Origin of the sequence: Zoogloea sp. (assembly GCF_023150065.1) — a bacterium.
Taxonomy (GTDB): domain Bacteria; phylum Pseudomonadota; class Gammaproteobacteria; order Burkholderiales; family Rhodocyclaceae; genus Zoogloea.
Genome location: NZ_JAKLLN010000009.1, coordinates 1 through 57671, shown reverse-complemented (window position 1 = coordinate 57671; position 57671 = coordinate 1). Strand labels below are relative to the sequence as shown.

Annotated in this window: 40 protein-coding genes and 1 other RNA gene (1 of these 41 running past the window's edge); 16 read left to right on the top strand and 25 right to left on the bottom strand. The window is 65.8% G+C overall.

The window, feature by feature from the left end; translation table 11 throughout:
* The 4 genes in view from L6Q67_RS12170 to L6Q67_RS12155 are tightly spaced (at most 10 nt apart) and all read right to left on the bottom strand, a layout consistent with a single transcriptional unit that may run on beyond the window.
* Window positions 1-1286, bottom strand: the 5' portion of a protein-coding gene (locus L6Q67_RS12170) for an EAL domain-containing protein (RefSeq protein ID WP_296569653.1). It extends 862 nt beyond the left edge of the window; the window shows 1286 of its 2148 coding nt (coding positions 1-1286); it begins with the start codon at window positions 1284-1286; its stop codon lies off the left edge, out of view.
* A complete protein-coding gene (locus L6Q67_RS12165; protein WP_296569651.1) occupies window positions 1283-4051 on the bottom strand; it encodes a response regulator in 2769 nt (922 codons plus the stop codon). The genes L6Q67_RS12170 and L6Q67_RS12165 overlap by 4 nt, the downstream gene beginning before the upstream one ends.
* Window positions 4052-4053: 2 nt before the next feature.
* Window positions 4054-4602, bottom strand: a complete 549-nt coding sequence (locus L6Q67_RS12160) for a YfiR family protein (protein WP_296569650.1) — start codon at window positions 4600-4602, stop codon at window positions 4054-4056.
* Window positions 4603-4612: 10 nt separating this feature from the next.
* Window positions 4613-6640, bottom strand: coding sequence for a TonB-dependent siderophore receptor (locus L6Q67_RS12155; RefSeq protein WP_296569648.1), 2028 nt, complete (start codon window positions 6638-6640; stop codon window positions 4613-4615).
* Window positions 6641-6933: 293 nt separating this feature from the next.
* On the opposite strand from L6Q67_RS12155, the gene L6Q67_RS12150 reads away from it, so the two are divergent.
* The 9 genes from L6Q67_RS12150 (at window position 6934) to proB (ending at window position 17066) form a co-directional block, all read left to right on the top strand.
* Window positions 6934-8655, top strand: a complete 1722-nt coding sequence (locus L6Q67_RS12150) for a glutamine--tRNA ligase/YqeY domain fusion protein (protein WP_296569645.1) — start codon at window positions 6934-6936, stop codon at window positions 8653-8655.
* A gap of 258 nt (window positions 8656-8913) precedes the next feature.
* Window positions 8914-11364 carry an EAL domain-containing protein gene (locus tag L6Q67_RS12145; protein ID WP_296569643.1) on the top strand — a complete coding sequence of 817 codons (2451 nt, stop codon included), beginning with the start codon at window positions 8914-8916 and terminating at the stop codon, window positions 11362-11364.
* Entirely contained in the window at window positions 11361-12569 is a 1209-nt protein-coding gene (locus tag L6Q67_RS12140; protein ID WP_296569642.1) for a hypothetical protein, read from the top strand. The genes L6Q67_RS12145 and L6Q67_RS12140 overlap by 4 nt, the downstream gene beginning before the upstream one ends.
* A 4-nt stretch (window positions 12570-12573) precedes the next feature.
* Window positions 12574-12993 (top strand): hypothetical protein, encoded by a 420-nt coding sequence (locus tag L6Q67_RS12135; protein WP_296569639.1) that lies wholly within the window; start codon window positions 12574-12576, stop codon window positions 12991-12993.
* A gap of 136 nt (window positions 12994-13129) precedes the next feature.
* On the top strand, window positions 13130-14047 hold the full coding sequence (locus L6Q67_RS12130) for a nuclear transport factor 2 family protein (RefSeq protein ID WP_296569626.1): 918 nt from the start codon (window positions 13130-13132) through the stop codon (window positions 14045-14047).
* Between the two features lie 84 nt (window positions 14048-14131).
* Window positions 14132-14443, top strand: coding sequence for a 50S ribosomal protein L21 (rplU, locus tag L6Q67_RS12125; RefSeq protein ID WP_296569624.1), 312 nt, complete (start codon window positions 14132-14134; stop codon window positions 14441-14443).
* Window positions 14444-14455: 12 nt separating this feature from the next.
* The gene (gene rpmA, locus L6Q67_RS12120; protein ID WP_153161217.1) at window positions 14456-14719 is read left to right on the top strand and encodes a 50S ribosomal protein L27; all 264 of its coding nucleotides are present in this window, start codon (window positions 14456-14458) and stop codon (window positions 14717-14719) included.
* A gap of 87 nt (window positions 14720-14806) precedes the next feature.
* Window positions 14807-15967 (top strand): GTPase ObgE, encoded by a 1161-nt coding sequence (gene obgE / locus L6Q67_RS12115; protein ID WP_296569619.1) that lies wholly within the window; start codon window positions 14807-14809, stop codon window positions 15965-15967.
* On the top strand, window positions 15948-17066 hold the full coding sequence (gene proB / locus L6Q67_RS12110; RefSeq protein WP_296569618.1) for a glutamate 5-kinase: 1119 nt from the start codon (window positions 15948-15950) through the stop codon (window positions 17064-17066). Before obgE ends, proB begins: the two co-directional genes overlap by 20 nt.
* Window positions 17067-17239: 173 nt before the next feature.
* Here proB and L6Q67_RS12105 read toward each other — a convergent pair whose 3' ends face one another.
* The 5 genes from L6Q67_RS12105 to L6Q67_RS12085 all read right to left on the bottom strand — a co-directional run bounded on the left by L6Q67_RS12105 (window position 17240) and on the right by L6Q67_RS12085 (window position 25697).
* Window positions 17240-18403, bottom strand: a complete 1164-nt coding sequence (locus tag L6Q67_RS12105) for a porin (RefSeq protein ID WP_296569616.1) — start codon at window positions 18401-18403, stop codon at window positions 17240-17242.
* 261 nt (window positions 18404-18664) lie between these two features.
* On the bottom strand, window positions 18665-18979 hold the full coding sequence (locus L6Q67_RS12100) for a c-type cytochrome (protein ID WP_296569614.1): 315 nt from the start codon (window positions 18977-18979) through the stop codon (window positions 18665-18667).
* 180 nt (window positions 18980-19159) lie between these two features.
* Window positions 19160-20818 (bottom strand): autotransporter assembly complex family protein, encoded by a 1659-nt coding sequence (locus L6Q67_RS12095; protein ID WP_296569612.1) that lies wholly within the window; start codon window positions 20816-20818, stop codon window positions 19160-19162.
* 118 nt (window positions 20819-20936) lie between these two features.
* Window positions 20937-24584, bottom strand: coding sequence for a bifunctional proline dehydrogenase/L-glutamate gamma-semialdehyde dehydrogenase PutA (putA, locus tag L6Q67_RS12090; RefSeq protein WP_296569610.1), 3648 nt, complete (start codon window positions 24582-24584; stop codon window positions 20937-20939).
* 111 nt (window positions 24585-24695) lie between these two features.
* On the bottom strand, window positions 24696-25697 hold the full coding sequence (locus L6Q67_RS12085) for a class 1 fructose-bisphosphatase (protein WP_296569608.1): 1002 nt from the start codon (window positions 25695-25697) through the stop codon (window positions 24696-24698).
* 135 nt (window positions 25698-25832) lie between these two features.
* Here L6Q67_RS12085 and L6Q67_RS12080 point away from each other — a divergent pair, with 135 nt between their 5' ends.
* The gene (locus L6Q67_RS12080) at window positions 25833-27086 is read left to right on the top strand and encodes a D-amino acid dehydrogenase (RefSeq protein ID WP_296569606.1); all 1254 of its coding nucleotides are present in this window, start codon (window positions 25833-25835) and stop codon (window positions 27084-27086) included.
* 17 nt (window positions 27087-27103) lie between these two features.
* On the opposite strand, the gene L6Q67_RS12075 is transcribed toward L6Q67_RS12080, so the two are convergent.
* The 7 genes from L6Q67_RS12075 to petA all read right to left on the bottom strand — a co-directional run bounded on the left by L6Q67_RS12075 (window position 27104) and on the right by petA (window position 32682).
* The gene (locus L6Q67_RS12075; RefSeq protein WP_296569604.1) at window positions 27104-27982 is read right to left on the bottom strand and encodes a flagellar brake protein; all 879 of its coding nucleotides are present in this window, start codon (window positions 27980-27982) and stop codon (window positions 27104-27106) included.
* Between the two features lie 233 nt (window positions 27983-28215).
* Window positions 28216-28695: a hemerythrin domain-containing protein gene (locus L6Q67_RS12070; protein WP_296569601.1), complete on the bottom strand. Its 480-nt coding sequence runs from the start codon at window positions 28693-28695 to the stop codon at window positions 28216-28218.
* A 110-nt stretch (window positions 28696-28805) separates the two neighbouring features.
* Window positions 28806-29261 (bottom strand): ClpXP protease specificity-enhancing factor, encoded by a 456-nt coding sequence (locus L6Q67_RS12065; RefSeq protein ID WP_296569599.1) that lies wholly within the window; start codon window positions 29259-29261, stop codon window positions 28806-28808.
* A 97-nt stretch (window positions 29262-29358) separates the two neighbouring features.
* Window positions 29359-29955, bottom strand: a complete 597-nt coding sequence (locus L6Q67_RS12060; protein ID WP_296569802.1) for a glutathione S-transferase N-terminal domain-containing protein — start codon at window positions 29953-29955, stop codon at window positions 29359-29361.
* A gap of 106 nt (window positions 29956-30061) precedes the next feature.
* Window positions 30062-30820 (bottom strand): cytochrome c1, encoded by a 759-nt coding sequence (locus L6Q67_RS12055; RefSeq protein WP_296569597.1) that lies wholly within the window; start codon window positions 30818-30820, stop codon window positions 30062-30064.
* On the bottom strand, window positions 30820-32085 hold the full coding sequence (locus L6Q67_RS12050) for a cytochrome bc complex cytochrome b subunit (RefSeq protein WP_296569596.1): 1266 nt from the start codon (window positions 32083-32085) through the stop codon (window positions 30820-30822). The genes L6Q67_RS12055 and L6Q67_RS12050 overlap by 1 nt, the downstream gene beginning before the upstream one ends.
* 3 nt (window positions 32086-32088) lie before the next feature.
* On the bottom strand, window positions 32089-32682 hold the full coding sequence (petA, locus tag L6Q67_RS12045) for a ubiquinol-cytochrome c reductase iron-sulfur subunit (protein WP_296569594.1): 594 nt from the start codon (window positions 32680-32682) through the stop codon (window positions 32089-32091).
* Window positions 32683-32946: 264 nt separating this feature from the next.
* Between petA and dacB the strand changes: the two genes are divergently transcribed.
* Window positions 32947-34368 carry a D-alanyl-D-alanine carboxypeptidase/D-alanyl-D-alanine-endopeptidase gene (dacB, locus tag L6Q67_RS12040; protein ID WP_296569592.1) on the top strand — a complete coding sequence of 474 codons (1422 nt, stop codon included), beginning with the start codon at window positions 32947-32949 and terminating at the stop codon, window positions 34366-34368.
* A gap of 6 nt (window positions 34369-34374) precedes the next feature.
* On the opposite strand, the gene L6Q67_RS12035 is transcribed toward dacB, so the two are convergent.
* The 3 genes from L6Q67_RS12035 to L6Q67_RS12025 all read right to left on the bottom strand — a co-directional run bounded on the left by L6Q67_RS12035 (window position 34375) and on the right by L6Q67_RS12025 (window position 37049).
* Entirely contained in the window at window positions 34375-34764 is a 390-nt protein-coding gene (locus L6Q67_RS12035) for a DUF2237 domain-containing protein (protein ID WP_296569590.1), read from the bottom strand.
* Window positions 34761-35780, bottom strand: a complete 1020-nt coding sequence (galE, locus tag L6Q67_RS12030; protein ID WP_296569588.1) for a UDP-glucose 4-epimerase GalE — start codon at window positions 35778-35780, stop codon at window positions 34761-34763. Before galE ends, L6Q67_RS12035 begins: the two co-directional genes overlap by 4 nt.
* Before the next feature lie 81 nt (window positions 35781-35861).
* Window positions 35862-37049 carry a CaiB/BaiF CoA-transferase family protein gene (locus tag L6Q67_RS12025; RefSeq protein ID WP_296569586.1) on the bottom strand — a complete coding sequence of 396 codons (1188 nt, stop codon included), beginning with the start codon at window positions 37047-37049 and terminating at the stop codon, window positions 35862-35864.
* A gap of 244 nt (window positions 37050-37293) precedes the next feature.
* Between L6Q67_RS12025 and L6Q67_RS12020 the strand changes: the two genes are divergently transcribed.
* From L6Q67_RS12020 to L6Q67_RS12000, 5 genes are read left to right on the top strand one after another with little or no spacing between them, the layout of a single operon-like run.
* The gene (locus L6Q67_RS12020) at window positions 37294-46230 is read left to right on the top strand and encodes a cadherin-like domain-containing protein (protein WP_296569584.1); all 8937 of its coding nucleotides are present in this window, start codon (window positions 37294-37296) and stop codon (window positions 46228-46230) included.
* An 18-nt stretch (window positions 46231-46248) separates the two neighbouring features.
* Window positions 46249-47817, top strand: coding sequence for a TolC family protein (locus tag L6Q67_RS12015; protein WP_296569582.1), 1569 nt, complete (start codon window positions 46249-46251; stop codon window positions 47815-47817).
* Window positions 47814-48596: an efflux RND transporter periplasmic adaptor subunit gene (locus tag L6Q67_RS12010; protein WP_296569581.1), complete on the top strand. Its 783-nt coding sequence runs from the start codon at window positions 47814-47816 to the stop codon at window positions 48594-48596. Before L6Q67_RS12015 ends, L6Q67_RS12010 begins: the two co-directional genes overlap by 4 nt.
* 3 nt (window positions 48597-48599) lie before the next feature.
* Entirely contained in the window at window positions 48600-49952 is a 1353-nt protein-coding gene (locus tag L6Q67_RS12005) for an HlyD family efflux transporter periplasmic adaptor subunit (protein WP_296569579.1), read from the top strand.
* Window positions 49949-52057, top strand: a complete 2109-nt coding sequence (locus L6Q67_RS12000) for an HlyD family efflux transporter periplasmic adaptor subunit (protein ID WP_296569578.1) — start codon at window positions 49949-49951, stop codon at window positions 52055-52057. The genes L6Q67_RS12005 and L6Q67_RS12000 overlap by 4 nt, the downstream gene beginning before the upstream one ends.
* A 36-nt stretch (window positions 52058-52093) precedes the next feature.
* Here L6Q67_RS12000 and recR read toward each other — a convergent pair whose 3' ends face one another.
* The 6 genes from recR to L6Q67_RS11970 form a co-directional block, all read right to left on the bottom strand.
* On the bottom strand, window positions 52094-52690 hold the full coding sequence (gene recR / locus L6Q67_RS11995; RefSeq protein WP_296569576.1) for a recombination mediator RecR: 597 nt from the start codon (window positions 52688-52690) through the stop codon (window positions 52094-52096).
* Window positions 52691-52709: 19 nt separating this feature from the next.
* Window positions 52710-53033, bottom strand: a complete 324-nt coding sequence (locus L6Q67_RS11990) for a YbaB/EbfC family nucleoid-associated protein (protein WP_296569575.1) — start codon at window positions 53031-53033, stop codon at window positions 52710-52712.
* 22 nt (window positions 53034-53055) lie between these two features.
* Window positions 53056-54996, bottom strand: a complete 1941-nt coding sequence (dnaX, locus tag L6Q67_RS11985) for a DNA polymerase III subunit gamma/tau (RefSeq protein WP_296569573.1) — start codon at window positions 54994-54996, stop codon at window positions 53056-53058.
* Between the two features lie 101 nt (window positions 54997-55097).
* Window positions 55098-55196: signal recognition particle sRNA small type (gene ffs / locus L6Q67_RS11980), an RNA gene on the bottom strand.
* 36 nt (window positions 55197-55232) lie between these two features.
* The gene (locus tag L6Q67_RS11975; protein WP_296569571.1) at window positions 55233-56651 is read right to left on the bottom strand and encodes a HAMP domain-containing sensor histidine kinase; all 1419 of its coding nucleotides are present in this window, start codon (window positions 56649-56651) and stop codon (window positions 55233-55235) included.
* Window positions 56648-57340 carry a response regulator transcription factor gene (locus tag L6Q67_RS11970; protein WP_296569570.1) on the bottom strand — a complete coding sequence of 231 codons (693 nt, stop codon included), beginning with the start codon at window positions 57338-57340 and terminating at the stop codon, window positions 56648-56650. Before L6Q67_RS11970 ends, L6Q67_RS11975 begins: the two co-directional genes overlap by 4 nt.
* Between the last annotated feature and the right edge of the window lie 331 nt (window positions 57341-57671).

Below are 57671 nucleotides of genomic sequence, written 5' to 3'. Positions count from 1 at the left end.
CGCTTGGCACGGTTGAGCGCCGTTTCGGCCGCCTTCAGCAGTGCATCCGCGTCGCCCGCGTGGTCGGGCATCACCGCCAGCCCGATGCGCGCCGACAGGGTGATGTCCTGCCCCGGCACGTGGATGGGCGCCCGCACGACCCGCAACAGCTGATGGGCAACCGCCTGCATCTCGTCCAGGTCACCCACGTCGGGCATCAGGATCCCGAACTCGTCCGCCGCCAGGCGGGCCACCTTGAAGCTCGGCAGGGCGCCGCCGCCCGCCGGCTCGGCGGGGGCCCGGTCACCCATGCTCTCGCGCAGGCGGTGGCCGATGACCTGCAGCACCTGATCACCACGCTCCGGCCCCAGGCTGTCGTTGATGCGGGCAAAGCGGTCGATATCCACCACCATCACCGCACAACGGCTGTCATTGCGCAGGCAGCGCACGGCGGCTCCCAGCAGGTTTTCGCGGAAGAACTCCCGGTTGGGCAGGCCGGTGAGGTGGTCGAAATAGGCCAGTTGGCGGATGCGCCGCTGGGCATCCACCTGATCGGTGATGTCCTGGGCGCTGCCTTCCATGACCAATCCGGCGTTCTCGTCGGGGTCGCCGGGCTCCACCGTCTCGAGCACCGTGCGCACGCTGCCGTCGGGCCATACCACCCGGTAGGTCAGCTGAAAGCCGATGCCCCGGCGGGCCCCGTCTAGGGCTGCGGCCACCAGGGGCCGGTCAGGCACATAGACATGCTCCAGCACGGCTTCCATATGCTCGCCGAAGTCGCTGGCGGGCTGACCGAAGAGCCGGTAGTACTGGTCCGAACGCTGCACCCGGTTTTCCCGGACAAACCACTCCCAGCTGCCCAGGCGAGCAATGCGCTGGGCGTTGGAGAGGCTCTCCTTGTTGCGGGTCAGCTCCTTCATGACCTGGGCCGAGCGCAGCACGTAGCGGATACGGAAGCGCAGCAGGGTCCAGTTGATCGGCTTGGAGATGAAGTCGGTGGCCCCCACCTCGAAGGCACGCTGCACCGAATCACCGTCATCCAGCCCGGTGAGCATGATGATCGGAACCAGGGCCCCGCCCGGCCGGGCACGCAGCTGCTGGCAAACCTCGAAGCCACTCAGGCCGGGCATCATCACGTCGAGCAGCACGAGATCGGGCAGCGCCGAATCGAACAGGCTCAAAGCCTGCAGCCCGTCTTCGGCCTCCAGGGTAACGAGCCCGCCTTCCCGCAGGGCCTCGGAGGCCATCAGGCGGGTCAGGGGGTCATCGTCCACTACCAGGACGCGGGCGCTTTCACTTGCCGTCATCGTTCCATCGGGCTTTCCGCCCGGTCCAGTAACTCCACACCGATCAGATTCTCCCGGAGGAGAACCTGCTTGCAGGCCACCCAGGCCTCGGCAATGGCATCCACATCTGCACCGGTCGGGGTTCCGCCGGCCTTGATCCGTTCGTCCAGACTGCGCGCCCGGCTGGCAAGCCACACCGCACCGACGGCCATACAGCCGGACTTCATCTTGTGGGCCAGGGCCCGCACCGCTTCGGCATCACCGGCGGCAACCCCGCTCCGCATCGCCGCCAGATTGCGCTCGGTTTCGCCGACGAAAAGCGGGAGCAGGCGCTGCAGCATGGGGGAGGCCCGGTTGCCATTGACCCCGGGCAGGGACATGAGCAGATCCACGTCCATGGCGGTCTCGGCACCATAGCGGCGTGGCTGGGCTGCTGCCCCCGCGACGCGGGGCGCCGCGCCGTCCGGATCGGACGGCAGGGCCTCCCGCAACCAGCGGCTCAGCACCGCCCACAACTGCTCCCGGGACACCGGCTTGACGAGGTAGTCGTCCATGCCGGCGGCCAGGCAGGCGTCGCGATCCTCCTTGAGGGCATTGGCAGTGAGGGCCACGATGGGCATGCGCGCCCAGTCAGCCTCCAGCTCGTGGGCACGGATGCCGAGGGTGGCCTGCCGGCCGTCCATCTCGGGCATCTGGATGTCCATCAGAACCAGATCGAAGCGCCCGGCACAGCACAGATCGAGAGCCTGCCGCCCATTTTCGGCAACGGAAACACGGCAACCGAGGGATTCCAGCACGGCGGTCACAACTTCACGATTCACCGGGTGGTCCTCGACCACCAGCACATGCGCGGCCAGCACCTGGGTCTGGCGCACCTGGGGTACTGCTGCCGGCGCCAGCTCGCTGACCAGGAAACGCCGGATCTCCGCCCCGGTGATGGGACGTGCCAGCACGATGCTCGCGCCGGCGGAATGGGCCTCGTCGGCCCCTTCACGCCCGGCACCGACCACCGCGGCCAGGGGCGGACTGCCGCTGCGGCCCCGCAGGCTGCCCAGCAGGGCCAGGCCACCATCGCCACCGAAGGCGGCATCCACCACCACCCAGTCGAAGCCGGTACCGACCGCCAGCATCTCGTCCACCGCCAGGGGGTCAAAAGCCAGCTCGCTGCGGCAGCCGAAGAAGGCCAGCTGCTCGGAGAGCTCGTCGCGCAGCAGCGGGTCGGCAATGGCCAGCAGGGCGGCGCGGCCGGTCAGGGGCTGCTCGGCCGCATCCCTGTACCCGTCCACGGCGAGTTCGAACTCTACCCAGAAACAGGACCCCTGCCCCGGCTCGGTGACATAGCCGATCTCGCCGTTCATCAGCTCGACCAGCTGTTTGGCGATGGACAGGCCCAGCCCGGTTCCGCCAAAGCGCCGGGCCATGGAATTGTCGGCCTGGGAGAAGGAATGGAAGAGCCGTGCCCCCGCCCCGCGCGGCACCCCGATGCCGGTGTCGCGCACCTCGGCGCGCAAGCGCAGGTGGCCGGCCTTCGGGCAGGCTACGCGGTCGATGCGGACGGCAATCTCACCTTTCTCGGTGAACTTCTGGGCGTTCGAGACCAGGTTGTTTAGCACCTGGCGAACGCGCAGGGCATCACCCACCGCCGACTCGGGGACGCGCCGGTCCACGTACAGGCGCAGCAGCAGCCCGCGCTCGTGGGCCGAGGTGGCAAACAGGGCGGCCACCTGGTCAACGGTGTCCCGGAGGGAGAACGGCCGGCTCTCGAGGTCGAGGCGGCCAGCCTCGATTTTCGATACATCGAGCACGTCGTTGATGATCTCCATGAGGGCACAGGCGGAATTGTCGAGCATATCAACAAAGTGCCCCTGACGCTCCACCAGCGGCGTCTGCCGCAGCAGGCCGATCATGCCCATGACGCCGTTCATCGGGGTGCGGATCTCGTGGCTCATGTTGGCCAGGAACTGGGACTTGGCCCGGCTCGCGGCCTCGGCCTGCTCCTTGGCCGCCAGCAGCTCGGCGGTCCGTGCTGCAACCTGGGAGGCCAGGTGCTCCCGGTGCAGGATGAGCTCCCGGTCGCGGGCAGCGATCTCGCCCAGCATGCTGTTGAAACCGGCGATCAGCTCCCCCACCTCATCCCCGTAGCCGGCCGGGGCCCGCAGGTCGTAGCGTTTGTGGACGCCGACCTCCCGCACCACCTGGGCCAGCTGCTGCAGCGGATCGACGATCATGCCCCGCACACGCCGGATGAACAGCCCCGCTGCCAGCAGGGCCACCAGCAGGCCGAGCAGCGCAAAGCCGATCCACAAGGTAATCCGGTGGACGATGGCATTGAGATTGAACTCGATGAGCAGCTCACCCAGCTCCTCGCCGTCGCTGCGCAGGGGCTGCGTCACCACGAGCTTCAGCAGATCCCAGTGGAGCGGACTGGAGGCCGCCAGGGTCTGCAGGGCGGCCAGCCTCTCGGGGCTGTCACGCAGGGCCGGAGGATAGGCCGAAAACACCGATCCATCGGGCCGCACGAGGGCGGCCGCAGCCACGCGTTCGTGGTAACGCAGGGAGGCCAGCAGGGCTCCGGCCACCTGGGCATCATCGAAGCGCAGGGGCGAGATGGCGCTGTCGGCGACGATCTCGGAGAGCACCCGGGCGTCCTCATCGGCGCGACGCAGCTCGGTACGCACTTCGATGACGAAGATCGTCAGCAGGGCCACCCCCAGGGCGATCAGCACGCTGAGGCTCACCAGGATGCCCAGCTTGGCCCCGATGGGCCGGTTGCGCAGCGGACTCATGATCATCGCGACACCCGCTCCATGAGCACCTGCCGCCCCAGACGGAGCAGCTGGGAGCTGGCCCGGAGGCCGTCCCGCACCAGGGAGGCCTGGTTGATGTCGAAGCGCACCCGGTCATCCTCGGTCACCAGACCGATGCCGCCCCCGGCCTCCGCAAAACCTTCGATGTCGCTGACCGTCAGCACGCCCCGACCGGCCAGACCGCGCAGGATCAGCCCCATGCGGCGCTCTTCCGAGCCCGACACGAAAACCAGGTGACACTCCTGGGCCTGCTCGAGGTTGTCCACCTGGCGCAGACGCACCTCGCGCCCCTGCACCTGGCGACCGTCCAGCCCCTCGAGCCCTCCGCCGAAGGGGTCGCGGCCCAGAACGCACAGGCGCAGCGGCCCCCCCGCCGGCAGACGGCCGGGCGGCCACTCGACGTAGCGGGCGAAGTTGATCAGGTAGGCCGCCTTGATCTGGTACTCACCCGGCGGCGGGGCCGCCATGCCGGGCGTACCCGCCAGCCCGAGAGCCAGCAGCAACAGAAGCCTGCGGAGGTGGCAGATCACCCGGGTGTCCTCAGAAGCGCCACACACCCTGGATGAAGGCCCGACGGGGCTGATAGACCGGCTGGCCGGGGAAGAAGTTGGAGACGTACTCCAGGTGCAGGGGGTCGAACAGGTTCTGGGCGACGAAGTAGAGATCGAAGTAACGGCTCACCCGCCAGGCATAGCGAAAGTCCACCGCGGTGTAGGCCGGCACGTCACCGGCACCGACCGCGCCCATGTGGCGTGCCGCCACGTCCACTTCCTTGCCTCCCCCCAGATTGAAGCTCATGCGCAGGGTGCCCCAGTGCTGGGGGGCCGCCTCCTCGAGGGCCCTCCCGCCCACGTCCGCGGACCCGTCCGCACCACGGCGGACCCGGGTATCCATGAGGGTGTAGCTGGCCTGCAGACGCAGGGCATCGGTCACCGGCACATCGACCGCGACCTCCACGCCGTGACTGCGGGCACTCCCCTCGCTGCCCCGCTGCAGATACTGGAGGGGCGCCACGAAGGGCTCCACCGGCAGGGACGAATTGGGGAGGATCAGGCCGTTCGGGTCATACCATTCGGACACCAGGCGGTGGTAGTTGTTGTGGAAGAGCACCGCCTCCACACTGCCATTGCCGAGGTTCCGGCGATAGCCCAGCTCCAGGGTGTCGACCCGCTCGGCGCGCCGGTTCCAGCCCTGCCCCGGCCGCGAGCCGACGACGACCATCGGAAACGGACTGCCCGCCGGCATCTGCTGGGGACCGAAGAGAATCGATGCATCACTCTCGCCGATGGACAGGGTGCGGGCGGCCCGGGACCAGCTGGCCCACATGCTGTCCTTGAGATTGGGTGTCCACATCAGGCGGGCTGTCGGCTGCGGCTCGAAACGCGCCATGCTGGAGTATTCGAAGCGCCCGCCCAGGGTCAGTTTCCAGGCCTGGGGATCAAGGGTGATCTCGTCCTGCACGAAGGCACTGAAAACCCTGAAGTTACGCCGGGGCGGAGAGAGGTTGAGCACGGCCGAGGTGGCGATGATTTCGGTCTGGACCATGCGCGCCCCCAGGCCCCACATGAGCTCGTGTGCCCCCGTGGGCACCAGCCGGTGCTGGAAATCCACGTCGGCGGTGTTGACCGTACCGCGGCCATAGGTACCCACGTTGGCCAGCTGGTGGTCCATGTAGGCCTGCAGGGAGGCCTCCCCCCCTGCCAGCCCCCAGTTGTAGCGCCCGAGCAGGTTGGCGCTCTCGAAGACGAAATCGAGGGGGATCAGCAGCCCATCCCCGGTCAGGCTGAAGGCGTTGATGTTTTCACCGCTGGTGCGGCGGCTGGTGTTGCCCTGGAGCATCCAGGCATCGACGCCCGAGCCGGCGCCGTCCATGCGGAAGCCCGCCAGCCAGCCCCGGTTGTAGTCCGGCTCGCTACGCCCGTCACGGGTGCGGGACGGGGCCAGATCGCTGCCCTTGGCATAGACCCGCATGGCCCCGGCATCGCCAAGGGAGATCCCCTGACGCACGGCAAGGGTGGGGTTGCCCCGGTCGTCCACGCTGGCCGACACCAGCCCGCCCGGGGTCGCGGTGGCCTTGCGGGTGACGATGTTGATCACCCCATTCACCGCATTGGCCCCCCACAGGGAAGCGCCCGGCCCGCGGATCACCTCGATGCGCTCCACGTCGGCGAGCATCACGTCGAGGGCTTCCCAGAAAACGCCGGAAAACAGGGGGCTGTACACACTGCGCCCGTCGATCTGCACCAGCAGCTTGTTGGAGAAGCGGCCCTCCGCCCCCCGCACACCCACCGCCCAGCGCCCGGATCCGATCTGCGCCACGATCACGCCGGGCACCTCCCGCAGGGCCTCCGGAACGCTCCGCGCGCCGCTGCGCCGGATGTCCGTCGCCGACAGCACGGTGATCGCGGCGGGCGTGTCGGAGAGCTTCTGGGCCTTGCGCGACACGGCACTCACGTCAAGCCGGACCAGCTCCTCAAGGCTCAGGTCGGCCAGTGACACCTCCCCGGCATTCACGGCCGTGGTCCAGCACAGGGTCGGAGCAAGGAGACATGCAAGAGGTCGACTCATCGTTGTTCTTTTCCGGATAGAGGTTTCCGAGGTCAGCCGCAGCCGCATCGGATTGTTAAATTTCCGCACAAACGGGCGGTGTTTTACACCTTCTGTCGCCGGACACAATGACAAACAATGCGCATCACCCCCCAGAAAAGTGCCGGAAAGCCGGCCGGCGCGAAACCGGTCACGCCCCCAGCGCCTTTCACCCCGCTCACCCCGGCATCCGTGGATGCGCCGGGCATCGGCTACAATCGCAGGATTTTTCGAACCCGGCGCCCCCCGCCCGTGCCCGTCAAGGTAAGCATCCGATGACCGCTCACACCCCTCCGGCCTCCGACGCCGCACCCAGCAATTTCATCCGCAACATCATCGACGAAGATCGCCGCCTCGGCAAATGGGCCGGACGGGTCGAAACCCGCTTCCCGCCTGAGCCCAACGGCTATCTGCACTACGGCCACGCCAAGAGCATCTGCCTCAATTTCGGCCTGGCCGAAGCCTACGGCGGCGCGTGCCACATGCGCTTCGACGACACCAATCCCACCAAGGAAGAACAGGAATACGTCGACGCCATCATCGAGGCCGTGCAATGGCTGGGTTTCGACTGGGGTGAGCACCTGTACTTCGCCTCGGATTACTTCGACAAGATGTACGCCATGGCCGAGCACCTCATCACCGTGGGCAAGGCCTACGTGGATTCGCTCTCGGCCGAGGAGATGCGCGCCTACCGCGGCACCCTGTCCAGCCCCGGCAAGGACAGCCCCTTCCGCAACCGCAGCGTCACCGAGAACCTCGAACTGTTCCAGCGCATGAAGGCCGGAGAGTTCCCCGACGGCACCCACATCCTGCGCGCGAAGATCGACATGGCCTCGCCCAACATCAACCTGCGCGACCCGGCCATCTACCGCATCCGCCACGCCACCCACCACCGTACCGGTGACCGCTGGTGCGTGTACCCGATGTACACCTTCGCCCACCCCATCGAGGACGCGCTGGAGGACGTGACCCACTCCATCTGCACGCTCGAGTTCGAAGACCAGCGCCCCTTCTATGACTGGCTGCTGGACAACCTCGCCGAGGGCGGCTTCTTCCCCCGCCCGGTGCCGCGCCAGATCGAGTTCGCCCGCCTGAACCTCACTTACGTGGTGCTCTCCAAGCGCAAGCTGATCCAGCTGGTGGACGAAAAACACGTGGCCGGCTGGGACGACCCGCGCCTGCCGACCCTTGTCGGCGCCCGCCGCCGCGGCTTCACCCCAGAGGGCTTCCGCCACTTTGCCGAGCGCATCGGGGTGTCCAAAGGCGACTCATGGATCGACATGAGCGTGCTCGAGGACTGCATGCGCGAGCACCTCAACGAAGCCGCCGAACGCCGTGTGGCCGTGCTCGCCCCCCTCAAGCTGGTCATCACCAACTATGCTGAAGGCCATAGCGAGCGCTGCCACGCCCCCAACCACCCCCTGCATCCGGAGCTCGGCAAGCGCGAGATGCCCTTCGGCCGCGAGCTGTGGATCGAGCGCGAGGACTTCATGGAAACCCCGGTCAAGGGCTACCACCGCCTTTACCCGGGCAACATGGCCCGCCTGCGCTACGGCTACGTCGTCAAGTGCACCGGCTGCGAGAAGGACGCCGACGGCAACATCACCGCGGTGCTGTGCGAATACCTGCCCGACTCCAAGTCGGGCACCCCGGGCGCCGACAACTACAAGGTGAAGGGCAACCTGCACTGGGTCTCGGTGGAACATGCCTACACCGCCGAGGTACGCCTGTATGACCGGCTGTTTGCCCATGCCTATCCGGGCAACCGGCGCGAAGGCGACGCCGAAGGGGTGGAGCGGGACTTCCTCGAGGACATCAATCCGGACAGCCTCAAAGTCATCACTGCCCAGCTCGAACCGGCCCTCCGCGCCGCCCGCCCGGAAGCCCGCTTCCAGTTCGAGCGCCACGGCTACTTCGTGGCCGACCGGGTGGACTCCCAGGACGGCGCTCCGGTTTTCAACCGGACCGTCACCCTGCGCGATACCTGGAAGAAATAAGCGCAGCAGACCAGCGCCTCCCGGCAGGCTCGCTCCCGGACGACTCGGGGCGAGCCTGGGCGGGGCCCTCGCAGGTGGAGGTATGATTTCGCAATATATAGTGGGCGCATGGGCACCCGGGCTGCAGGCCAACGCGTCGGGCTTAAGCTTGGCGCCATTCTGCCGATTACAAAGGGCTGACAACTACAAGCCCTTCGCCGCCTGGGCCCCCGGACGAACGCGGCCCCCACCCGACACCCCGCCAGGCCATCGCACTGCATGTTGAGCAACCTCTCGATCCGCGTTCGCCTCCTGCTGGCCAGCACCGTGGTTCAGGTCGTGATGTTGACGCTCCTGCTGACTAACAGCGGTCGCCTCATGAATGAGGCCACCACGGCCAGCCTCAATACGCTCATCGCGCAAAATGCCGGCATCCTCAACGTGGTCACGGCGACCTTCGTGCCCCAGGGGCGCTACAACGAACTTCAGGACGCCCTCGGCGAGCTGCTCAACGAAACCAACGAGGGGCTGATCTACGTCCGCATCGTCGACAGCACCGGCCAGACCCGGGTGCGGGCCGGCCTGCCAGAGATGCTCACCCTGCCTCTCCCCGACGACGCAGCCGCCCTCAACCTCGGGGCCGGCACCCAGCACAACCTCATCCACATCCGCCGACCGGTGTTGCTCGAACGCAACCAGGTGGGCTATGTACAGTTCGGCGTTTCGGTATCCGCCCTCAGCATCGCCAAGCAGCGCATCCTCAACCAGGGCGTCGCCATCGCCAGCGCCGAAGTGCTGCTCACCCTGCTGCTGCTGGGGACCGTCGGCTACCTGATGACCCGCAACCTGGGGCGCCTGCTCCGCGGCAGCCAGGCAATTGCCGCCGGGCAACTGTCCCACCGCCTCCCCGAAACGGGCAAGGACGAGCTGGCCCAGCTGTGCCAGCACTTCAACCGCATGGCCGAAGCCCTCCAGTCGCGGATCCACGAACTCGAAACCACTGCCCGCCAGCTGACCATCAGCGAGGAACGCTACGCCCTCGCCACCCGCGCCGCCAACGACGGCCTGTGGGACTGGGACATCGTCAGCGACAAGACCTACTTCGCCCCCCGCTTCATGGAGATCCTGGGCCTGCCGGCCGACTCGGTCCTGGAACGCAAGGAGACCCTCCTCGATCACCTTCACCCGGAGGACAGAGAAGCCTTCCGCCTGCGCCTGATCGCCCACCTCAAGCGCGAATCGGCCCAGTTGCTGGTCGAACACCGCATCCGCCATACGGATGGCACCTACCGCTGGATCCTCACCTGCGGCGTCGCCGTCTTCGACCCGGCCAGCAACCGCGCCATTCGCATGGCTGGCTCGATCAGCGACATCCACCTGCGCAAGCGGGCCGAAGACCAGCTCATCCACGACGCCCTGCACGACGGCCTCACTGGCCTCGCCAACCGCGCGCTATTCGTCGAACACCTGCAGAACACCCTTCGCCACGCCGACCGCGTCGAAGGCAGCCAGTTTGCCGTGCTGCACGTGAACATCGAGCGCTTCCACGTGGTCAATGACAGCCTCGGCTATTCCGCCGGCGACGACCTGCTGCGCCTGGTGGCCTCCCGCATCCGTACCCTGGCCCGCCCCGGTGACGTGGTCGGGCGCATCGGCGGCGACCAGTTCGCCGTACTTCTGAACGACATCGCCGAAGCCGGCGAAGCGATCCGCTTCTCCGAAAAGCTGCAGACCCACCTCGCCGAGAACGCCGAACTCAACGGCCACGCCCTGTACCCCAAGACACGCATCGGCGTGGCCCTGGGCAGCGGCGGCTTCCACAACGCCGAAGACCTGATGCGCGACGCCGACAACGCCATGCATCGCTCCCGCAGCAGCGCCGAAAGCACCATCACCGTCTTCCAGTCCGCCATGCACCAGCAGGTCATGCGCGATCTGCAGCTCGAGTCCCAGCTGCGCGCCGCCCTGCGTGAAGGGCAGCTGGTGGCCCACTTCCAGCCCATCGTCGATCTCGGCTCGGGCCTCACCAGTGGCTTCGAAGCCCTGGTCCGCTGGCCCCAGGCCAGCACCCGGCAGATTGGCCCGGACGTCTTCATCCCCCTCGCCGAATCCCTCGGCCTGGTCCATGAACTCGGCATGCAGATGCTCGATCAGAGCTGCCGCTGCCTCAAGGCCTGGCGTGACCGGGGCTTGACCACCGACGAGATCACCATCAGCGTCAACCTTTCGGCACGTCAGCTCACCCAGCTGGACCTGGCCGACCAGATCGTTGCCTGCATCGAGCGCCACGGGCTACCGCCCGGCGCCCTCAAGCTGGAAATCACCGAAGGCACACTGGTGACACGCAAGGAGCTGGCCACCAGCCAGCTGGGCAAACTCCGCGCCAAGGGCCTGAAGATCCTCATCGACGACTTCGGCACCGGCTACTCCTCCCTCAGCTACCTGCACTCCATCCCCTGTGACACCATCAAGCTCGACGGCTCCTTCATCCGGGACATCGTCCGGGACACCCGCCTGCGCGCCATCGTCGGCGCCAGCATCCACCTTGCCCACGAACTGGGGATGAGCGTGGTGGCCGAGTGCATCGAAACAAACGCCCAGGCAGCGCTATTGAAAGAACTCCACTGCAATTTCGGGCAGGGCTATCTCTTCTCCCCTGCCCTTCCCGCAGAAAAGGTGGAAGCGTGGCTGACCAACCGCTCCAGCCAGGCTCAACGGAGTCACGCATGAGACCCATCGCCGCTCCCCTCGTCGCGCTCACCCTGGCTGCCAGCCTGCTCAACAGCGCTCGCGCCGCCGACGCACCGTCCCCCTTCAGCCTGTCGGGCTTCGGCACCATCGGCGCCGTCCGCACCGACAAGGACGCCCGCATCTTTCGCAGCAGCACCGAGCAGGAGAGCGGCGCCCGCACCAATTTCGATCTGTCGGTGGACTCCGTGCTGGGCCTGCAGGCCTCCCTTGCCCTCGGCAACGCCATCGACCTGACCGTCCAGTCCGTCGTCCGGAAGGGCGTGGCCGACAGCTACGACCCCCTGCTGACCTGGGGCTTTCTGCGTTTTCAGGCCACCCCTGAAGTCGTTGTCCGGGCCGGCCGCATGCGGACGCCGTTTTTCATGTACTCGGACTCCGTAAACCTCAACTACGCCAACCCCTGGGTTCGTCCGCCAGTCGAGGTCTACAGTCTGAACCCCTTCGCCGACCTGAACGGTGTCGACGCCCTGTACCGCACCCCGATCGGCGCAACCGACCTCGAACTCCACCTCTTTGGGGGCAAGAGCACCCTCGACGTCCGCCACGGCTCCGCGAAGCTCCAGGCAATCCGGGGTGCCAAGGCCGCCCTCAGCGTGTCAGGACTGACCATCCAGGCGGGCTATGCCCGCTCCAACCTGTCCGTCCAGTGGGGCGACCCCCTGTTCTCGATGCTCAACGCCCAGCTCATGGCCACGGGCAACGAACACATCGCCCAGGACCTCTCCGGCAACGACAGCAAGGCCTCCTTCCTGTCCGCCGGCTTCCAGTACGACAGCGACCGACTCCTGCTGATCGGAGAATACGCCCGCCGCTCCGTCGACCGCTACACGGTCAGTTCGGCGGGCTGGTACCTGACATCCGGCTACCGCTTCGGTGCCCTCACCCCCTACCTCACCGTGGCCCGGCAGTCCCAGACAGCCCCCGTCACCAGCAGCAGCAGCGGCATCGCTCAGGTGGACAGCCTGCTCAGCCTGTTCAACGCCACCCGCAACAAGCCGCAGCGCAGCACCGCCATCGGCCTGCGCTGGGACGCCACCCGCAACGTGGCCATCAAGACCCAGCTCGAAAGGATCCAGCCCGGCCCGGGCGGCCTGGGCATCTTCCTGAGCGACAACATCCGTGACGACATAAACCCCGGCGGCCCCGTTCACGTGCTCAGCATCTCGGCCGATTTCGTCTTCTAGACCGATGCGTCCGCTCCGTCCCCTCCTGCTCCTTGCCGCACTGCTCGCCTCCAGCTCTTGCCTGGCGGAGATCCTCATCGTCACCAGCAGCCGCAGCGCGCCCATCGAACTGACCCGCGAACAGGCCGAGAAACTCTATCTCGGCCGCAGCACCACCCTCAGCGACGGCACCCCGGTCAGTCTCGTGGATCTGCCGAACGGCCCCGTGCGGGACGAGTTCTATTTCAAGCTCACGGGCAAGAACCCCTGGCAGATCCAGGCCTACTGGTCGCGCCTGGTATTCACCGGCCGGGCATTCCCCCCCAAGGAAGCCCGCACCCTGGCCGAAGCACGGCAGTGGCTGACCGACACACCGAATCTCATCGGCTACCTCGACCGCAACGAACCCACCCAGGGCCTGCGCATCCTTCTTCGCCTGCCGTAATCGCCCCCCGCTCCGTCGGCAACGGATATCTGGTCCGCCATCTCTGCAAACATGCGTCAGTTCGGCCAAAAGTCGCTGCGGGGAAACATTGGCAGCCCTAGAATCCGTCGGAACCGAATCGCGTGCCCTCACAACCATGAAGCAACACAATAGCAACGGCTCACACCGTTACGTTCCACCTGCCCTGCTTACCCCCGGACAAACCTTTCTGTGGTTCATGGGCGGCATCGTCGGCATGTTCCTGGTGGTTTCCCTGATTTTCACCGTCAAGCTCGGCGCAGAAGGACGCCTGCCCACCCTCGGCCAATCCGCCAAGGCCGGGACAGTGGCCCCGCCGGCCACGCAAAAGGCGTCGCCCAACCCTGCTCCGGTATCCCCGCCGGTAACCGCCGCAGCCCCTGCCGCCCCTCCCGCAGAGCAGCCTGTCTCACCCACCCTGATCCGGCCCGACTCGAACAGAACCTTCGAATCCGGCACCGAAAACCTGCTGCCCCAGGAAGTCGCCCACCTTGCCCAGGGCACCCCGACCGGGGCCACGACAGCACCGGCCACACCGCAGCCCGCTTCCGCAACAGCGACACCGCCGGTCAGTGCCCCTCCGGTCAGCGCACCCGCCGCCCCATCTCCCGTAGCGGCAACCCCTTCTTCCGCACCGGCTCCCGCGATGCTGCCCCGCGCGGCCGCCAGCTACGCCGCCCCCAGCCCATCCACCAACGCCAGCGAGGACATCCGGCGGGCAGTGAACGAATGGGCAGCAGCATGGCAAAGCAAGAACATAGACACCTACCTCAGACACTACGCCAGCGACTTCACCCCCGCGGCCGGGCTGGCCTACTCCGCCTGGCTGCAGCAGCGCAGGGATCGCCTCGGCCGGCCCGGCGAGATCACCGTGCAGGTCTCCGACCTGGACATCAAGGCCGACGGCAGTCGCGCCACCGCCCGCTTCACCCAGGCCTACAGCGCCCAGGGGAAGACACTCCGTGAAACCAAAACCCTGACCCTGGCCCTTCGCGACGGCCAATGGCTGATTCACCAGGAACGCATCGGGCAGTAAGGCATCGGAGCACCGGCATTGACATGGAAAATCCGGTCACTTATACTGCTTCGTTTCCTGCAAACCCTTAATCGGAGTACATCCATGTACGCGGTCATAAAAACCGGCGGCAAGCAGTATCGCGTCGTCGTCGGCGAAAAACTCAAAGTAGAACAGATACCGGCTGACGTGGACTCGCAAATCACCATCGACCAGGTTTTCATGGTCGGCGAAGGCGAGTCGGTCAAGATCGGCACCCCCGTGGTCGCTGGCGCCAGCGTCACTGCCACCGTGGTTTCCCACGGCCGCCACGACAAGATCAAGATCTTCAAGATGCGTCGTCGCAAGCACTACCAGAAGCATCAGGGTCACCGTCAGAACTACACCGAGCTGCGCATCGACGCGATCTCGGCTTAAGGAGATACCGACATGGCACACAAAAAGGCTGGCGGCAGTTCACGTAACGGTCGCGACTCAGAAAGCAAACGCCTTGGCGTCAAGCGCTACGGCGGTCAGTTCGTCCTCGCCGGCAACATCATCGTTCGCCAGCGCGGCACCGAATACCACCCGGGCGAAAACGTCGGCATCGGCAAGGATCACACCCTGTTCGCGCTGACCGAAGGCACCGTGCAGTTCACCGTGAAGGGCGCCAACAAGCGTCGTACCGTGAGCATCGTCGCTGCCGCTGAATAAGCGCCGACCGCATGTCTTCAAAGCCCTATCTTGCGATAGGGCTTTTTTCATTCAGGGTCTGAATCAACACCCCAACCGGAAACACCCATGAAATTTTTCGACGAAGCCCGTATTGAAGTCATCGCTGGCGACGGCGGTAACGGCGCCGCCACCTTCCGCCGCGAAAAATACATCCCCATGGGTGGTCCGGACGGCGGTGACGGCGGCAAGGGCGGCGATGTCTATGCCGTTGGCGACCGCAACCTCAACACCCTGATCGATTTCCGCTTCAAGCGTACCTTCCTCGCCGAACGCGGCGAAAACGGTCGCGGTGCGGACTGCTACGGCAAGGGCGGTGACGATATCGAGCTGCGCATGCCGGTAGGCACCGTCATCACCCTGCAGGACACCGGCGAACTCGTCGCCGACCTGGACGCCGACGGCAAACGCGTGATGATTGCACGAGGCGGCCGTGGCGGCCTGGGCAACCTGCACTTCAAGACCAGCACCAACCGCGCACCCCGCAAGAAGACCATGGGTCAGGAGGGCGAACGCAAGGCCCTCAACCTGGAACTCAAGGTCCTGGCTGACGTAGGCCTGCTGGGCATGCCCAACGCCGGCAAATCCACCTTCATCCGCGCCGTCTCATCGGCAAAGCCCAAGGTTGCCGACTACCCCTTCACCACTCTCGCCCCCAACCTGGGCGTGGTCCGCACCTCGGAAAACCGCAGCTTCGTGATCGCCGACATTCCCGGCCTCATCGAAGGCGCCGCCGATGGTGCCGGCCTGGGCCACCAGTTCCTGCGCCACCTGCAACGTACCCACATCCTGCTGCACATCGTCGACATCGCCCCCTTTGACCCCGAGGCCGACCCCGTCCGGGACGCCCACGCCATCGTCGAGGAGCTGCGCAAATACGATGAAGATCTCGTCAACAAGCGCCGATGGCTGGTCCTGAACAAACTCGACCTGATTCCCGACCCCGCCGAGCGCGAGGAACGCGTGGCCGCCTTTCTCAAAGCTTACGGCCCCACCGAGCGCCACTTCGAGGTTTCTGCCATCAGCCGTGACGGCTGCCAGGGCGTAGTCTTCGCCATCCAGGACATTCTCGACGAGGAAAAGGCGGCAGCCCAGGCCGCTGCCGACGCCGCTGCTGCTACAGCCCGGGAATCAGTCGCCAGCGCCGACATTGAAGAGCCCGAGGCCGATGACGAGTACGACGACGATTTCGAAGAAGACGACGAAGACGATGAGAACCTCAATCCGTAACGCCCGCCGCCTGGTCGTAAAGGTCGGCAGCGCCCTTGTCACCAACAACGGTGAAGGCCTCGCCGTCGAAGCCCTGGCCGACTGGGCACGCCAGATCGCCAGCCTGCGCGCCGAAGGCCGCGAGGTGGTGCTGGTCAGCTCGGGCGCCATTGCCGCCGGCATGCAGCGCCTCGGCTGGACCGAACGCCCCCAGGAGATGCATCAGCTGCAGGCCGCAGCCGCTGTCGGCCAGATGGGCCTGGCCCAGGCCTATGAAAGCGTCTTCGCCCAGAACAAGCTTCACACCGCCCAGATTCTGCTGACCCACGCCGATCTCGCCGACCGGACGCGCTACCTCAACGCCCGCTCGACCCTGGTGACCCTGCTGGAACTGGGTGTCGTCCCCATCATCAACGAGAACGACACCGTGGTCACCGACGAGATCAAATTCGGCGACAACGACACTCTCGGCGCCCTGGTGGCCAACCTGATCGATGCCGATGCGCTGATCATCCTCACCGACCAGCAAGGTCTGTACACCGCGGATCCGAGACGCGACCCGGACGCCAGTCTGATCGGCGAGGACCGTGCCGAGAACACTGCCCTGGAAGCCATGGCTGGCGGTGCCGGCAGCGGTATCAGCAAGGGCGGCATGATCACCAAGGTTCGCGCTGCCCAGCGTGCTGCACGCAGCGGCGCCCATACCTGTATCGCCAGCGGCCGCGAAGTGGATGCACTGCTACGGGTCGCTGCCGGCAACGACATCGGCACGCTGCTCTACGCCACCAGCACGCCACTCGCCGCGCGCAAGCAGTGGCTGGCCGACCATCTTCAACTGGCCGGCAGCGTCACGCTCGACCAGGGCGCCATCGAGGCCCTGCTGGCAGGGCGCAGCCTTCTGCCCATCGGAGTCACGACCGTTGATGGCGAGTTCGCCCGTGGCGCAGTCATCGCCTGCCGGGATGCACAGGGCCGTGAGATCGCCCGCGGCCTGGCCAACTACGCCAGCAACGATGCCAGACGCATCGCCCGCAAGCCCTCTACGGAAATCGAGAGCATTCTCGGCTTTGTTGAGGAACCTGAACTGATCCATCGGGACAATCTCGTCCGGATCGGCTGAGTCGCCCCCCTCCAAAGCAAAGTGGCCACCCTTGGGTGGCCACTTTGCTTTGGAGGGCTTGTTTGATAAACACAACACATTTTCCATCCCTTCACCTCCATCTCAGCAAACAGGTGAACGAAAAACGGGCACCCGAAGGTGCCCGTCAATTCCTGATTCAGACCAAGTCTGAATTAGAAGGTGTGACGCAGGCCCAGGGACAGACCCTGAACGGTGCCACCAATAGCGTTGGCACCACCGGGCAGAGCGCCGGTGTTGATGCCAGAAGCGTTGATGCCGAAGTCGTAAGCGGCCTTCTTGTCGTTGTTGATCATGGCGTAGGTAGCCTTGAGCATGGTGCGCTTGGACAGGCTGTGCTCGACGCCCACTTCGAACAGCTTGGCACCGGTGTCGTCAGCGCTGCTGCCGTTGACCTTCAGGTCACGAGCAACATACACCTGACCCAGCAGCTTGGAAGCCGGGGTCACGTTGAAGGTGGCGCCCAGACCGTAGACGGCTTGGGTAACCTTGTTGCCGCCGAAGTTATCAGCACGGGCCAGATCAAACACGGCGCGGACAGAAGCAGCACCGAAGGTCAGGCTACCACCAGCACGCAGGTCGCTAACCTTGAGGTCAGCAGCGTTGCCGACGGACACGGCGTTGTAGGTCACAGCAGCCATGGCCGGGCCATTGGCGTACTTCAGACCGACGTCGTAGCCGGTGGTGTTGGCAGCGGCCAGGCCGTGCAGGGACTTGTTCTCGTTGGCCACGTAGGCGACGGTGGCGTTCAGGCCAGCGAAGCTCGGGGACACGTAGGCAATCGCGTTCTTCCAGCGGGTGTCGAAGATCGAGGTGCAGGTGGTGGAACGGCCGCAGGTGGAGCCGCCGGCGTAGGAGCCGTTGGCATCGGTGGTGCCGATCAGGTTGTTACCCAGCTTACCCAGCAGGCCGGAGTTGGCACCGATACCGGTAGCACCGGCGTTGACATCAACAGCAGCACCCAGAGCACGGGTCGGGCCAGTCAGGTTACCCAGAACAACGGTACCGAAGCCGCCGGCCAGGCCGACGTAGCTGTCACGGTTGGCGCCCAGGGCACCGGCGTTGTCGAAACCAACAGCGCTTTCGAACTGGAACACGGCGGTCAGGCCGTTGCCCAGAGCTTCAGCACCCTTGAAACCGATCAGGGAAGAGTTGGTGGAAACACGGGTGGTGTTGCCGAGTTCGTTGTTCGCATCGCCAGAGATCTTGACGACGTCGAAGGAAGCGTCAGCCACGCCGTAAACGGTCACGTTGGCTTGAGCGAAGGCACCGGTGGAAGCCAGGCCGGCAACGGCCAGAGCGATCAGTTTCTTTTGCATATGTTTCTCCTCTTGATTGAAGACTGGCACGCACCACTTGCGCGGGGCCGACCAATTTCACCTCTCTAACGAGAAGTTGGCCTGCATTGTGGGTGCGAGGCAAAGGGTGAAGCAAGGACAGCGTTGTTTTTTGGATAAGACGCCCCGACGAAGTGTTGCAATTTCGCGACAAGAGCCAAAGCTTTTGCCATAGCACCTCGGAGCTGGAGGCCAAAAACAAAAAAGCCAGCCCGAAGGCTGGCCGGGACGAGGCTGCGTCGCTTACTTCTGGGCGAGAACCCAGGCCACGAGAGTCTTGGCTTCGGCCGGGCTAACCTGCGGGTTGGGGGGCATCGGGATCTGGCCCCAGGCGCCAACACCACCCTTGACGACCTTCTCGGCGAGCTTGGCTTCGGCGGTCTTGTCACCCTTGTACTTGGCAGCGACATCCTTGTAGGCCGGGCCGACGAGCTTCTTGTCGACGGCGTGGCAGGCCAGACAGTTCTTGGCCTTGGCCAAGTCGGCGCCCGCATCGGCGAATGCAGCGGTGGAGCCCATCAGGCCGGCGATGGCGGCGACAGCAACGAGTTTCTTCATGTGATCCTCTTGGGTTGTGTGGCGAAAAAATATCAGCGAAGTCTAAACTTCCCCTGCGGGTTTGCCAATTCTCATGCGCTGCGCCTGAGGTTCCGGCCACGTGGCAAAGGGTCGCAGAGCCTCAACGTCAGACCCCGGCCGGGCGTTGACGTCAGCACGGGGGCTTGAGGGCGCGAGCCCTCAGAAGGCGATGGCCACGGCAAACTGGAGACGAACCCGATGATCACTCTGGCCATAGGCCAGGTCCACGGCGATCGGCCCCGCCGGACTCCGCCATCGCGGCCCGAACCCGTAGCCGAGATTCATCTTGAACAGCTCCCGCTGGTCGTTGGCATTGCCGGCATCGACGAAGGCCGCCACGCCCCAGTTGCCCTCGTACCAATGGACATACTCGGCACTGGTGACGGCCAGGTAACGGCCGCCGACGGTTGCGCTGCCTTCAGTCACCCCCAGGCTCTGGTACGCGTAGCCCCGCACCGTCTGGGCGCCGCCAGTGCGGAACAGAAAATCCTGGGGAACACCGTCGCGGTTCGCTGCAATGGTCATGCCGCCCTCCGCCCTCAGAATCAGCACATCCCGTTCACCGATCGGAAAGAAGTGCTGGTAGCGTCCGTAAAGGCGCACAAAATTGCGATCCGACAGGAGGGCGCGGGACGCTCCCCCCAACTGGAAGTTGACCACCTGTCCATGCCGGGGATCAAGCATGTTATCGACGGCCCGATAGGTCCAGGACCAGTTGGCGGTGAGCGCCGAGCGACTGGATCGGAGGCTACCCTCCGGCGTCAGGATCTCGTGCTGGTAATTGAGGGCCAGGCGGTTCTCCATGTTGCCCCGGGGAATGGTACGAACCACGCCGATGGACTGACGCTGGGTCTGCAAACCCGCGATGTTGGTATGCTCGGCCAGGGCGCCGACGCTGTCCAGATAGCCGGAGAGGGACGGCGGCAGGAAGACGTCGGCGTATCCCAGCTGGCGCCGCTGTTCGAGACGGACTCCGCTGACCAGATTCCAGGGCTGGCCCATGAAGTGGGCATCCCGGTAACTGGTCTCGACCCGGTAGCCGGTGTTGCTGCTGGCGCCAGCCCCGAAGCCGATGCGCCGCGGCTTGGCCTCGGTGACGTCGACCCGCACCGGTACGGCATCCGGCGTGGCGCTGCTCCGATCGATATCGACGACCACCGACGCGAAGTAGCTGGTGTTCTGCAAGGCGGTCTGGAAGCGCAGCAACCGCTCCTGACTGTAGAGTTCGCCGACCTCCGGCGGACGGTAACGCGCGATGAGGCTGGCGTCGTAGTCCGACAGCCCATTGATCTGCACTGCCCCGAAACGGAATACCGGACCACTGTCCACCTCCACCTCCAGCCGGGCGCTGGCAGTCTCCGGGTCGATGAGGGCTCGACTGTCCGAGATGCGGGCGGCGGCATACTCGCGGCTGGACAGGGCATCGAGCAGACGCTGCTTGGCCGCATCCCAGTCGGCCTGCCGGAAAGGCTGGCCGACCGGCAAGCTCCACGCGGCCTGCAGGGCCACCAGGCGCTCCGGCCGATCCCCTCCGGAGCCACTGATATCGCCGACGAAACGCAGGTCCAGGGCCGAGATGCTCGTACGACGCCCGGGCGTGACCACGACGCGCAGGCGCTCGCCCTCCAGATCCTGCCTTTCGATGGCGGGAGAGAAATACCCCTCGGTGGCGAGGATCTCGCGGATTTCCTTGCGCGCCCGCCGCATCAGGGCAACCCGACCGGCGGCGTCCAGTACGTCCTCGGGGGGACGCTCGAGGAAATCGAGGTGTTTGACGAGCAAGGGGCGCAGTGAATCGGGTACCTGGAGTTCGACCAAGCTGTCCGCACCATGGGCAGGCGCGCCTCCGGCGAGGACGAGCAACACAAACAACAGGCGGAGAATATTGGATTGGCGCGGCACCCGCGGATTCTAGCAGCCCGAGCACCGCCCCCGTTCAGGCCTCTCCAAGCTGGAGCAGCCCTGGATTGCCCCCGGTCGCGGTGGCATTCATGCTGACGCAGCGTTCGACAATCAGGTGCTCGAGGGCGTAACAGGGATCCGGCACCAGGCAAGGCAGGATCGGCCCTTCCCGCCGGGCCAGCACGCTCCGCCATGACGCGGCCTCGGGCACATCCAGGAGGGCTGCAGCCCAGGGCTGGACCAGTGCGTCCGGATGCACATCGACTGCCCCCTGCACCGCTGGTGGCAATGCATCTCGCCAGGCTTCGGCAGCAGCGCCCGCGGCCAGCAAGAGGCGGTTGTCGGTGGCCAGCACGACAGCCAGCTGATGGAGCCAGGCGGTGGGCGTAACGGCCATGCCCAGAACCAAGCCCCGGGGATGGAAGCTGAGCGTGTTGCTTTCGCCCGTCGGACCCGGCAAGGACACCGCCAATCCAGCCAGGGACGCCCGCTGGTACATCTCGATTGCCCCAAGCAGAACACGCCCCTCCTCCTCCGTGCCCCCTGCCCCGCCGGCGTCGACCCATGCCGCCAGGCAGGCCAGCAGCGGACGCGGCGGGCGCAGCACATCGGCGAGCGGCACCGGGGCCCTCCGCACCAGTCGGCCGAGCAGCAGCGGCCCGCCGGCCTTCGGCCCCGTTCCCGACAGGCCCTCTCCACCAAAGGGCTGCACTCCCACCACCGCACCGATCATGCTGCGATTGACGTAGATGTTGCCCACCTTCATTCGCCCGATGATGCGCTGGGCGAATTCATCTATTCTCGACTGGATGCCCAGGGTCAGGCCATACCCCTGGGCCGAAAGGGCGTCCAGCAGCGCGTCCAGATCCCGGGCAGCGTAGCGGACGATATGCAGCACCGGGCCAAAGACTTCCTGACGCAATTCGGCCGGAGACGGAATCTCGATCAGGGTGGGTGCCACGAAATGACCTCCGGCACAGACGTCGGGAAGACTGCGGGTCAGCACACGGCAACGGTTGGCGCGCAGTGCATCCACGTAGGCATCGATGCGGAGACGGGCCGAGGCGTCGATCACCGGCCCCACATCGGTGGCAAAGCTGTCTGGCGAGCCGAGACGCAGCTCGGCCATGGCACCATCCAGCAATTCCAGGACCCGATCGGCAATATCCTCCTGCAGGCATAGCAGACGCAGCGCCGAACAGCGCTGACCCGCCGAGTCAAAAGCCGACGTGATGACATCGCCTACCACCTGCTCGGGCAAGGCGGTGGAGTCGACGATCATGGCGTTGATCCCACCCGTCTCGGCGACCAGTGGCACATCACCCCGGCTCGCCAGCTGACAATGGATGGCGGCAGCCACCTTCGTCGATCCGGTGAACAGCACGCCGCGAACACGCTCATCGGCCACCAGCGCCGCCCCGAGCGCCCCGCCTCCGGGCAGGCACTGCAGCACCGCACGCGGCACTCCGGCTTCGTGGAGCAGGGCAACGGCCCAATCGGCGATCAGCGGGGTTTGCTCCGCGGGCTTGGCAATCACCGGATTGCCGGCCGCCAGCGCGGCAGCGATCTGGCCGACGAAGATCGCCAGCGGAAAATTCCAGGGGCTGATGGCTGCAATACAGCCCAGGGGAAGGCAGCCCTCCATGTCACCAGCCTGCAGGTGGCTGGCGTAATAGCGGCAGTAATCCACCGCCTCACGGACCTCCCCCAGGGCCGCGGGAATGGTCTTGCCCGCCTCCCGAACCAGCAGCGCTACAAGAGCATGGGTGCGGGCCTCAAAGGCCTGGGCGGCCCGCTCGAGACACAGGGCGCGATACGCGGGCGCTGCACCGGCCCACTCGGGCGCCGCGCCTGCGGCGGCCTGAAGGGCTCCCTCCACCTCGATCTGCGTAGCGACACGTACAGCACCAACCCGCTCGGCAAGGCAAGCCGGGTTACGGACATCCACGGCACCGCTCATCCCGCCCGGCTCCACGCCACTCACCCGCGGCTGCACCTCCAGGATCGCCTCCCTGCTCCGCGCCAAGGCGGCCTGGAAGGCCCGCCGGACAGGCGCTGCCGCAAGGTCGACGCCCCGGCTGTTGCGACGCCCGGGGTACATGTTCTCGGGCAGGGGGATGCCCGGATGGGGATGCCCTGCCCCCGCCCGGACCTGCACCACGGGATGGGTGACGAGATCGGAGACAGGCACGCCATCATCGACGATGCGATTGACGAAACTGGTGTTGGCGCCATTTTCGAGCAGGCGACGCACCAGGTAGGCCAGCAGGGTGCGGTGACTGCCCACCGGGGCATAGACCCTCACCGGTCGCCGCAAGCGCGCATCCTCCGCCCCCACCAGTTGCCGGTAGAGACTGTCCCCCATGCCGTGCAGGCACTGGAACTCGTAATCCCCCGGCCGGAACGGCCCCCCTGCCTCGACAATGGCCGCGACCGTATGGGCGTTATGGGTGGCAAACAGGGGAAACACCGCGTCGGGCACTGCCAGCAGGCGTCGGGCACACACCAGGTAGGCGAGGTCGGTATGCGCCTTGCGGGTATAGACGGGATAGTCGATCAGACCATCCTGCTGGGCGCGTTTGATCTCGGTGTCCCAGTAGGCCCCCTTGACCAGACGCACCATCAGGCGCCGCCGATGGCGACGTGCCAGGGCAACCAGCCATTCGATGACGCCCGGCGCCCGCTTCTGATAGGCCTGCACGACAAAACCCAGGCCCGACCATTCGTCCAGCGCCGGGTCTGCAGCAAGTGCGGCGAGCACATCAAGCGACAGGTCCAGCCGCTCGGACTCCTCCGCGTCTATGGTCAGACCGATGTCATGACGCTTGGCCAGCAGACACAAATGACGCACCCGGGGCACAAGCTCGTGCATCACCCTGGCATGCTGGGACCAGTGATAGCGTGGATGCAGCGCCGACAGCTTGATGGAGATGCCGTTGCCCTTGTGAACGCCCCGCCACCGGTCCTGACGACCGATGGCATGAATGGCGTGGGCGTATGCGGTAGCGTAGCGCGCGGCCTCGTCGGCCGTAACAGCCGCCTCCCCGAGCATGTCGAAGGAATAGCGATAATCCGCCGCCGGCCCCGTCGCCGCGCACTCCAGCGCGGCTTCGATAGTCTCGCCAAGCACGAACTGCTGCCCGACAAGACGCATCGCGTAATCCATGGCCTCCCGCAGCAGCGCCTCCCCGCCCCGCGCGGCCATGCGCTGAAGGGCGTTGGGAACCCCAGCCGCCTCGTCCGGTGCCAGCAGGCGCCCGGTGAGCGCCAGGCTCCAGGCCGCCGCATTGACGAACATCGACGGGCTGTGGCCCACATGAGCCGACCAGTCACGGGCACGCAGCTTGTCCCGGATCAGGCGCAGGCGGGCATCATCATCGGGCACCCGCAGCAGGGCCTCGGCCAGACACATCAGTGCCACGCCTTCGCTGCTGTCGAGGGAAAACTCGTTCATCAGCGCATCGACGCCCCCGGAACGGCGGCGGCGCTGACGGACGCCGGTGGCAAGCCGCTCCGCCAGCAAGGCAATGCGCGCGGTCTGATCCACGGAGGGCTGGGCTGCACCAGTCAGCGCCTGTACGGCCTCGACCTCGGGCCGCCGCGCCGCCGCCTCAATGGCCTGGCGCAAGGCCACCAGCTCCGCCTCCGGGGACACGTCATCGGGATCAGGGGCAACAGTCATGACATCACCTGACAAGAATCGGCACACGCCGATGTCAGGTTCGACCAGCCCAAGGACAAACGATTCAACCGGCGCAACAAACGGGCCGGATGAATCGTCAAAACAGCAGGATCAAGCCTCGAGGTGGTAGGAGACGACCCGCTCGACCTCGTTGCGGGAACCGAGGATGACCGGCACGCGCTGATGCAGCTTGCTCGGCTGGATGTCGAGAATGCGCTCCCGGCCGGTGGATGCAGCGCCGCCGGCCGCCTCGACGATCATCGCCATCGGATTGGCCTCGTACATCAGGCGCAGCTTGCCGCCCTTGTCCTTCATCTTGCTGTCCATGGGGTACATGAAAATGCCGCCACGGGTCAGGATGCGGTGCACGTCGGCAACCATGGAGGCCACCCAGCGGGTGTTGAAGTCACGCCCCCGCGGGCCTTCCGCACCGGCCTTCAGTTCACTCACATAGCGCTGGACAGGCGCCTCCCAGAAACGCTCGTTCGACGCGTTGATGGCGTATTCCTTGGTGTCCTCGGGAACCTTCATGTCCGGGTGGGTGTAGATGAAACTGCCCATCTCCCGATCCAGCGTGAAACCATGGACACCATCACCCACCGTCAGCACCAGCTGGGTGGACGGGCCATACACCGAGTAACCCGCCGCCACCTGGGCGCTGCCCGGCTGCATGAAATCGGCCTCGGTGGCGGCATTGACGCCTTCGGGGCAGCGCAGCACCGAAAAGATCGTGCCGACAGAAATGTTCACATCGATGTTGGACGAACCATCCAGCGGATCAAACAGCAGCAGATAGGCCCCCTTCGGGTACTCCCCCGGAATCGGCCGGATCTCCTCGACCTCTTCGGAGGCCATGGCCGCCAGATGGCCGCCCCACTCGTTGGCCTGGATCAGGATGTCGTTGGCGATCACGTCAAGCTTCTTCTGGGCCTCACCCTGTACGTTGTCGCTGCCGGCTTCGCCCAGCACACCCGCGAGGGCGCCTTTGGAGACATTGACGGCAATCGCCTTGACCGCCCGGGCAACGACCTCCATCAGCAGACGCAGATCGGCACTCATCAGCCCCTTGCGCTGCTGCTCGATCAGAAATTGGGTAAGCGTGACACGACGCATGACTCGACTCTCCGGAATAACCTGTGAAAGTATGGATTATCGCCCGGATCGAGGCCTTTCGTCGTTTATGATTGCGGGCCGGATTCCGTCACCGTGGATATCCACCGATCTTCGAAACACTCATCACAAGGCATCATGGAAGTTCTGGTCATCGGCGCCGGCCTGGCAGGCGTCACGAGTGCCTGGTATCTGGCGCAGGCAGGTTGCAGTGTCACCGTCGTGGAGCGGCAGCCCGGCCCCGGGCTGGAAACAAGTTTTGCCAACGGCGGCCAGATCTCCATCAGTCACCCGGAACCCTGGGCCAACCCGTCTGCGCCCGCGACCATCCTGCGCTGGCTCGGCCGCAAGGACGCTCCGCTGCTGTTCCGCCTCCGCGCCGATTACAAGCAGTGGCGATGGGGCGCGGCCTTCCTGCGTGAATGCCTGCCCGGACGGAGCGTGCGCAACACGGCCGCCATCGCCAACCTCGCCATCTACAGCCGCCAGGAGTTGCAGGCGCTGCGAGCTGCCACCGGCATCCAGTACGAATCCAGTGATGCCGGCATCCTTCATCTTTTCCAGAGCCAGCGGGAATTCGAAACCGTTCCTGCACGCCAGAAGGAGCTCGAAGCGCTGGGCATCCGTGCCCGCACCCTCACACCCGACGAGGCCATAGCCCTGGAACCGGCATTGACCCCCTTGCGATCGCGCCTGGCAGGTGTCATGCATGGCCTGGATGACGAGAGCGGCAATGCCCACCTGTTCTGTCGTGAGTTGGCCGCCAAAGCCAGTGCAGCCGGGGTACGTTTCATGTTCGATGCGCGCATCTACGACTTCGACATGATCCGCGGCCGTATTCGCGGCATCCGCGTACTCGACGCCGACCAGAAGGCCGGCGTCCTGCAGGCCGATGCCGTCGTCGTGGCAGCGGGCAGTTACAGCCCCGCACTGGTCGCCCATTTCGGCGTAAGGCTACCGGTCTATCCGGTCAAGGGGTACTCGATCACCGCCCCCATCGTGAATCCCGAGCGGGCGCCCAGACACAGCCTCACGGACGAATCCCGCCGCATCGTGTGCTCGCGGCTTGGTGATCGATTGAGAGTGGCCGGCACCGCCGAGCTGAACGGCTTCGACCTCAGCCCCAACCCGGGGCGTAGTGCCAGCATCGTGAAGTGGCTGGAAGAGCATCTGCCGGGGGCCGCCGACCTGGATCAGGCCGAGCACTGGTGCGGCCTGCGGCCAGCCACCCCCAGCAACGTGCCCCTGATCGGGCGCACGCATATCGACAATCTGTATCTGAACACCGGCCACGGCACCCTGGGCTGGACGCTGGCCTGCGGCTCAGGCCGTGCGCTGGCCGACATCATGACCGGCAGAACCCCCGAACCAGCCTTCCCCTTCCGGACCTGAACGGGCGGGCCCGAAGCTCAACCCTCGGCGGACTCCTCAAACAGGATTCGATAGACAAAGGCAGACAGCACAACCTGTTCGGCATGGGGTAGATCCTCGAACTGGACCCCGTGCTGGACCTGGGGCGTGACGCCCTCCGGCGTCGCCGTGGCGTGAACGGAGCGCAGCACCGCCGGGATGGTCAGGAACTGCTCCACATCACTCACTACCACGCGAAACTTGATGGCCAGCCTGTCATCCTTGACCCCCATGGGTGACTTGCCGATCAGCATTGCGCCACCGGTGCTGAGGTCCAGGATGGTCGCCGCATGGGAACGCCCCTCCACGCCATTGACCGCAGCGATGAGATTGACCCGCGCCCGCGCCCCTCGACGGATCACCAAGCCCCGGACATTGTTCGGATAGGTCAGATGCAAATGCGGAAACGGTACGTTGGCCACTTTGAAGACGGTCGCACCGAAAGCGAAAACGCTCTTTCCCGAAAACATGCGTACCACAAAGCTCTGCCCCTCCCGCATCAGCAGAACCTTGCCGTCCTGGGTCGGGGTGGTGACGATGACACTCTTGCCCTTGAGATAGCCGATCAGCTTGACGTAATAGCGCGACTGACCGTTGTCGCTCTGCGTTTGTAGCTGCAGGGTATCGCCGATATCCAGCTTGATCTCGTCAAAGCTGCACATGTCATCCGCCGGACGATCACCCGACTCCTGGTTCGGACGGGTTTCGCTCACCTGCAGCTTGCGGAAAAGCCCGCGCTCCATGAGCGCCTTCTTCTGGGATTCCGTCTCGACGACAACGCCACGAGCCAGCAGCAGCTGACGGCGATCATCATAAAGGGGCCAGGGTACCGGGCGGCCGACCTCAACCTCACCGCTATTGACTCGAACAAAGGACATCGCACACCCACCCGCGGGATTCAAGTGCAAGTCATATCGTCACCCAAAGCGGGGACTTTAGCCCCTGATCCGACTACTTTTCGGCCCCGCAGGACACAACGGGGCAAACACGGTACAGGGAGTGATGCGGGGAAAAACGGGGAGAGAAAGCTCGAAGCGAATTCCTGGCGCAAGCAGGAAGACCCCACCCGACCCCGAGGGGCCGGGAAACACGGAAACGCCTGGCAGCCCTGTCAGGCCGGCTGGCTGTCAGCCTTCTGGGTGGGAGGTGTGCAACAGGCGGAAGATCCGTCCTCACACCCTTCCTGGGGCGGCTTGCGAATCTCGCCCGTCTGGGTGTCGAAACCAATCGATTCGATGTAAGCAGCCAGAGCGGAATCCATGGTGGCGACGTGATTGTCGAACCAGATCGGCAGCTCCTGCAGCAACTGGCGCCCAAGGGCCGCGTCGCCCCGCTCCATGCGCTTGCGCACGTCGCGACAAACCGCCAGGACGCGATCATGCTCGGCCTTGTGGCAGCCCGGAAAACCGATCAGCTCCATCCAGCGGTTCTCCTGATCGAAATGGTCGACGGTGTGCGCGATGAAGGCATCCATCTCGATCAACTGGGCTTCACCGGACGCCGCAACGAGACGGTTGTAGGCATCGACGAACTCCACGTGCGTGTCGTCCATCGGCCCCAGACCCAGGGCCAGTTTGTCAGTCCATTCCATGGCAGCCATGTGCTGAAACCTCGAGAATTGAATAATTTGGCGCCACTCTATACCCCGGAAAAGGCGGCCTCCCTGAGCCAGATCAAGGGCAGAGGGCGTCCTTCAGACGCCTATTTGACCAATTTCAGATGGCTACGCAGCCCTGCCTTGGCAGGCTCGGCGGACGAGGCCGGGACCCACGAAGCATCCGCACCATCGTCAGCCGCGTCGGCAGCAAACTCTGCAGCCTCCTCCCCGGCCTCATGCTCGGAACCGGAAGCCAGCTCGAACGCCATGCCATGGCCGTTCTCCCGGGCATAAATGGCCGACACGTTGTCGACAGGGACGGAGATATTCTGCGCGACGCCACCAAAGCGGGCCTGGAAGGCGATCAACTCGTTGCCCATCACCAGGCTCTGGGTGGCATCCGGCCCGATGTTCAGAACGATCTGACCATCCTGGACAAAGCTGCGCGGCACCATGGTGCGGCCATCGACCGCCACGGCGAGATAGGGCGTCAGCCCCTGATCGACACACCATTCATGAATGGCACGAATCAGATAAGGCTTGGTGGAAACTTCGCTCATGACCGGGACCTTGAAGACAAACGAGGCCGAGAGAGGGGCCACAGGAAAGACAAGGGAAGAGCAGGACCGCGACAGCGCGCGGCCCTGAATGCGAAGCTCAGCGACGCATGACCTTTTCGGACGGCGTCATGGCATCGATGAAGCCCTGGCGACTGAAGATACGCTCGGCGTACTTCATCAAGGGCGCGGCAGAACGGGGCAGCTCGATGCCGTAGTGGTCGAGGCGCCACAGCAAGGGAGCAATCGCCACATCCAGCATGGAGAACTCTTCGCCGAGCAGGAACTTCTGCTTGGTAAAGATCGGTGCCAGCTGGGTCAATTGATCGCGAACATGGGCACGCTCCTTGTCGGCGCCCTTAGGATTCTTTTCCAGGGCTTCGATATGGGAGAAGAGCTCAAGCTCGAAGGTGTGCAGCAGCTGACGGGCCCGGGCGCGCATGATGGGGTCGGGCGGCATCAGCTGGGGATGCGGGAAACGCTCGTCGATGTACTCGTTGATGATATTGGACTCGTAAAGCACGAGGTCGCGATCAACCAGCACCGGAACCCGGTTGTACGGGTTGATGACGGCGATGTCTTCCGGCTTGTTGAAGAGATCGACATCAATCACCTGGAAATCCATGCCCTTTTCAAAGAGCACGATACGGCACCGGTGACTGAAAGGATCTGTCGTTCCGGAATACAAATTCATCATCGTTGTGTTACCCCACGAATACTCGGTATCACGCACCACGCGACGGGCGCGTGGTGCGTCTTGCTCAGTGACAGCAAGTGACTGCATCGGCGAAACCTTCTGCCGATTAGTGGATGTCTTTCCAGTAATTCTTCTTCAGAAGATAGGAAAGAACGAAGAGCAGACCCAAAAAGGCAATCACGGCGGTACCGATGTTCTTGCGCTTCTCGGCCATCGGCTCACCCATCCACACCAGGTAGGAGACGAGGTCGGCGCTGGCCTTGTCGTACTCTTCCTTGGACATCTTGCCTGGCTTGGCCAGCTCAAGGGAGATCTCCTTGATCTTGCCACCATGGCCGTCGTCCTTCTCGCTGACCTTGGCGACCTGCTCGCCCTGCAGTTCATAAAGGACATGGGGCATGCCCACGTTCTCGAAAACCACGTTGTTCCAGCCAGTGGGTCGCTCGCTGTCGCGATAGAAGCTGCGCAGGTAGGTGTACAGCCAGTCGGCGCCACTACCGAACTCGGACGCACGGGAGCGCGAGATCACGGTGAGATCCGGAGGTGCAGCACCGAACCAGGCCTTGGCTTCATCACGCTGCATGGCGATGCGCATCGGCTCGCCAACCTTGTCCGCGGTGAACATCAGGTTGTCCTTGATGGCTTGTTCGGACAGACCCAGTTCCTGGAGCCGGTTGTAGCGCATGTAGCTCGCGCCGTGACAGTTCAGGCAGTAATTGACGAAGAGCTTTGCACCGTTCTGCAGTGCGGCCGGGTCGGTGGACACCGGGGCCTTGTCCAGGTGCAGTTCGGCACCGCTTGCAAAGGCAAGCAGCGGTGCGAACAGGAGAGACGTCAAAAGTTTTTTCATGGCTTTCATTCTCATTAACCGGTCACCCGATCAGGCTCGGGCTTGCACTTGTCCATCTTGGAGTACCACGGCATCAGCAGGAAGAAGCCGAAGTAGATCACCGAGCAGATCTGGGACACCAGGGTGCGACCCGGGGTCGGAGGCAGAACGCCAAGGTAGCCGAGGATGAAGAAGGAGACGATGAAGACAGCCAGGATGGCCTTGAACAGACCGCCCTTGTAGCGGATCGACTTCACCGGGCTGCGGTCCAGCCACGGCAGGAAAGCGATGATCACCACCGCAGCGCCCATGGCCACGACGCCCCAGAACTTCGCATCGATGCCGAACAGCGGATAGGTCACCGCACGCAGGATCGAGTAGAACGGGGTGAAATACCACACCGGCGCGATGTGCGGCGGGGTCTTCAGCGGATCGGCGGGGATGAAGTTGTTGAACTCCAGGAAGTAGCCACCACCTTCAGGTGCGAAGAACACGATGAAGGAGAAGCAGATCAGGAAGCCGACCACACCCACGATGTCCTTGACCGTGTAGTAGGGATGGAACGGAATGCCATCCAGCGGGTGACCGTCCGGGCCCTTCTTCTTCTTGATTTCAACGCCATCCGGGTTGTTGGAGCCGACTTCGTGCAGGGCGACAATGTGGGCAGCCACCAGACCGATGAGAATCAGCGGCACGGCGATGACGTGGAAGGAGAAGAAGCGGTTCAGGGTCGCATCGGACACCACGAAGTCACCACGGATGACCACGGAGAGATCCGGGCCGATCACGGGAATCGCGGAGAACAGGTTCACGATCACCTGGGCGCCCCAGAAGGACATCTGACCCCAGGGAAGCAGGTAGCCCATGAAGGCTTCGGCCATCAGCGCCAGGAAGATCAGGGTACCGAAGATCCAGATCAGTTCGCGGGGCTTGCGGTAGGAACCGTAGAGCAGGCCGCGGAACATGTGCAGATACACCACGATGAAGAACGCCGAGGCGCCGGTGGAGTGCATGTAACGGATCAGCCAGCCGCCCGGCACGTCGCGCATGATGTACTCGACGGAGGCGAAGGCCACCGGCACACCGGATGCGTTGAGGGACGCATCAGGCTTGTAGTGCATGACCAGGAAGATACCGGTAACGATCTGGATCACCAGGACCAGCAAGGCCAGGGAGCCGAAGAAGTACCAGAAGTTGAAGTTCTTGGGGGCGTAATACTCGGTGAGGTGCCCCTTGATGGAGGACGTCAGCGGAAAACGCTCGTCAACCCAGTCGATTACCGCTTGAGCTTTGGTGGTCATCGTTTATGCCTTTCCGTCTTCGCCGATCAGGATCTTGGTATCGGCCAGATACTTGTGCGGCGGAATCTCGAGGTTGTCCGGCGCAGGCTTGCTCTTGTAAACACGGCCGGCCATGTCGAAGGTGGAACCGTGACAGGGGCACAGGAAACCACCAGCCCAGTCAGGGGCAACACCACTCTCGGCACCCGTCTTGAACTTGTCGGACGGCGAACAGCCAAGGTGGGTACAGATACCGACCGCCACCAGGATTTCCGGCTTGATGGAGCGGGTTTCGTTCTTGGCATACGCCGGCTGCATCGGCTTGTCGGAAGCCGGATCGCTGACTTCACCCTCGGTCTTCTTCAGGGAGTCCAACATTTCCTTGGTGCGGTTGATGATCCACACCGGCTTGCCGCGCCACTCGACGGTCATCATCTGACCCGGGCCCAGCTTGCTGATATCCACTTCAACCGGCGCACCGGCTGCCTTTGCACGCTCCGACGGCGTCAGGCTCGCGACGAACGGCACGGCCGCGGCGACTGCGCCCACGCCCCCTGCCGCCGACGTCACCAGCAACAGCTGGCGCCGACCCGCATCTACTTTCTGATCCACGCTCATGGCCCACTAACCTCAATAAAAGAGACTTCGAAGATCGCAATACGGAAAACCTGCGGAGTATAGCGAAAACCCTTACCCAAAAAAAGGGCTAGTGGCCTAAACCCGCGCCAGCATTGGGAATTATGGCGTTTTCGCACTTGCCGAAAAGGAAGAAAAGCGGCGCAAAGGCATTGAGGATCCCGACGGATGCTGCATCGCAGCAAGAATATCAGCAGGCCACAAAGGCATAATCGGGAGCAGAAACCACCCGTCACCTCCACATCCATGCCCGCACTCCGCACAGCCCTGCTCGTCCTCGCCCTGAGCTCCACCGCCGCCCGCGCAAACGGCATTGAGAGCTGGCCCGCCCCCCTCGACGCAAGCCTCGCCCGGAACGGGATTCCCCGGAGCGCCGCCAGCGTGCTGATCCAGGATGTGGAGGGGGCGCCGGCGTTGCTGAACCACCGCATCACCACCCCGATGAACCCGGCCTCGGTCATGAAACTGGTGACGACGTTTGCCGCCCTCGACCAGCTCGGCCCGACCTTCATGTGGAAGACCCGCTTCATGGCCACCGCCCCGATCCGGGACGGCACACTGAAGGGGGATCTGTCGATAATCGGTGGTGGAGACCCGCGCCTGTCCAGGGAGCGCCTGTGGCTGATGCTCCGCGAGCTCCGCGCACGCGGCGTCCGGCGCATCGAAGGCGACGTCCTGACCGACCGCAGCTTCTTCAGCCTGCCAGCCCACGACCCCGGGGCCTTCGATCAGCGCCCCCTGCGGCCTTACAACGCAGGTGCCAACGCCCTGAACGTGGACTTCGGATCGGTCCAGCTACGCCTGCAGCCCACCCCAGCGGGTGCCGACGCAACACTGGACCCACAACCCGTCGGGCTGCTCGTCGACAACCGGATCCGCCGGATTGCCGGCAACAATTGCGGCGATCCCGTAACCCATCTGACAGCAAGCCCGCGCGAAGGCGGCGGCAACACCCTCCTGAGCCTGGAGGGCAACCTGCCCCTTGGCTGCACGGCAAGTTTTGACTGGAATCTCGCCCCCCTCCCCCCCGAGCGGCTGTTCGAGGGGCTGTTCCGGACCCTGTGGAGCGAACTGGGTGGGGAGATCTCCGGACGCTTCCGCGACGCACCAAGCCCCCCGGGCAGTCAGGTGCTGGTCGAATCCAGTTCGCCCGCCCTGCCGGAAGTCCTGCGCGACATGAACAAGTGGTCGAACAACGTGATCGCCCGCCATGTGCTGGCCACCCTCGGCGCGCTGTCCGAGCCGGGCCGGGACTCCGCCGCCGCCGGGGCGCGGGTGGTCGAACGCAGCCTGAAGGCCTCGGGCATTTCCACGGAAGGGCTGGTGATCGAGAACGGCGCCGGCCTGTCGCGAAACGAGCGCGTGACCGCACTCAGCCTCGGCGACCTGCTGCGGGCCGCCTGGCGTAGCAGAACGATGCCCGAACTCGTGTCGTCACTGCCCATCGCCGGACGCGACGGCACTGCGCGACGGCGCGTCGCCAACAGCCCGGCGGCGGGTGCCGCCCACATCAAGACCGGCACCCTGGACGGGGTACGCAGCATGGCGGGTTACGTTCTGGGCGCAAGCGGCCGGCGCTACGCCGTGGTGCTCATGATCAACCACCCCAATGCCGGCGCGGCCCGTGAAGTCCAGGACGCGCTGCTGGAGTGGACCGCCGGACAGTAGGTCGGCTCAGCCCTCGTGGGCGTGACGCCTGAGGGCATCGAGGGGGATCACCTCGAGTGCCGCCATATGGGTCGCGGCGAGCACCACGGGAGGTGCCACACCGGCTTCCCAGGCCTCCCGCCAGCGCAGGGCACACAGGCACCAGCGGTCACCGGGCTTGAGGCCGGCAAAGCGATACTCGGGGCGCGGCGTGGCGAGATCGTTGCCGCGCAGTGCGCTGAACTTCAGAAACTCGGCGCTCACCTTGACGCACACATGGTGGCGACCGAGATCGTCGGGATCGGACTCGCAGCAACCCGTCCTCATCCAGCCCGTCAAGGGGTCATAGCTGCAGGCCAGCAAAGGGCCTCCCAACACATTGAGGGCGTCACTTACAGGCAGGTCTTCGGTGCTCAATCGGGATACCCCTGGGGATTGGTGCTTTGCCAGCGCCATGAGTCAGCGCACATTTCGTCGATCCCTCGCGTCGCGCGCCAGCCCAGTTCCTGTTCAGCCAGAGTTGGCTCGGCATAACATTGGGCGACATCGCCGGGGCGGCGGGCCACGATCTCGTAGGGCACCGGACGACCACTGGCCTCCTCGAAGGCCTTGACCACCTCGATGACGCTGTAGCCACGCCCCGTACCCAGATTGACCGTCAGGACACCGGGACGTTCAGCCAGCCGACGCACCGCCGCCACGTGCCCCACCGCCAGATCCACCACGTGAATATAGTCGCGGACACCGGTGCCGTCCGGCGTGGCGTAATCGCCGCCAAAGACACGCAGCCTGGGCAGACGCCCCACCGCCACCTGGCTCACGAAGGGCATCAGGTTGTTGGGCAGCCCGTTGGGATCTTCGCCGATGCGCCCACTGGCGTGGGCACCTACCGGGTTGAAGTAACGCAGGAGAGCTACCCGCCACTCCGGATCAGCCGCAGCCAGGTCGGACAGCACGAACTCCATCATCCACTTGGTACGCCCATAGGGGTTGGTCGGACCGGTGGGGAAATCCTCGCGGATCGGCACGCTGGCCGGATCGCCATACACGGTGGCCGATGAGCTGAACACCAGGGACTTGACCCCCGCCTCGCCCATGACCTCGGTCAGCGCCACCGTGCCGGCGATGTTGTTGTCGTAATACATCAAGGGCTTGGCAACGGATTCACCCACCGCCTTGAGCGCCGCGAAATGGATCACCGCATCGATGGCATGGGCCTTGAACAACTCCCGCAGGGCGCCTTTGTCGCGCACGTCTGCGTTATAGAAGGCCAGCAGCTTGCGGCCGGCAATGGCCTCGACCCGCCGAAGGGCCTCCGGCTTGCTGTTGCAGAAATTGTCGATGACGACCACGTCATAGCCGGCACCGAGGAGCTCGACGCAGGTATGGGAGCCGATGTAGCCGGCACCGCCGGTCACGAGAATGGTAGGCATGCACAGTTCCGGTGAAGGGTTGATGCCCCGATGATAACGCGGCTCGCAGGGTGCAGGCCCGCGCGAGCCGCCGCTGACATGTCAAATTGCCCCGGCCGCCCGCAGCGCGACGATGCGTTCCGGATCGAAACCCAGGCCGCGGAGGAGCTCATCCGTGTGCTCACCCAGCCCGGGCCCCAGCCACTCGGTTGAACCCGGGGTTTCAGTGAGTTTGGGCACCACACCGGGGATCCGCATCGGCGTACCGTCGGGCAGGGTCGCCTGCTCCAGCATGCCCCGCGCAGCAAACTGGGCATCGCGGAACATGTCGGCCACGGAATACACGGAACTGGCCGGAACCTCGGCCGCCTCCAGGGTGGCCAGTACGCTCTCCCCGTCCCGCGCCGCCACCCAGGCGTCGATCACCCCGTATAGCTCGATGGCCCGCAGGTCGCGCCCCGCATTGCTGGCGAGCCCCGGATCATCAGCCAGATCAGGACGACCGACCGCCAGCATCAGGCGCTTGAAGATCGCGTCGCCGTTGCCCCCGATGATGATGTGGCGACCGTCGCGGGTGGTATGGGTGTTCGATGGCGTGATGCCGGGCATGATGTTGCCGGTCCGCTCACGCACGAAACTGGCCACATCGAACTCGGGCACCATGCTCTCCATCATCGCGAACACCGCCTCATAGAGGGCCACGTCCACCACCTGGCCCACGCCGCCATTCACCTCCCGGTGACGCAGCGCCATCAAGCCGCCAATCGCGGCCCACAAGGCCGCAATCGAATCACCGATCGAGATACCGGTGCGCACCGGGGGCCGGTCCGGGAAGCCCGTCACGTAGCGCAGCCCGCCCATGGACTCACCGATCGCACCAAAACCCGGCCTGTCCCTGTAAGGGCCAGTCTGGCCAAAGCCCGACAGGCGCACCATCACCAGCCCGGGATTCGCCGCCGACAGCACATCCCAGCCGAGCCCGAGCTTCTCGAGTACGCCGGGCCGGAAGTTCTCCACCACGATGTCGGCCTCGGCCGCCAGCTGGCGAACGATGGCCAGACCCTCCGGATGCTTCAGGTTGACCGTCAGGGACTTCTTGTTACGGGCCTGCACCGACCACCACAGGGAAGTCCCCTGATGCAGCTTGCGCCACTGGCGCAGAGGGTCACCGCCGTCCGGGGACTCCACCTTGATGACATCCGCACCAAACTCGCCAAGAATGCGCGTACAGAAAGGCCCTGCAATCAAAGTGCCCAGCTCCAGTACTTTCACGCCCTGCATGGGTTTCATGTGGTTCTTTCCCCTCGTTCTTCAATTGCCGTCAGAATATGCACCGGTCCGTGTTAAATTTTGTAAGCACACACCCTAGCACTCTCAAGTATGCGGCCTGGCTTTCGATATTGATCTTTAATGCGGTGCGCCGCTGCCAGTAAGGATTTCACCCCCCACCCGATCCGTCGGGGTGTATTGAACCGCACGACCCACGCTCCCATTCCGATAATCACAAACGTGCCGCCCGGCGCGAGGTGTTGAAATGTCTACTCGAGTCGCCCAGAAGTCGCTTCGTCCCGTTTCCCATCGTCTCGCTCTTGAACCCCGCCATCTTTTCGACGGTGCCGCCCCGGTCACCATCGACCAGCATGACGACAGCTCCAGCCACCCGGCCACCGACACCCGTGATGACAGCCAACGACTGGCTGCCACCGCCGAACGGCCTGCCAGCCCCGCAGGGCAGACAGGCCGCACCGAGCTGGTCATTGTCGATCCCGCCGTACGCGGCTGGCAGGAGCTCGTCGCCGGCCTGCCCGCAGGCAGTGAAGTCCTGGTTCTCGACCCCGCCCGCTCTGGCCTTGAGCAGATCGCCAGCGCCCTGAACGCCCGCGACAATATCACCACCCTGCACCTTATCAGCCATGGCGCCGCCGACCAGATCGTGCTGGGCAACCAGAGCCTGGACACCGCCAACCTTGAGGATTTTCGCAGCGAACTCGCCGCCATCGGAAGCCACCTCAGTGCCAGCGCCGACATCCTGATCTACGGCTGCGACGTGGCCAGCCAGGGCACCGCCTTCATCGACCGTCTTGCCGCCCTGACCGGTGCCGATGTGGCCGCCTCCACCAACCTCACCGGCTCCGCCGGGAGCGGTGGCGACACCACCCTGGAAGCCGCATCGGGCAGCATCGAGGCCAGCGCCCTGGCCCTGAACGGGCTGAACGGCCTGCTCGCCGCACCGACCATCACCGACAGCATCAACACCACCCGCAGCGGCACTGAAGACAGCAACATCGCCATCAGCGGGATCACCATCGCCGACAGCGACGGCAACAGCCAGACCGTCACCCTCAGCTCCACCACCGGCACGCTGACCCTCGCCGGCACCACCGGCCTCACCGGACTCACCGGCAACGGCACGGGCACCGTGAGCTTCAGCGGCACGCTGGCCGACATCAACGCCGCCATCAACGGCATGAATTTCCGCGGCCTGCCCGAAGCCAGTGGCGCCGCCGACTTCACCATCGCCACCAACGACGGCAGCACCACGGTGAGCCGCACCGTCAATTTGGCCATCACCCCGACCAACGATGTGCCGGTACTCGCGGGCGGTACCCCCCTGAGCGTGTCCGAAGGCGGCTCCGCCAGCTTCAGCGCCGCCACCAACGTGGGGGCCGTGGGCTTCAACCAGGTCAACCTGGGCCTGTCCGACGTGGACAACACCCAGAACCAGGTCATCATCAAGGTCACCGGCCTGCCGGGCCAGGGTGTGCTCAAGCTGGCCGGCAACGAACTGTCCGTCGGCTCCACCTTCGCCGTCAGCCAGATCGCACAGCTCAGCTACACCCACAACGGCAGCCAGGTGCTGGCGCCCACCAACGACACCTTCCTCATCACCGTCGATGACGGCGCTGGCGGCCTGCTGACCAATCAGGTGGTCACCGTCGCCATCACCCCGGTCAACCAGGCCCCCACCGTGGCCGGCACCGTCACCGTCTTCGAGGGCGAGCAGGACGTCAGCCTCACCGCCAACACCAACCTCGTGCCGCCGGTCTCCACACCCCGTGGCGCCATCTCGGGCAGCGATCCGGACGACACCGTCTTCAGCTACAGCATCACCAGCCTGCCCACCCATGGCACGCTCAAGTACGACGGCGTGGCCATCACCACCGCCAGCGCAGGCAGCCCCTTCATCGTCGCCGACCTGAACAAGCTCACCTACAGCCACGACGGCAGCGAGCCGGGCGGCACCCCCGACACCTTCAACATGCGCATCACCGACAGCGGCGGCGGCACCGGTGTCTCCCTGTCCCATGACACCACCATCGAGATCGGGGTCATCGGCAACAACAACGACCCGGTGCTCACCAACGACGTCACCCAGACCCTCACCGGCACGAACACCAGCCTGACCGTCACCCCGGCGATGCTCCAGGTGACCGACACCGACTCGCCGGACAGCAGCCTCACCTACACCCTGACGGCGGTCCCCAACCCGGCCGAGGGCTACTTCAGCCTCGGCGGCACTCGGCTGGTCGCGGGCGCCACCTTCACCCAGCAGGACATCACCGACGGGCGGCTGGCCTACATCACCCTCTCCGCCACGCCCCGCACCGACAGCATCAGCTTCACCGTCAAGGACGGCGACCGCCGCATCTACCCCACCCCCCGGGATGGCGGCATCTACGTTCCCGGCACCGACACCCTGGCGGTCAATACCTTCAGCATCAACGTGCAGAGCACCGGCGTCGACGGCAGCCCCGTGCCCCCGCCCGCGCCGGTCAATGACGTGCCCAGCACCGGCGGCAGCAACGCCGCGGCGCTGCTCGAGGGGCAGACCATCATCCTCGACAACACCCAGCTCACCGCCACCGACCCGGACACCGTCCCCGGCCAGCTGACCTATCGCGTTCTGTCCCTGCCCACCAGTGGCAGCATCCGCCTCAACGGCGTGGCCCTGGAGTACTTCGACAGCTTCACCCAGGCCGACGTGAACGCCGGGCGTGTCACCTTCGCCCACGCCGGTGGCGAAGACTTCAACGACGTCTTCACCTACTCGGTGTCCGACGGCTCCACCGAGACCGCCGTCCGCAACTTCACCCTGACCATCACCCCCCAGAACGACACGCCCACCGCCACCAACGGCGACCGCGTCTTCGGGCCCGAAGGCAGCAGCATCACCATCACACCAGCCAACATCGTCCTCGCCGACGCCGACAACTCGGCCTCCGACAACGAAACCGGCTACGCCGTCGACAACACCCTGCGTTTCCAGATCAGCGGCAACGTCAGCCACGGCAGCCTCACCCTCGACGGCGTGGCCATCGGCGTGGGCGACTACGTGACCGCGGCAGAGCTCGCCGCCGGCAAGCTGGTCTACACCCACGACAGCAGCGAGAACTTCACCGACAGCTTCCGTCTGGTCCCCATGGATGACCAGAACGTGGTGGGCGGAACCGCCACCAACCACGTCAGCACCGGCACCGAACTGATCGTCCCGATCACCCTCACCCCCGTCAATGACGCGCCCCAGTACCAGCACAAATCCCAGCTGATCAGCGGCGAGGCCGGGGCCATCACCGAGGGCGCCACGGCCACCATCGGCGGCGCCCTCGGTTACGCCAACACCAACGGCATCACCGGCGCCGGCACCCCCACCCTGCCCGCCAACAGCGTCGCCCACTTGGTCTACGGCGACACCGACAACAGCACCGAACAGCGCCAGTACCGGATCACCACCGCACCGGCCAACGGCAGTCTGCTGCTCAGCGGCGCCGCGCTCTCGGTGGGCTCGGTGTTCACCCAGGCCGATCTGGACAGCGGCCGCATCACCTACCGGCACAACGGCAGCGAAACCAGCTCCGATTTCTTCGACTATGTGGTCAGCGACGGCGACTTCGTCTCCAACGACAGCAGCTCGGTGCCCCAAGGCAGCACGCCCACCCCGTCCCGCTACAACATCGAACTGAACCCGGCCAACGACAAGCCCACCATCAGCGCAGCCGGCTCGAGCCTGGTGGTCAACTCGGCACTCACCCCGGTGGCCCTGCCGGCCATCACCCTGGCCGATCTGGACGTGGCCGGCGGCATCGGCGCGGGCGAGCAGGACTTCGTGCAGGTCACGGCCGAGTTTCTCACCGCCGCCGACGCCCCCTTCGCGGCCGGCGTGCTCAGCTTCAACGGCGCCCTGCCTGGCGGCGTCACCGTCATCAACGCAGCGGGCGACAACACCGTCGTCTTCCAGGGAAGCCTGGCCGACGTGCAGGCCGCCCTCAACCAGCTGCGCGCCGCCACCGACGGTTCCGACCCGGACCTGGCGAATCTCAAGATCAAGATCTCCGTGGACGACCGGCTGAGGGACGCGTCCGGCGCCCTCACCGCAGGCGCCAATGGCGGCACCACCAACGCCGACGGCACCCCCATCGACGCCACCAACAACGTGGCCAGCGTGGTCTTCAACGTCGCCGCATCCGACACCAACGACCCGCCCGTCATCACCAACCCGACGCCGAACCAGACGGTCAACGAAGACGTGCGCAGCCAGATCACCGGCTTCTCGTTCTCCGATCCGGACGCCTTCTCCAGCACCACCAACACCATCACCCTGACGGCCGGCACGGGCAGCCACATCTACTTCGGCAGCACCGGCTCCAGCACCCCCGCCGGTCTCAGCGTCACCGCCGGCGCCGTGGGCTCCAACACCGTCACCCTGCGGGGCTCCGCCACCGACCTCAACGCCGCCCTGACCAGCCTCTACTACCAGAGCGCCACTCACTACAACGGCGACGACACCCTGACCCTCACGGTGGACGACGGTGGCAACACCGGCATCGACGGCGGCGGCACTGGCAGCGACAGCGAGGCCATCGCCATCGCCATTCGCCCGGTCAATGATGCCCCCACCCTGAGCATGCCCAGCGGCACCAAGTTCATCACCGACGGCAGCTTCGAGTTCACCGGGCTCGGCAACACGATCAGCTTCAACGACGCCGCCGATATCAGCAACGCCGTGGCGGGCTTCGAGGTGGGCGTCGACAACTACACCATCACCCTCAACGCCCAGCTCAGTGCCGCCAACTACGGCACCATCCAGGTCGGCACCACCACCGGTCTGAGCGTCACCAGCAGCACCGGCAACGTGGTGCTCACCGGCAACCGGGCCGACCTGCTGGCGGCGCTGGCCACCGTCAGTTACCAGCCCACCGACACCAACGTCAATGGCGCCATCACCTTCCGTGTCACGGTGGATGACGGCGACAACGGCGGCACGCAGCTGCCCTCGGGCATCAGCGGCCCCACGTCGGCCACCAACACCTTCACCCTGATCACCACCGACCAGAACGAAGCCCCCAGCATCGCCGGCCTTGACGCCACCTCGGCCAACACCTACAGCGAAGGCGGCGCAGCCATCGTGGTGGACGCCAACGCCACCCTGGTGGACCCGGAACTGGACATCTACCCCAGCTGGAACGGTGCCGTGCTGACAATCGAACGCCAGGGCGGCGCCAACGCCCAGGACGTCTTCGGCGTCACCGGCAGCGGCACCACCGGCATCAACTTCAGCGGGGCCAACATCCGCAACGGCAGCACGGTGGTGGGCAGCTTCACCAACAGCGGCGGCACCCTCACCATCACATTCAACAGCAGCGCCACCGCGGCCATCGCCGACAGCGTGCTGCAGGCCGTCACCTACCGTAACAGCAGCGACGCTCCCCCGGCTTCCGTCACCCTCGCCTACAGCATCAACGACCAGAACCCCAACACCACCGGCGGCGGCAGTTCAGGCAGCGGGCAGGACCAGGGCGGTGGCGGCCAGCTGTCGGGCGGCGGCAACATCCTCATCAACATCAACCAGGTGGTGGACAACCCCGTGCTGTCAGCGGGCGCAGCCAAGATCTACACCGAGAACAACCCGGCCCTCAGCGTCGACAACGCCATCACCCTCAGTGACGCCGACGACACCCAGATGAGCGGCGGCACGATCAGCCTCACCAGCGGCTTCCTCCCGGGGGACGTGCTCGCGGTGGACACCACCGGCACCACCATCACCGCCAGCTACGACGCGGGCACCGGCGTCCTGACCCTCTCCGGCAGCGACACCACCGCCAACTACCAGAGCGTCCTGCGCAGCCTCACCTACCTGAGCACCAGCGAAGACCCGAACAACAACGACACCCCCGCCAACCGCAGCCGCACCGTCACCTACAGCCTGAACGACGGCGGCTCCAGCGGCGCCGGCACGGGCACCGGCACGACCGCGCGGCTCATCAACATCGTGCCGATCAACGACACCCCGGCCCTGGGCGGCGCGGGCTCGACCCTCACCTTCACCGAGAACGACCCCGCACTCCTCCTCGAGCCCACCGGCTGGACCCTCACCGATGTGGACGACACCCAGATGGTGTCGGCCACCGTGCAGATCAGCGCAGGCCTGGGCAGCGGCGACACCCTCGCCGCCGGCACCCTGCCCGCCGGCTGGACCCAGAGCTACGACGCCGGCACCGGTACCCTGACCCTGTCAGGCACCGCCACCAACGTGGCCAATGTGCTCGCCGCCCTCGAAACCGTCCGTTACAGCAACGCCAGCGAGAGCCCCTCCACCACGCCGCGCACCATCAGCTGGCAGGTCCGGGACGCCAACAGCGACGCCGCCAGCAATGGCACGCAGCTGTCCAACATCCTCACCACCACCCTCAACGTGGTCGCCGTCCCCGACGCCCCGGTGGCGGTGGATGACGTCAACAGCATCACCGAGGGCGCTGCATCGGTAATCGGCAACGTCAAGCCCGGCACTCCGGGGCAAGACAGCGACCTGGACAACACCAACGCAGAGCTGGGCATCACCGGTATCCGCACCGGCACCGAGGCCGGCGGCGGCACCATGAGCCCCATCAGCGCCGGCACCACCAGCGCCGACGGCACCATCGTCACCGGCCTCTACGGCAGCCTGCGCATTGGCGCCGATGGCAGCTACACCTACACCCTCGACAACACCAATCCGGCCGTCAACGCCCTCAAGACCGGCGACACCCTCACCGAGATCTTCAGCTACACCCTGGCCGACCCCAGCGCCCTCACCGACATCGCCCAGCTCACCATCACCATCGACGGCGTCACCGACGGCGGCCCGTCCATCACCCCGGTCGATGGCAACGGCGCCGCCACGGGCGAGACCACCGTGTTCGAAGCGGGCCTCACCGCCGTGGCCGACACCAGCGAAACCGGCACCGGCAGCATCGCCCTGAGCGCCGACGACGGCCTGGACAGCATCCGCATCGATGGCACCCTGGTCACCCTGGCACAGATCAACGCCCTGGGCACCACCCCGGTCACCATCACCACCGGCAAGGGCGTGCTGACCCTCACCGGCTTCACGGCGAGCAGCACGGTGGGCGGCATCCCCACTGCCGGCACCCTCGACTACACCTACACCCTGACCGCCGACCAGACCACGCCGGGTGTCAATGAGAGTACCGACATCCTCGCCCTGGAGATCAACGATGCCGGCGGCACCGGCGCCAGCGGCACGCTAACGATCCGCATCGTCGATGACGAGCCCACCGCCAACGCCGACACCAACAGCGTGAATGAGGGCTTCACCACGGCCCCCACCACCACCAGCGGCAACGTCTTTGCGGCAGGCTCCAGCGGCGACGCCGCCGACCGCCTGGGCGCCGACGTCGTCCCGGGCCCGGTGACCCACGTCAGCTTCGGCGCCACCCCGGGCACCGTCGGTGCCCCTCTGGCCGGTGCCTACGGCAGCCTCACCCTGGCCGCCAACGGCAGCTACACCTACAGCCTCGACAACACCCACCCCACGGTGGCGGCCATGCGTGCCGGCGACACCCTGACCGAGGTGTTCACCTACACCATCACCGACAAGGACGGCGACGTCGCAACGACAACCCTGACCATCACCATCAACGGCCAGAACGATCCCCCCGTCGCCGTGGATGACGGCATCCTCGTCACCGCCGAAGACACCCCCCTGCGGGGCATCCCGGTTCTGTCCAACGACTCCGACCCGGAGAACGACCCGCTCACCGTCACCTCGGCCACCATCCCACCGGAGCAAGGCGCGGTCACCGTCAATCCGGACGGCACCCTGGACTTCATCCCCGCCCCCAACTTCCATGGCACGGCGGTGATCACTTACACCATCAGTGACGGCCATGGCGGCACCGACACGGCCACCGTGACCATCCAGATCACGCCCGTCGACGACGTCCCCATCGCCGTGGATGACGTGCTGGAGACCCAGGAGGACACGCCGCTGTCGGGCAGCCTCACCGGCAACGACACCCCGTCCGGCGACGGCGGCAACGTCTGGGCCAAGGCCACCAACCCGGCCCATGGCAGTGTGGTGGTCAACCCGGACGGCAGCTTCATCTACACCCCGAACCCCGACTACCACGGCCCCGACAGCTTCACCTACACCATCACCGATGCCGACGGCGACGTGTCCACCGCCACCGTCACCCTCACCGTCAAGCCGGTCAACGACCCGCCCACCGGCACCGACAAGACCGTCACCCTCAAGGATGGGCAGAACCGCCCCCTGAGCCCAGCCGACTTCGGCTACGCCGACCCCGACCAGGACCCGATGACCTCCGTGCGCATCGACACCCTGCCCCCCGACGCCCGCCTGCTCCTCGATGGCGTGCCCGTGGTGCCGGGCCAGGTCATCAGCATCGCCGACCTCAACGCCGGCAAGCTGGTGCTGGTGCCGGGCGCCGCCACCCGCACCCAGACCTTCGACTTCTCGGTGTTCGACGGCCAACTCTTCCAGGTCAGCCCCAACACCTTCACGGCGCTGGTCGAGTTCACCCCCGACGTGATCCTGCCCAAGCCCGAGGTCACACCGCCCGGCACCGGGCCGCAGCCGCTGTCACCGCTGGACTTCTACTCCCAGCCGTCGGAACAGCGCTGGCCGGTGCCGCGTCTGTTCCCGCCCTTCGTCCCCGCCCTGCACGTGCTGCCCGGCGTGGCCGACGTGGCCATCGAGCGGGGCATCGGCTCGGGCATCGTCGCCAACCTGGCAGACAGGGCAACGGTGGGTGAGGTGCGCAGCGCCCTCCTCGGCGACTACCTGGGTGACAGCCATGCGCTGTACGTGCAGCACGCCGTGCGTCATGAACCCATTGCCACCACCCACGCCCTCCACGTCCAGCACTCGGTACGCCTCAGCCAGGCCGAAGCGGAGATCGCCGATGCCCAAAGCAGCAGCCGCGGCAACACCGCCGCGGCCGGGGTGACCTCCCTGCTCGATCCGTTTGCCATCGGCGCCCCGACACCGGCCACTGACACCCCGGCGGTGCCCACAGCGGGCCCGGACACACCGCCCGCAGCCCACAGCGCCGCCCCGGTACGGCAGGCCGCCGAGGGCTTCAGCAGCCAGATTCGCAATGCCGCCTCCGACCTGCGGCCGCGTGCCGCCCAGACCAGCCGTAGCCCGCTGGCGCCCAGCGCCAAGCGTTGATCCAGGAAACCACCGACAATGACCTCCACGACCATGAAGCCGAACGCCATGAACGCCACCCGCCGCCTCGCCGCACTCCCCCGTCTCGGCGCCATTGCCGCCGCGCTTGTCCTCGCCGGTTGCTCCGTGACACCGACCCTCGTCAGCCAGGACGAAGTGAAGAACCGCATCAGCGCCGACAACGCTCAGATGTACGCCGACCAAGCTCCGATCGACGGTGCGGTGAGCCTCGACGAAGCCCTTGCCCGGGCCCTCAAGTACAACCTCGACTACCGCCTCAAGAAGATGGAATCGGCCCTGGCCTTCGGCCTGGCCGACTACTCCCGCTACGACATGCTGCCCCAAGTGCTGGCCACCGCCGGCTACCGGGCGCGCAACAACGACTCGGGCGGCACCAGCATCGGTATCGAAGACCGGCTCCAGTCCCTGCGCCCCTCCACCTCCGAAGAACGCCGCCACTGGCTGGCCGGCGCCGAGTTTTCGTGGAACCTGCTCGACTTCGGCGTCTCCTACTACCGCGCCCGCCAGCAGGCCGACCAGTTCCTGATCGCCGAAGAGCGGCGTCGCAAGGTCGTGCAGAACATGCTCCAGGACGTCCGCGCCGCCTACTGGCGAGCCCTGGGCGCCCAGCGCCTGTCCGCCCAGGCCGAGGAAGTCCTGAAGCGTGCCAACGACGCCCTCCAGCGCTCCCGCGAGGCCGAGAGCCAGCGCATCATCCCGCCGGTCCAGGCCCTCAACTACCAGCGCGCCCTGCTCGACGCCACCTCCCTGCTCAACCTGCGCCGCCAGGATCTCGAATACGCCAAGCGCGAACTGGCCGCCCTCATGAACGTACCGCCGGGCACCTCCTTCACCGTCGCCGACAATCGGGAAGCCCCGCTGCCCCAGGTTCCCGCCGACGTCCGTGCCCTCGAAGACCTGGCCCTTGCCCAGCGCCCCGAACTGCGCGAGGAAGACCTGCGCAAGCGCATCACCGGCGACGAGGCCCGCAAGCAGCTCCTGTCCATGCTGCCGGGCGTCACCTTTGACGTCGGCCCCCAGTACGACTCCAACAAGTATCTCTACAACGAAGGCTGGATCCAGGGCGGGCTGCGCATGTCCTGGAACCTGATGCGCCTCGCCGCCCTGCCGTCCCTCGAGAAAGCCCAGGACAAGCAGGTCAAGACCGATGAAGCCCGTCGCATGGCCCTGGCCATGGCCATCCTGACCCAGGTCCGCGTCGGCGTTGAACGTTATCGCCTGGCCATGACCGACCTGCAGATCGCCGACACCAGCGCCCAGGTGGACCAGCGCCTCGCCGACTACGCCAAGGCCTCCGTCACCGCCCGCCTCGACAGCGACCTGGAAGCCGTACGCACCCAGACCCGCGCCCTGCTCGGCAACTACCAACGCGCCAATGCCTACGCCAATGCCCAGATCGCCTACGGCCGCATCTACAACTCCGTGGGCCTCGACCCCCTGCCCGACAACTTCGAGCAGGACGATCTGAAGACCCTCAGCGGCCGCATCAGCGAGCATCTGCGCAAGGCCGAGAAGGACGCCTTTGCCCTCGCCACCCCGGTTGGCAACGTCGCGGAGGCCAAGTGAGCCTCAGCCGTCTTCTGTTCCTCGGCCTGGCCGTGGCCGGCGCCCAGCCGGCTGCCGCCCAGACGCCGCCCGCACCCCGGGCTGCGGCTGCGGCCGCTGCGCCCACGGCAGCCCCGGCCGGCGACACCATCCGCGTCCTCCTCACACCCGACCGGGAAACCACGCTGGCCAGCCCCATCCCGGGGCGTATCCGGACCCTCAACACCTCCCTCGGCTCCAATTTCGGTGCCGGGCAGGTGCTGATCGGCCTGGAGTGCGACGAGCCCAATGCCCGGCTGCGTATCGCCAAGGCCGAGCTGGCCTCGGCGGTCGAACAACTGGATGCAAAAAAACGCATGCAGGCCCTGCAGCAGGCCGGTGACGTGGAGATCAACCTGGCGGTCAGCGCCGCCGAAAAGGCCCGCGCCCAGGTCGCCCTGCAGCAGGCCCAGGTCAGCCAGTGCAGCATCACGGCCCCCTGGTCCGGCCGCACGGCCAAGGTGCATGTGCGCAGCCACATGAGCGTCACGGCCGGTCAGCCCCTGGTGGATCTGGTCAAGGCCGGCCCGCTCAAGCTGCGTCTCAACGCGCCCTCGCGCTGGCTGGGTCAGCTCAAGACCGGGCTCACCTTCGAGGTCGCCATCGAAGAGACCGGCAAGCGTTACCCCGCCCGGGTCAGCGCGGTCAACAGCCGGGTGGATTCGGTGAGCCAGACCGTCGAGCTCGAAGCCACCCTGGCGGGCAGCTACCCGGAGCTGCTCCCCGGCATGAGCGGCACGGCCATTTTTCCAGCCCGCTGAACCGTGGCAGCACCCGACACAGCGCCCGCCCGGCTGAATCAGCCGGTCCTCGAAACCCTGCTGCACCTGGAAGGCCGCGCCCGGGCGGCCACCAGCCTGACGCCCCTCGGCTTCACACTGACCAACGAAAGCCTGGCGCTCTTCCCCTACCGCCAGGCGGCCCTGTTCCTCAGCGACGCCTTCGGCAGCCTGCGTCTCTCAGCTGCGTCGGGCCTGGTGTCGGTGGCCGAGGACTCCCCCTACACCACCTGGCTGTCCCGCTATGTGCGCAGCCTGCCCGCCCTCGACACCCCCACCCCCCTCAACCTGGCCGACGCGCCGGATGACATCGCCGACGGCTGGGCCGAATGGCTCCCCGCCCACCTGCTCGCCGTTCCCCTGAGCGCGCCGGACGGCACACAGGTCGGGCTCGCCGTGTACGCCCGGGAGCAACCCTGGCTGGACGACGAGACCGAACTTGTCGCGCGCCTGCATGCGAGCTACGGCTATTGCGTCTGGGCCCTGTCACACAAGCACACCACCCTCCTCGACCGCCTCGGGCAATGGCGTCGGACCCGGGCCGCACGCTGGACAGCCCTTGCCCTGGCCGCCAGCCTGCTGATCCCGGTGCGCCTGTCCACCCTGGCCCCCGCAGAAGTCGTGGCCCTCCACGCGCCGGCCGTCGCCGCGCCCCAGGATGGGGTCATCAAGACTTTCCACGTGCAGCCCAATGTGCCGGTGAAAGCTGGCCAGCCGCTGTTCTCCCTGGACGACACCACCCTCGCCAATCGTCGCGAGGTGGCCCTCAAGGCACTGGCCATCGCCCAGGCCGACGCGCTGGTGGCCCAGCAGAAGGCCTTCGACGACACCCGCAGCAAGGCCGAGATGGCCGCCGCCCAGGGCCGCGTGAAGGAGAAGGAAGCCGAACTGGCCGCCATCACCGAACTGCTCGGGCGCATCGAGGTGCGGGCTGAACGGGACGGGATCGCAGTGTTTGGCGACCCCAATGACTGGCTCGGCCGGCCCGTGCAGACCGGGGAGCGGGTCATGCAGCTGGCTGACCCCAGCGACGCGGGCGTGCTGGTGTGGCTGCCGGTGGGCGATGCCCTCAACCTCGAAGCCGGCGCCCCCCTGCGGCTGTTCCTGCACACCCAGCCCCTCTCGCCTCTGGATGGCGAACTGCTGCAGACCAGCTACCAGGCCGTGACCAGCCCCGACGGGCTTGCGTCCTACCGCCTGCGCGGGCGCTTCACCGGCAACGAAACACCCCGCATCGGCCTCAAGGGCACGGCCCGGGTCTCGGGTGACTGGGCGCCACTGGCCTACTACGTGATGCGGCGCCCCCTGGCCAGCCTGCGGGAATGGACCGGTCTGTGACGCCCCTGCTGCCACCCCTGCGGGAAGAACTGCGCCTGCTGCCCGCCGCCGCCAACGGCGATGGCTCGCCGGCATGGATGATCCACGACCCGGTGTGCAACCGCTTCTACCGCATCGGCTGGCTGGATTTCGAGATGCTCGCCCGCTGGGGTCTCGGCTCACCGGCCGCAGTCGTCCAGTCCATCCAGGCAGAAACCACGCTGGCACCGGACGACACCGATCTGGATGCCCTCACCCGCTTCCTCGAGCGCCACAGCCTGCTGCGCATTGCCACACCGGCGGGCGTCCGCAATCTGGCCGAGCGGGCGTCACGCCAGCAGGAGTCCGTGTTCACCTGGCTGCTCCACCATTACCTGTTCTTCCGCCTGCCCCTGGCCCGCCCCCAAGACTGGCTGGGGCGCATCGCCCCTCGCCTCGACTGGCTCTACCAGCCCGCCACGGCAGTTCTGATCGCCCTGCTGAGCCTGGCCGGGCTGCTCCTGGCCGGCCGTCAGTGGGACAGCTTCCGCACCAGTTTCGTGGACAACCTGAGCACCGGCGGCCTCATCGGCTTTGCTCTGGCCCTGACCTGCGCCAAGGCCCTGCACGAGTTCGGCCATGCCCTCACGGCCACGCGCTACGGCGTGCGGGTGGCCCACATGGGCGTGGCGATGGTCGTGCTGTGGCCCATGCTGTACACCGATACCAGCGAGAGCTGGAAGCTCGCCAATCCCCGCCAGCGCCTGGCCATCGCCAGCGCCGGCATGCTGGCCGAGCTGGCCCTGGCCGGTCTGGCCACCCTGGCCTGGAGCCTGGTGCCGGATGGCCCCCTGCGCAGCGCCCTGTTCTTCCTCGCCACCACCAGCTGGGTGCTCACCCTGGCGGTAAATGCCAGCCCCTTCATGCGCTTCGACGGCTATTTCATCCTGGCCGATCTGCTCGACATGCCGAATCTGCATGAGCGCGCCGGCAACCTGGCCCGCACCTGGCTGCGGCGCCACGTGGCCGGGCTTGACGAGCCCTGGCCCGAACGCCTTCCGCCGGGGCAGCACAGAGGGCTGATCGCCTTTGCCCTGATCACCTGGCTGTATCGCCTGGGGGTGTTCATCGGCATTGCGGTGGCGGTGTATTACATGTTCTTCAAGGCGCTGGGCATCCTGCTTTTCCTGGTGGAGATCGGCTGGTTCGTGGTCCGTCCCTTGATGACCGAACTGCGGGAATGGCGCAGCCGCCGGGGCGACATCCCCGCTAACCGCAAGCGCGGGGCGCTGATTGCTGCGCTCCTGCTGATCCTTGCGGGCCTGATTCCCTGGCCGGGCAGCCTGAGCGGCACCGGCTGGCTCCACGCCGAACGCCAGCACACCGTTCACGCCCCTCTGGCTGGCCGCCTGGTCCGGCTGGCCACGGCCGGCCCGGTCACTGCCGGTCAATTGCTGTTTGAAGTGGAATCTCCCGAGCTCCAGCTCTCGGCCCGGCGTGCCGATGGCCAGCGGGAAAGCAGCGAGCGGGAACTTGCCGGCTTGAGTGGCCTGCCGGATGGGGAGCAACGGCGCGCCCAGTTGCAGGGCCAGCACGACAAATACGCCGCTGAAGCCGGCGCCTTCCGCGACGAAGCGGCCCGGCTGCAGCTCGCCGCGCCGTTCAAGGGTCAGCTGGTGGACGTGGACACGGGCCTCGCCCCCGGTGTCTGGGTGGCACCACGCCAGCCGCTGGCGGTGGTGATCGATCCGGAAAGTTGGGTGGTCGAAGCCTTCATTCCGGAAGCCGACGTGGACCGCATCCGCCCCGGCGACGCCGCCCGCTTCCACCCTGCCGGCCAGCCCTTCGGCATACTGCAGGGCAAGGTGGTGGAGATTGATTCGACCCGCAGCACAAGCCTGCCCCACCCGGCCCTCGATGCGGCAGCCGGCGGCCCGATCCCCACCTTGCCGAGCCAGCAACAGGGCGCGGCTGCCGGCCGGAGCCCCCGGGAATCCCTTTACCGGGTACGCATCCTGCTGAGCGAAGCGCCCGCACGCCAGCGCATCGCCATCGGTGAAGTGCGCATTGCCGGCGACGGGCGCGCGTGGCTGCCCACCGCCATCAACCGGATCCTTGCGTTAGGGGTGCGGGAGCTGGGCTTCTGATCTGCCGGGCAACGGACCGCCCGGTGCAATCCTGGTTCAGAGGGCGCGGCGCTCCACCAGCGCCTGGGCGATGGTGCCCGTATCGGTATGCTCGAGCTCGCCGCCCACGGGGATGCCCCGGGCAATACGGCTGACCCGGATACCCCGGCTGCGCAGGAGCTCGGAGATCATGTGGGCGGTGGCCTCGCCCTCATTGGTGAAGTTGGTGGCCAGAATCACTTCCTGAACCGCGCCATCGCAAGCACGCGCCAGAAACTTCTCCAGGCCCAGCTCCCGGGGGCCGATCCCGTCCAAGGGGGAAAGGCGGCCCATCAGCACGTAATACATGCCGTGGTAGCTGTGGGTCTGCTCCAGCATGGCCAGATCGGACGGCATCTCGACCACGCAGAGCTGGCTGGCGTCACGCTGTGGATTGGCACACCGGCTACAGACGTCTTCTTCACAGAAGGTATTGCAGCGGGAACAATGCCGCAGCACCTCCAGCGCATGGCCCAGGGCTGTAGCCAGGCGCGCAGCGCCGCGCTGATCGCGCTGCAGCAGGTGAAAGGCCATCCGCTGGGCGGATTTGGGCCCGACACCCGGCAGGCAGCGCAGGGCTTCAATCAGCACATCGAGGCTTGAGGGCGAACTCATGAAGCCTGTCGGCCGACGATCAGAACGGCAGCTTGAAGCCGGGGGGCAGATTGAGCCCGGAGGTGAAACCGGCCATCTTTTCCTGGGTGGTCGACTCGACGCGACGCACCGCATCGTTGACCGCCGCGGCGATCAGGTCTTCGAGCATCTCCTTGTCGTCCATCACCGACGGATCGATGGTGACGCGACGCACATCGTGCTTGCAGGTCATGGTGATCTTGACCATGCCGGCGCCAGACTGCCCCTCGACTTCGATGCCGCCCAGGCTGTCCTGCATTTTCTTCATGTTGTCCTGCATTTGCTGGGCCTGTTTCATGAGGCCAGCGATGCCGCCTTTCATCATGGTGATGCTCTCCGGATAAGGGTTAGAGGGGTTTGACCGACGCTGTCTCCAGCGTCGCATCGAAGCGTTCGATCAATTCGCGAACAAAGGGATCCTGCTCAAGGGCGGCCAGGGCAGCGGCATGGCGCTCGGCCTTCTCGGCCTGATTGCGCTGGGCCGGGGTCTCGGTGGCGATCTCGCCGACCTCGATACTCACCCGCACCGGACGCCCGAAGTGATTCGACAAAGCCTCCTGCAGCTTCTCGGCGCCATTCTTGTTGATCTGCAGCAGATGACGCTGATCGCTGGCGAGGCGCAGACGGAAGCAATTGTCCTCGACACCCAGCAATTCGCTGTGCTGGGCCAGTTGGAGGTTGAAGCCTCCCAGCCCAACTTGCTCCTGCAGGGCATGCCAGTCCACGGAGCCGCTAACCAGCTCCCGGGCTGCGGGCGGCTCCGCAACGGCAAGAGACGGCTCAACCGGCGGGGGAAGCTGAACGGGCTCCACGGGCAGTGGCTCCGGCGCAGGCACGTCAACACGGGGCTGCACGACAGGTGCAGGGCGCGCGGCGGGAAGTTCATGGGCCTCGGGCGGCAGATCTTCCCACGGAGGCACGCTGCTGCCGTGTTCCGGCGTAGCCGCCTGTGACGGTTGCGGCGGAGGAGGCGGGCTGGGCGTCGCGACAACCGCCTCACGGACAGGCGCAGAGAGCGTGGCCACCTCGGGCAAGGGCGGAGACACCGCAGCAACGGGAGCAACGGAAACCACCTGCGGCGCAACGCGCGCGGGCGTCACCTCGCTCGGCGAGGTGGGTGCGGCAGGCAGGCGGGGGGAAGGAGGAATCGCCCGGGCCTGACCGCTTCCGCCTCCGGCAGCCATCACCCCCCCCAGCGCTGCGGGCTGCTCCGGTCGGAAGGCAAACAGGCGCAACAGGGTCATCGAGAAACCCGTCGCCTCGTCAGGAGCCAGAGGTAATTCTTCCCGGCCGTGGATGACGATCTGGTAGGCGAGCTGCAGGAACTCGGGGTCGAAGGCCTGGGCATAGGGCGCCAGCCGTGCCGCCTCGAACTCGTCGGAAAGCGCCGACGGAGCGAGCTGCAACAGGGCGATCCGGTGCAGCAGACCCGCCAGGGATTGCAGGGCGGAGTCGAAGGACAGACTCCGCGCCTCCATGCCATCGGCAGCGGCCATCAGGGCCTGGACATCATTGTTCTGCAGGGACTGGAGCACTGCGTGGAGATGATCGTCACCGACAGTGCCGAGCATGTCCTGCACCGCCTGCTCCTCCACCCTGCCCGCGCCGTGGGCGATGGCCTGATCGAGCAGCGACAGGGAGTCCCGCATTGACCCGCTGGCCGCCTTGGCGATATGGCGCAGGGCGCCGGGCTCAAAGGGCACCGCCTCAGCTTCGAGGAGCCGGGTCAGGTGACTGACGATATGCCCAGGGGGCATCTGCTTGAGATTGAACTGGAGGCACCGGGACAGCACGGTGACCGGGATCTTCTGCGGATCGGTGGTGGCGATGATGAACTTGACGTGCTCGGGGGGCTCCTCGAGGGTCTTCAGCATGGCGTTGAAGGCATGCCCGGTAAGCATGTGCACTTCATCGATCATGTAGACCTTGTAACGCCCCTGGACCGGCGCATACACCGCCTGGTCCAGCAGCGCCGCCATGTCATCCACCCCACGGTTCGACGCCGCATCCATCTCCACGTAGTCGGGAAAACGATCGGCATCGATGGCGGTACACGCCGAACATTGATTGCAGGGTGTCGCGGTGACACCGGTCTCACAGTTCAGCGCCTTGGCCAGGATGCGGGAGATGGTGGTCTTGCCGACACCACGCGTACCGGTGAAGAGGTAGGCATGATGCAGGCGCCCCGTCTGCAGGGCATGGGTCAGCGCCCGGACAACGTGCTCCTGCCCGACGAGCGTCTCGAAACTGCGCGGGCGCCACTTTCGGGCAAGTACTTGGTAAGCCATGGAGGAATTCTAACAGGCCCGACCTGCGTGCCGGCGGACGGAGCGCAACAACGCTGAACGAAAAAAGGGGCGCCAACCTGGACGCCCCTTTTGGGAATTGGGGTGGCGAGCCTGACCCCCGGCACTTGCAGGAAACGGCTGTGGCTGCTGCCTTCCGGCCCTGACCAGGTTCACCGCGCTGCAATGCGGGGAGACCCGCCACGGCCGGCATTCTAGCAGCTTGGCCGGCGCGGCGCCTATTCCTTTTGCGCCATTTCCAGCGCGATGGGCAAACGAATCTCCACCATCAGCCCACCACCATCCCGATTGACAGCGACTATCGTCCCACCATGCACAAGCACCGCGCGACGGGCGATCGCCAACCCGAGGCCGAAACCGTCGGCCCCACCGACATTGCCCGCGCGATAAAACGGCTCGAACATCAACCCCAGCTCGGCCGCCGGCACTCCAGGGCCCCGATCCCCGACGCGCAGGACGAACACATCACCTTCACGAAGCGCACGCACCTCCACACAGGATCCATCTGCGGTGTACTTCACTGCGTTGCGGATGACGTTCTCGAAGGCCCGCTGAATCAGCTCTCCCCATACCATCGTCTCCGCCTCACCCGGCCCCTCGAAGTTCACCTCACGACCGAGCGCCCGTGCCTCAAAGCGCGCATCGTCGGCAATCGCCGCCGCCAGATCAATCAAGTCGACAGATTCCAGAGGCGCATCGCTCCTCCCCGAATCAAGTCGCGCCAGGGTAAGCAGCTGCCCCACGAGCTCATCAAGGCGAACAGCCTCCCGCTCAATGCGGCCCAGCGTGGCATCCAAACGTGCTGGATCCTGACGCACCAGCCCAATGGCCGCCTGGAGGCGGGCCAGCGGCGAACGCAATTCGTGGGATACGTCATGAAGCAAGCGACGCTGGGAGCCGATCAGGGCCTGTACCTGGCGTGCCATTCGGTCGAAGTCCTCGGCAAGATCCGCAACCTCATCGCGACGACTACCCAGCAACGGCCGCACCCGCGCATCAAGCTGCCCCTCGGCTACAGCCCCCAAGGCCCACCGGAGACTGCGGATGGGCTTGGACAGATACCAGGCCAACAAGGCGCTGAAGAGGACACTGGCAACAAGACCCACGACAATTGGCCACCACGGGCTTGGCGGAAGCGGACCTCGCCGCCCGAAAGGAGGACGACGCTCGCCGGGCGGCGGCCCAAAGACCTTGCCCGGCTCCTTTGCCACGACCGGCATGAAAAGGAGCCATGTAGTCCCAGCGCCCCCGGCCCACAGCCGGGCGCCCCGCCTTGGGCTATCCGACAACGCCCAGGCACGCGCCTGAGCTTCGACAGCAGGATCGACATGGCGCCCGAGAAGCTCCCTGCCCGCAGCATCCACGGCAAACACCGGCGAGGCGCGCTCTTCCTCCCCGACATCCGCCAGAAAGTCCCGTAAAGCAGCCTCCCCCCCACGCCCCAGCACAGCCACGGCGGCCTTCAAACTGAAGGTCACACGCGGCCCAGCCAGCAACAGACGGTCTTCTTCACCGGCAAGGAGCTCCCGCTCGGACTGCTGATGCCACCAGACAGCGCTACCAACACCACCGCCAGCAAGCAGTAGCGCCAGCCAGAACGCAAAGAAAAATTTCCAGAAGAGGCGCCCAAGCCTCATTCGCGTATCAACTGGTAGCCCAGCCCCCTCACCGTTTCTATCCACGGGCGCCCGTCTGAGCGGGGGCCGAGCTTATGCCTGATGCTCGAGAGATGGACATCGATACTCCGATCAAACCGGGCGAGGGGCCGTCCCAGTCCCTGCTCGGACAACTCGCCCTTGCTGACGACCCGCCCGGCACTGCGTGCCAGTATTTCAAGCAGGTTGTACTCGGTGCTGGTAAGTCCCAGTTCCTTGCCATGCCAATGGGTACGGCGCATCTGGGGCCACATGACGAGCGGACCGACGGCCAGCGTGCTCCCTTCGGACTCAACATTGATCGAAGCATCCTGGGTGCGCCTCAGGATTGCCCTGATTCGCGCAACAAGCTCCCGCGGCGTACAGGGTTTCGGAACATAGTCATCGGCCCCCAGCTCAAGCCCCACGATCCGATCGACGTCATCCCCCCTCGCCGTCAGCATCAAAACCGGGATCCGACTCTGCCCCCTGATCCTGCGCAGCGCCTCAATGCCCCCCACGCTGGGCATCATCACATCGAGCACAACAATGCTGTAAGCACCAGATAGAGCGGCACTCACTCCTGCCTCCCCATCGTGGACGATATCGACGTCAAAGCCCTCCCGTGCGATGTACTCGCTCAACATGGACGACAACTCGATATCGTCATCAACCAACAACACCTTGCCCATCAGTCCACAGCCTCCCAAGTATCACGCCTTGGAATGATAAGAGAGCCCCAGCCTCCGCTTGAAACACAAACCACGGTTTAACCGGGCTTTACTCACCTTAACCCCCGAGAGACCTTGGAGCCAGTCCCGGGCTCTTTCCCGCAGTTCACGACTTTACTGAGCTTTACCGCAGGATAACGGTGCTTTACGCCATCAACCGGACAATCACTCAAACAGGAAAAGAACTCAACCTGGCAACCTCCCTTTAACCAGACTGAATCGCCCCGGGTTTCGCGGAGGCCGTTTGGTTTTAGTCAGGCCAACACAGCCTGACCGGTTTGGCTGCGGTAAT

Coding starts and splice junctions, on each gene's coding strand:
- L6Q67_RS12085 (WP_296569608.1), bottom strand. CDS start 25,697: ATGCGTCGTGTCACGCTTACCCAATTTCTGATCGAGCAGCAGCGCAAG.
- obgE (WP_296569619.1), top strand. CDS start 14,807: ATGAAATTTTTCGACGAAGCCCGTATTGAAGTCATCGCTGGCGACGGC.
- L6Q67_RS11970 (WP_296569570.1), bottom strand. CDS start 57,340: ATGGGCAAGGTGTTGTTGGTTGATGACGATATCGAGTTGTCGTCCATG.
- dacB (WP_296569592.1), top strand. CDS start 32,947: ATGCCCGCACTCCGCACAGCCCTGCTCGTCCTCGCCCTGAGCTCCACC.
- L6Q67_RS11975 (WP_296569571.1), bottom strand. CDS start 56,651: ATGAGGCTTGGGCGCCTCTTCTGGAAATTTTTCTTTGCGTTCTGGCTG.
- L6Q67_RS12145 (WP_296569643.1), top strand. CDS start 8,914: ATGTTGAGCAACCTCTCGATCCGCGTTCGCCTCCTGCTGGCCAGCACC.
- L6Q67_RS12140 (WP_296569642.1), top strand. CDS start 11,361: ATGAGACCCATCGCCGCTCCCCTCGTCGCGCTCACCCTGGCTGCCAGC.
- petA (WP_296569594.1), bottom strand. CDS start 32,682: ATGAGCGTGGATCAGAAAGTAGATGCGGGTCGGCGCCAGCTGTTGCTG.
- L6Q67_RS12070 (WP_296569601.1), bottom strand. CDS start 28,695: ATGGAATGGACTGACAAACTGGCCCTGGGTCTGGGGCCGATGGACGAC.
- dnaX (WP_296569573.1), bottom strand. CDS start 54,996: ATGGCTTACCAAGTACTTGCCCGAAAGTGGCGCCCGCGCAGTTTCGAG.
- L6Q67_RS12100 (WP_296569614.1), bottom strand. CDS start 18,979: ATGAAGAAACTCGTTGCTGTCGCCGCCATCGCCGGCCTGATGGGCTCC.
- L6Q67_RS12020 (WP_296569584.1), top strand. CDS start 37,294: ATGTCTACTCGAGTCGCCCAGAAGTCGCTTCGTCCCGTTTCCCATCGT.
- recR (WP_296569576.1), bottom strand. CDS start 52,690: ATGAGTTCGCCCTCAAGCCTCGATGTGCTGATTGAAGCCCTGCGCTGC.
- L6Q67_RS12155 (WP_296569648.1), bottom strand. CDS start 6,640: ATGAGTCGACCTCTTGCATGTCTCCTTGCTCCGACCCTGTGCTGGACC.
- galE (WP_296569588.1), bottom strand. CDS start 35,780: ATGCCTACCATTCTCGTGACCGGCGGTGCCGGCTACATCGGCTCCCAT.
- L6Q67_RS12025 (WP_296569586.1), bottom strand. CDS start 37,049: ATGAAACCCATGCAGGGCGTGAAAGTACTGGAGCTGGGCACTTTGATT.
- L6Q67_RS12165 (WP_296569651.1), bottom strand. CDS start 4,051: ATGAGTCCGCTGCGCAACCGGCCCATCGGGGCCAAGCTGGGCATCCTG.
- L6Q67_RS12055 (WP_296569597.1), bottom strand. CDS start 30,820: ATGAGAATGAAAGCCATGAAAAAACTTTTGACGTCTCTCCTGTTCGCA.
- L6Q67_RS12015 (WP_296569582.1), top strand. CDS start 46,249: ATGACCTCCACGACCATGAAGCCGAACGCCATGAACGCCACCCGCCGC.
- L6Q67_RS12105 (WP_296569616.1), bottom strand. CDS start 18,403: ATGCAAAAGAAACTGATCGCTCTGGCCGTTGCCGGCCTGGCTTCCACC.
- L6Q67_RS12130 (WP_296569626.1), top strand. CDS start 13,130: ATGAAGCAACACAATAGCAACGGCTCACACCGTTACGTTCCACCTGCC.
- L6Q67_RS11990 (WP_296569575.1), bottom strand. CDS start 53,033: ATGATGAAAGGCGGCATCGCTGGCCTCATGAAACAGGCCCAGCAAATG.
- L6Q67_RS12065 (WP_296569599.1), bottom strand. CDS start 29,261: ATGAGCGAAGTTTCCACCAAGCCTTATCTGATTCGTGCCATTCATGAA.
- L6Q67_RS12080 (WP_296569606.1), top strand. CDS start 25,833: ATGGAAGTTCTGGTCATCGGCGCCGGCCTGGCAGGCGTCACGAGTGCC.
- rplU (WP_296569624.1), top strand. CDS start 14,132: ATGTACGCGGTCATAAAAACCGGCGGCAAGCAGTATCGCGTCGTCGTC.
- L6Q67_RS12050 (WP_296569596.1), bottom strand. CDS start 32,085: ATGACCACCAAAGCTCAAGCGGTAATCGACTGGGTTGACGAGCGTTTT.
- L6Q67_RS12075 (WP_296569604.1), bottom strand. CDS start 27,982: ATGTCCTTTGTTCGAGTCAATAGCGGTGAGGTTGAGGTCGGCCGCCCG.
- proB (WP_296569618.1), top strand. CDS start 15,948: ATGAGAACCTCAATCCGTAACGCCCGCCGCCTGGTCGTAAAGGTCGGC.
- L6Q67_RS12150 (WP_296569645.1), top strand. CDS start 6,934: ATGACCGCTCACACCCCTCCGGCCTCCGACGCCGCACCCAGCAATTTC.
- putA (WP_296569610.1), bottom strand. CDS start 24,584: ATGACTGTTGCCCCTGATCCCGATGACGTGTCCCCGGAGGCGGAGCTG.
- L6Q67_RS12060 (WP_296569802.1), bottom strand. CDS start 29,955: ATGATGAATTTGTATTCCGGAACGACAGATCCTTTCAGTCACCGGTGC.
- rpmA (WP_153161217.1), top strand. CDS start 14,456: ATGGCACACAAAAAGGCTGGCGGCAGTTCACGTAACGGTCGCGACTCA.
- L6Q67_RS12135 (WP_296569639.1), top strand. CDS start 12,574: ATGCGTCCGCTCCGTCCCCTCCTGCTCCTTGCCGCACTGCTCGCCTCC.